The organism is Streptococcus parasanguinis (assembly GCF_023109675.1).
GTDB lineage: Bacteria > Bacillota > Bacilli > Lactobacillales > Streptococcaceae > Streptococcus > Streptococcus parasanguinis_I.
Genome location: NZ_JALDUR010000005.1, coordinates 1 through 57,671, shown reverse-complemented (window position 1 = coordinate 57,671; position 57,671 = coordinate 1). Strand labels below are relative to the sequence as shown.

Sequence of the window (57,671 nt, the reverse complement as noted above, 5' to 3'; positions counted from 1 at the left end):
GACCATAATCAAGTTCGTAGTAAGTTCCAGTAGGGGTTCCAGACTTGATCAAGATTCCATTTTGATCTGCATGTGGGTAGACCCGACCAGAAAATACTTTTTCTCCTTTATTGATAAAGATTTCAAATATCGAATTGTCAATGAAAATATTAGCGGTTGTCGCTTGGTTAGCGATTGTGCAGCTACGGCTCGTACCGAAGTCTTGGGCATATTGCTCACCAGCCTGGCTACGATCGACTGTGACCAATCCTTTAGCCAGATCAAATGTGAGAGCTAAGCCCTTCCCTTCTGCATCGGCAAAGAGGACGATTTCGTTCTGGCTATCCTTTTCAAACTGCAATTCCAATTCATAGCAGTTCTTGGTTTGAGCCTTGTTGGCAAATGCCTCACTCTCAGCGCGCAAGTCCTTGATCGCTTCAACTGGGTATTGGTAGAGTTTGCCATCTTTGATGGTTAATTCTTTGACCAGTGAGAGAGCTCCTTGGTAGTCATAGGAATCTGTTGGATAAGAAACGTCTGGAAGACCTAGCCAGCTAACAGCATAGGCACGTCCATTGGGTGCATTAAATCCTTGAGTGGCATAGGCTTCAAAACCATAGTCAAGATTATGCAATTCAGATACATCAACCATTTTGGCCTTTTCTGGGTCAAAGCTTGCCCCGATCTTGTACATATTTGGATAGATATTGTCATAATCGAGAGCTGATTTATCTAAGCCTTGAGGACAGTAGAGAAGAACGGGTTGGTCTCCAACAAAGACTAGGTTGGGACATTCCATCATATAAGCTGTCCGATCGTTTGCAAAATCCAAGTCACCGACTGCAACCCAGTTGGAATAGTCATTATCTACAGCCTTATAGAGACGGATGAATCCTTTCTTCTCAAGGTCTTGACCACCAACGATAGCGTAGAATTGACCTTTGAAATTAAAAATCTGTGGGTCACGAAAGTGATCCGTAGAGTCAGCAGGTTGATCAATCAAGATTTTGTCAATTTTTTCAATCTTGCCGTCTTTATCCATCAAAGCACCGACTTGGTAAGGATGACGAACCCATTCTGCATCACGAACATTTCCGGTGTAGAATAAGAATAGTTTGTCACCAAACTGCATGGCTGATCCGGAATAAGCTCCATGGCTATCCAGATCTGTGTCTGGAAGAAGCGTTACACCAGTTTCTTTGAAATGAACCAAGTCTTCACTTTCTGTTTGTACCCATGATTTTAACCCATGGGCTGCACCAAATGGGAAATTTTGGTAAAACAAGATCCATTTTCCATCAAAGTAGGAAAAACCGTTAGGATCATTTAAGAGACCAGCTTTTGGCTCAACATGATAGTGTGTATGCCAAGGAGATTTGGCCATATGATCTTGGATGGCTTGCTTTTCCTCTTTTGTCCAGTCTTCGTAACGTCTGTAACGACGTTCAGTTGTCCATTCCATTTTATTCCTCCGAATTTTTTCTTACTTCCATAGTACCGATTTCCTATTAAAAATGCAAGCGATAAATGAAAAAAATGGCAAAAAATGTCAAACGATTGACAGCTATTTTGCAGCCTGAAGAAAAGAGGAGAAGTTGAAAATTTATGAAAATATGAAAGAAAATGAAAATAAAAGTCTGATTTAAAGTGCTAAAAAGCGTAGTACAGGCCTGTTTTAAAATGAAAATAGTTTCATACTGTCAAAAGGTGTCAAAAAGTCCAAAAAAGTTTCAAAAAAATCCTGCAAAACGCTTGACATATTTTCAATACGTGGTACAATTAAAAACGTAGAAACGATTTAACCGTTTACATTACAAAAAATAAGGAGATTTTTGCAAAATGTCAAATACAGAAATTGCAAAGCAGGTCATCGATGCAATCGGTGGGGTTGAGAACGTTAGCAGTGTTGCTCACTGTGCGACTCGTCTTCGCGTGATGGTAAAAGATGAATCAAAAATCAACAAAGATGTTGTTGAGAACATTGAAAAAGTACAAGGTGCTTTCTTTAACTCAGGTCAATACCAAATCATCTTTGGTACTGGTACTGTAAACAAGATCTATGATGAAGTAGTAGCTCTTGGCTTACCAACATCATCAAAAGATGAAATGAAAGCAGAAGCCGCTAAACAAGGAAACTGGTTCCAACGCGCGATCCGTACCTTTGGAGACGTTTTTGTTCCAATTCTACCAGCAATTGTTGCGACTGGATTGTTTATGGGGATTCGTGGTGCCATTGCTCAAGACCAGGTTTTGGCTTTGTTTGGCACAACAGCAGATGCATTTAAATCTACTGATTTTTATACCTATTCAACAATTTTAACTGATACCGCGTTTGCCTTCTTCCCAGCCTTGATTTCATGGTCTGCATTCCGAGTATTCGGAGGAAATCCTGTTCTTGGGATTGTAATTGGTTTGATGATGGTTAGTCCGACACTTCCAAATGCGTGGGTTGTAGCGGAAGATCCTTCTAAAGCAGCAACATACTTTGGTATCTTCCATCATGTGGTTGGATTCCAGAACTCAGTTCTTCCCGCTTTCTTCGTTGGTCTAATTGGTGCGAAACTTGAAAAGTGGCTCCATAAGAAAATTCCAGATGTCTTAGATTTGTTATTGGTTCCATTATTCACATTGACAATCATGTCATTCCTCGCTTTGTTTATTATTGGTCCATTCTTCCACAGTATCGAAGAATATGTACTAAATGTAACTAAGTTTATTTTGAATTTACCATTTGGTCTTGCAGGTCTTCTTATTGGTGGCGTTCATCAGTTGATTGTCGTTACCGGCGTCCATCATATCTTTAATCTTCTTGAATCACAATTAATTACTGCAGATAAAAAAGATCCATTTAATGCAATTATTACAGCGGCTATGACTGCACAAGCTGGAGCTACTTTAGCAGTGGCAGTGAAATCTAAATCTCAAAAAGTGAAAGCTCTAGCATTTCCTGCAACTATCTCTGCCTTGTTAGGTATTACTGAGCCTGCAATCTTTGGTGTAAACTTGCGTTATGTGAAACCATTCGTTATTGCTTTGGGAGCAGGTGCAGTAGGTGGTTGGATTGCATCTATGTTAAATCTTGCTGGTACAGGATTTGGTATTACAATTATTCCAGGAACGCTTCTCTATCTAAACGGTCAATTATTGAAATATGTATTTATGGTTGTATTTACAACTGCCCTAAGTTTCGGTTTGACTTATATGTTTGGTTATGAAGATGAAGCTTCATCAGTTCCTGCAGAGGACAAAGAAGCAGAAGCTATTATTGAAGAAGAAACAACTGGAGCTCTTCCAGCATCTCTTCAAGACGAAACCATTATCTCTCCGATCGTTGGTCAAGCTGTTGCTTTGTCTGATGTGAATGATCCTGTCTTCTCAAGTGGAGCGATGGGACAAGGAATTGCCATCAAACCAACTGAAGGCGTTGTCTATGCACCAGCTGATGCTGAAGTAACCATTGCTTTTGCAACTGGTCACGCTTACGGTTTGAAGACCGCTAATGGTGCTGAAATCTTGATCCACGTTGGGATTGATACCGTATCAATGAACGGTGAAGGATTTGATCAAAAAGTAGCTCAAGGTGATAAAGTGAAAGCTGGTGATGTCCTTGGTACATTTGATGCAGCGAAAATTGCCGCAGCTGGTCTTGAAGACACAACTATGGTGATCGTCACTAACACAGCTGACTATGCTTCTGTCACACCTGTTGCAACTGGATCTGTTGCGAAGGGTGATGCGATCATCGAAGTCAAAGCTTAATCGAAACAATAAGTTTTCAAGGACTGGTCTATCATCTCCAGTCCTTGAATTTTATTTCTCAAAAAAAGTGTGTTTTTTCTTTAGAGAAGAGAAAAAGATTGACTACAAAATATGCTATAATAAATACAGGATATTTTTCATAATAAAAAAGGAGCCAACATGACAAAATTATATGGAAGTTTGGAAGCTGGCGGTACAAAATTTGTTTGTGCGGTTGGTGATGAAAACTATAATGTTGTGGAAAAAGTACAATTTCCAACAACCAAGCCAATTGAGACGATTGATAAGTGTATTGAATTTTTCTCAAAATTTGAGGATCTAGTTGGGCTTGCGATTGGTTCATTTGGACCAATTGATATCGATCCAAATTCAAACACTTATGGTTTCATCACAACGACTCCAAAACCAAATTGGGCCAATGTAGATATCGTTGGGGCCTTCCGTCGTGCCTTGAATGTACCTATCTATTTCACAACAGATGTGAATAGTTCTGCCTATGGAGAAGTGGTCGCACGCAACAATGCGGGTGGTCATATCGAAAACTTGGTTTACTATACAATCGGAACAGGAATCGGAGCTGGTGTCATCCAACGTGGTGAGTTTATCGGGGGAGCTGGGCACCCAGAAATGGGACACTACTATGTGGCCCAACACCCAATGGATGTGGAAAAAGAATTCAAGGGTGTTTGTCCTTTCCACAATGGCTGTTTGGAAGGTTTTGCGGCTGGTCCTAGTCTCGAAGCTCGTACGGGTATTCGTGGGGAAAACATTGAACTCAACAGCAATGTATGGGATATTCAAGCCTACTACATCGCACAAGCAGCAGTGAATGCGACAGTTACCTTCCGCCCAGACGTCATTGTCTTTGGAGGAGGAGTCATGGCTCAACAACATATGTTAGATCGTGTTCGCACGAAATTTACTGCCCTCTTGAACGGTTACCTCCCTGTACCTGATGTGAGAGATTATATTGTGACACCTGCAGTTGCCGGCAATGGTTCAGCGACCTTGGGGAACTTTGTCCTTGCAAAAGAAGTGAGCGAAAAGCTTAAAAAATAAGCAGCAATTGTCTCTTAGAGGTTAGAAACAAGAGCGAGGAGGCTGGGACAAAAGTCCTAGCCTCTCAATTATTTTTGGATTGTCGAGCAAGACGCAGTGGTTGAGTGGGCTCTACTACGCCGATTTCATCAGCTTTTACAGCCCTACTCAACTGTGCGGAGGTGGGACGATGAAATCCAATTCTAACGAATTACCGATTTCTGTCCCACTCTCTTCTTTCGTCTATCTATCAAGAAGTGAGGAAGGAATGAAAAAGAATATTGTAAAAGATGTCTTATTCTTGGGTCAAAAGTCAGAAGAAGCGACACCTGAGGATCGCACCTTGGCTTTGGATTTGCAGGACACCTTAAATGCTCATCTCCTTGAGTGTGTCGGTTTAGCAGCCAATATGATCGGGGTGAAAAAGCGAGCGATTATCATCCGAATGGGAAGTGAAAATTTGGTCCTGTTTAATCCGGTTCTCCTTGAAAAGAAAAAGCCTTACCAAACAGAGGAAGGATGCTTGTCCTTGGTGGGGAGTCGGCCGACCACTCGTTATGAGGAGATTTCAGTGGCCTATCGAGATATGAATTGGAAAGCAAAAACAATTCATTTGTCAGGCTTTCCGGCCCAGATCTGTCAGCATGAAATGGATCATCTAGAAGGCATTATTATCTAAAGATGAAGGATGGAGTCGATTCGGCTCCTTTTTTTAGTTCTTATGGAAACTTTTTTCTTGACAGGGATCTTTTTTGTGTTAAAATAGTTCTCATAGTAACTTTAAAATTCTTAAGAGAACTATTTGGAGGAAATGATGGACAAACCTTTACTAGAATTTAAAAAAATCGGTCATCTCATTCACCTCATGGTAGAAAGAGAGGCCAAGAAGAGAGGGCTTGAATTTAGCGCAGGACCCCAAGGTCAGGTATTGGGCTTTTTATCTCATCGTGAAAAGGAGGGGAAAGTGACCTTGATTCGGGATGTTGAGCAGGAACTTCATATCTCAAAATCCGTGACGAGTAACCTGATCAAGCGCATGGAGAAAAATGGCTTTATTTATCTAGAGCCTAGTCCAACCGATAAACGGGCCAAGTATGTCTACCTAACAGACAGTGTAAAAGATAAATTGAATGACATGAAACAATTCTTTGAAGAAGTGGACCAGGATATGATGGCTGGTGTATCAGAAGAAGAATTGGCCATCTTTTTCAGGGTCATGCATCAATTTTATGAGAATATGAAAAAAAGGAGCGAGGAATGATCAATATATTTCGGCGGTTAACTGCCAAAGAATGGGGCATGATTGCCCTTAGTACGGTCTTTATCTGTCTGGCTGTTTGGATGGATTTAAAGACTCCTGAATACTTATCCGATATCACGACCCTCTTAGCCAAGGATGGGACCAAGGTTTCTGATATTATGGATCCGGGAAGCAAGATGTTGCTCTTCTCTTTTGGAAGCTTTTTGATGGCAGTTTTTGTGGGCTTTTTGGCTTCAAGAGTCGCTGCCAGCTTTACGACGCGACTTCGAGGAGAGATTTTCCATCAAGTGATGGATTACTCTGATGCCGAGATCAAGAAATTCTCCGTTCCCTCTCTCTTGACTCGTACAACCAATGATTTGACCCAGTTACAAATTATGATTGTCATGGGGATGCAAGTTGTGACGCGTGGTCCCATTATGGCGATTTGGGCTCTGACCAAGATTTGGGGGAAGAGCAGTGCCTGGACAACGTCTGTTGGGATTGCGGTCTTGATGGTCTTGATTCTTCTCTCTGTTCTGGTTCTTATTGCCTTTCCGCGCCAGCAAAAGGTTCAAGGTTTGACCGATGCTTTGAATGCGACGACACGGGAGAGTTTGACTGGGGTGCGAGTGGTTCGCGCCTACAATGCAGAAGCTTATCAAAATGAGAAATTCCAGGCTGAAAACAAGGGCTTAACCCGTCTAAATCTCTTTGTTTATCGTTTGATGTCTTTGATGAACCCTGTCATGACAGTGGTATCAAGTGGTTTGACCCTTGCTATCTACTGGATTGGGGCGCACTTGATCAATGATATCGCCATGCCAAAAGATCCTACAAAGATCTTCACCAGTCCTGCATTAGCGGATCGGACCAAGGTCTTCTCCGATATGATCACCTTCTCCTCTTACGCCATGCAGGTTGTCATTGGCTTTATGATGATGGTGGCCATCTTGATTATTCTGCCTCGTGCCTTAGTATCCGCAAAACGGATTAATCAGGTCTTGGCTCTAGAGCCGTCTGTTGATTTTCCATCTGAGTCCAAGACTGAGTCTGGAGAAAAAGGAAGTGTAGAATTCCAAGATGTTTCCTTCCGCTATGGACGGACTTCCCGTGCTGTGATTGAGCACGTGACCTTCTCAGCTCAGAAAGGACAAACCGTTGCCTTCATTGGATCAACTGGTTCTGGTAAATCCACTTTGGTCAATTTAATTCCACGTTTTTACGATGCGACAGAAGGAAAGATCTTAGTGGATGGGGTGAATGTCAAGGACTATAGCCACCAAGAATTGAACAATAAAGTCGGCTACATTCCCCAAAAAGCAGTGCTCTTTAGCGGCACGATTCGCTCCAATATGGAATTTGGAGAAAGTAGTCAAGGAAAATTAGAGGATGAAGCCATCTGGAAAGCCCTTGAATTGGCCCAAGCCAAAGAGTTTGTTGCCACAAAAGAGAAGGGCTTGGATACAGAAGTAGCGCAAGGAGGAAGCAACTTCTCTGGAGGACAACGTCAACGTTTGGCCATTGCGCGTGCCCTTGCACGTAAGCCTGAGATCCTCATCTTTGATGATTCCTTCTCAGCCCTTGATTACAAAACGGATCGGATCCTGCGACAAGCTCTGAAAGAAGAGCTGGCAGATACGACCAAATTGATCGTTGCCCAACGGATTTCGACCATTATGGATGCGGATTTGATTTTGGTCTTGGATCAAGGGAAGGTCGTCGGTCAAGGCACCCACAAGGAATTGCTTGCGACCAATGAAGTCTATCAAGAAATTGCCTATTCACAATTGTCTAAGGAGGAGTTGGAACATGCATAAGACAAAACAAAAAACATCCCTTTGGAGCCAACTTTCTCCCTATTTGAAGGGCTTCCACCTATTTTTCCTAATTGCTATCCTCTTTTCGATCGTATCGAGTGTAATCACGGTTATTGGACCGGATAAGTTAAAAGAAATTACAGATACCATTACAAAAGGGATGGGAGGCGCCATTGATATTGATAAGATCACTTCGATTGCCCTGACCTTAGCCATCCTTTATGGAGTTGGAGCACTGGTGTCCTACAGCAGTAGTTTCATTATCTCAACCATGATTCAGCGCTTTGCAGAACGCTTGCGCAATGCCATTGCTGAGAAGATCAATCGCGTGCCCCTCCAATATTTTGATAGCCATGAACAAGGAGATACCTTGTCTCGTGTGACCAATGACGTGGATTTGATGACCCAATCCTTTAACCAAAGCTTGGTTCAAATGGTCTCTTCTATTGTCTTATTGATTGGCTCCATCCTTATGATGTTTAAGACGGACTGGCACTTGGCGGTGACAGCGATTGTGTCCGTCTTTGCAGGTTTTGCTCTTTCCAGCATCATTATGGTCAAGAGCCAGCCTCTCTTTAAGCAACAACAGGACAACCTTGCCAAAGTTTCAGGTTATGTTGAAGAAATCTATAGTGGCCACAATATCGTCATTTCCTACAATGGCCGTCACCAAGCCAAAAATCATTTTGATACCATCAATCAAGATTTGTACCATAGCATGTGGAAATCCCAATTCTTCTCTGGGATCATGATGCCCTTGATGCAGTTTGTAGGGAATTTCGGATATGTCATGGTCTGTATCGTTGGGGCTGTCCTCACCATTAATGGGGACATTACCATCGGGACCATTGTGGCCTTTATGACCTATGTCCGCATCTTTACCCAACCAATTGGTCAAATGGCCCAAGGAATTACCCAATTGCAATCGGCCAGTGCTGCTTTGGGGCGTGTCTTTGAATTCTTAGACGAAGAAGAAATGGAAGACGAATCCCAAAAAATTCGCCAATTGGAATCGCCAAAAGGTCATGTTACCTTTGAGCATGTTCGTTTTGGTTATTCACCAGACAAGACCATTATCCATGACTTTACTGCTGAAGCGAAGCCTGGGCAAAAAGTAGCCATTGTTGGTCCAACAGGCGCAGGTAAGACCACCATGGTCAATCTCTTGATGCGTTTTTACGACATTCAAGCTGGTAAAATTACCATCGATGGTGTGGATACTAAGGCCATGAGTCGCGAAGAAGTTCATGATGCTTTTTCGATGGTCTTACAAGATACCTGGCTCTTTGAAGGGACCATTCGGGAAAACTTAGTCTTTAATCAAACCGATATTTCAGATGAAGCAGTCGAAGCGGCAACCCGAGCGGTTGGGGTCCATCACTTTATTCGGACCTTGCCGAATGGTTATGACACCGTGCTAGATGATTCTGTCACCTTGTCCGTCGGTCAAAAGCAACTCTTGACCATTGCGCGTGCCCTCTTGAAGGATGCCCCGCTCCTCATCTTGGATGAAGCAACCTCATCTGTCGATACCCGTACAGAAGAGTTGATTCAAAAAGCCATGGACAAACTCATGGAAGGCCGGACCTCCTTTGTCATCGCCCATCGCTTGTCCACTATCCGCAATGCGGATCTGATTCTCGTGATGAAAGATGGAAATATTATCGAGCAAGGAAACCACCAAGAACTCATGAGCCAAAATGGCTTCTATGCCGATCTCTACAATAGTCAATTCACAGAAGAAGTAGCATGAAATCAAGATACAAGGCTTGTGAAATGTAAAGTAAAAAAATAGGATAGAAGGCAATTCTATGTGCTTCTATCCTATTTTTTATGCTGGAAGAAGGGATGGGAAAGACGATTCTTAGGTACAGAAAAATGACAAAGCGTCAAAAATAGATCGCTTCTAATGTTAAAAAGAAGAAAGAGAGGATAAAAAAGAAGCCTGGCTTGACAGGCTTTCTTAGGATCGCGTATACTAGTAGTACAAAAACGAGATGATAGACAGGAGTGCCAACATGAAGCCCAATCTTCAAGATTATCTGAAATTTTATCGTTGGCTAACCCTGCCTTTTACGAGAAAGCCACGTCGTGTGCAGGTTCTTCAAAGGATGAATCGAATCCTGACGTTCGCCATGCCAGGCATCTACGGCCTGGTCTTTTGTTGGCTGTTTTTAAAGAAAACTTCAATGGGAGAAATCTGGCCTTTTATCTGGATCCCTGCTTCGGGTTTTGTCTTGTTTAGCCTCTTTCGTCATTGGGTCAATGTTCCAAGACCTTATGAAAAATGGGAGATTCAACCCTTATTAGAAAAGAATTCATCCGGACATTCCTTTCCTAGCCGACATGTATTTTCGGCGACTATTATTTCTATGTGTGTCTGTCAGTTGTCTCTTCCGCTAGGAATGTGCTCCATGCTCCTATCTCTTCTATTAGCCCTTGTTCGAGTTCTTGGAGGGGTTCATTATCCCAAGGATGTCCTCGTCGCTTGGGGATTGGGACTCGTCTGGGGAGGACTCTTTTTGCTGGCTTGAATGAACAAATTGCTGAAAATTGACCTTTGTCTAAGAGCGAGGGATAGTGTATACTGGAAAGTGGACTTAGAATAGGAGAGAAGATGAAGTACAGAAAAGCAAAAAAAGCAGATCTGGATCAGGTGGTTCGAGTAGCCAGTACAGCTTTTGAGGACTATCTATTTTTAAAAGTTATCAAGGATTTGGTGCGTGATCCCAAGCAATACCCTGCCTTTGTTGAGGCAATGATGCGCATCCTGGTAAAGGTTTTTCTTAAGCACCATATTTGCCTTGTGGCAGAAAAAAATGATGAAATTTATGCAGTTGCCTTGTTGCAAAAGGGACCGATTCCTTTTCGGGCCTATCTCTTAAATGGGGGATTTGGTTTGCTCAAGTTTATTTCCTTGAAAAATATGTTGGCCTACTTTAAATTTATGGAGGACACGGATAAGGAATTGGAGCAAAATGTAGACTTTGATTGGTATTTGATGCTTCTCGCAGTCGCCCCTAAACACCAACGGCAGGGCTATGGCAGTCGCTTTATGACAGAAGGAATTGAGCCTTTCTTGGAAGAGATCCAAGGAAAAAAACTAGCCTTTTATACCAATACCAAAGGAAATGTCTATTTTTACACGAAAAATGGTTACAAGGAAGTCTATTCAAGTGAGATTAGCTTTAACCAAGTAGAGATGGGTAGTTGGTATTTCTTGAAGGAACTAAAAAAACACTAAGGATACAACCTTAGTGTTTTTTCATTGTAGCTGTGAATCTGCTTGAACACTGAATTTTTCAAAGAAAGCAGTTCGTTCTTCTATGATGGCATCCGTCGGATGTTTGATATTCCGTAAGAGCTCAACAAGGTCCGGCGTGACTTCACGGAGCAGTTGCCCTAAAGACCAGATAGCCGTTGCAATATGAATCTGATTTTGTGAAGTTTCGATGATGTTCAGGAGCTTAGGAATGGCCGAGCGGTCATTGGCATTGGCTAGTGCGATAATGGCATTGCGCTGGAGGATATTTTTGCCTCGCCAGCTTCCAGCAACGTTCCCGAATTTTTCCTTAAATTGACCGTTGGACAGTTCGATAAAAGGAATCAACTCTGGATGAGCCAGATCAGGATCGATTTCTGTTGCCAAGGGATTATCTAGCCCTTTGTTATAAGGGCAGCTAATCTGACAGATGTCACATCCATAGATGACCGTTTTAATTTTCTTGCGAAATTCTAGGTCCATCATGCCCTTGTCTTGGGTTTGGAAGGACAAACAACGCTTGGCATTCATAGAGCCATCTCCGATTAAACAGGAGGTTGGGCAAGCATCTAAACAACGCCGACAGTCTCCACAACCATAGTCGACTGGCTGATCCGGTTCGATTTCGAGGTTGGTAATCAATTCGCCCAGAAACATGTAAGAACCGTATTCTTTTGAAATGACCAAGCCATTTTTTCCGATAAAGCCAATCCCTGCTCGTTGGGCGACAGCCGTATCAACCAATGCTCCAGTATCGACCATGCCCTTGTATTCAAAATCCTGCGTCATTTCTTCAATCCCAGTAGCTAAGCGGTTGAGCTTGTCTTGAAGGACATAATGGTAGTCTAACCCCCAGCTGTTTGGAGTGAATTTTCCTCTTTTATAGGCTGTTTTTTGAGGTTGTTGCTTGAGTTTGTGGGGGTAGGCGACAGCGATTGAGATGATGGTCTTTGCGGAGGAGAGACTTAATTTGGGTTGGATGCGCTCTTCAATATTCTTATGCTCGAATCCAGAATTCCGTCCTTCCTCAACGGCCAAGCGGAGCGATTTTTCCAAATAAGCAAAGTCATCAGCAGTTGTAAATCCAATTTTTGAAATCCCAATAGAATGCGCCAGTTGGATAATATTTTCTTTTAGTGTCATCCCTTTCATTATACACAAAAATGAAGTTTTTGGCGAGAGAGGAAAATAATGGGAAGGGCTTTCAAAAACTTTCTTTTTTTTGTATAATAGAAACATGAAATGCGAGGAGGATATTATGGGACAACCATTATTTTTACATTCAGTCATGCAGGAAAAAATTTGGGGAGGAACTCGTCTGAAAGAAGAATTTGGTTACGAAATTCCGAGCGACCATGTCGGTGAATTTTGGGCGATTTCAGCCCATCCACATGGTGTTTCTAAAGTAGCCAATGGTCCATACGAAGGAATGGGATTGGATCAGCTCTATCAAGAGCACCGGGAATTATTCAGTAATCGTAAAGAGCCTGTCTTTCCTTTATTAACAAAGATTTTGGATGCCAACGATTGGCTCAGTGTACAGGTGCACCCAGATGATACCTATGCAATGGAACATGAAGGAGAACTTGGAAAAACTGAGTGTTGGTATGTGATTGCGGCTGATGAAGGATCTGAGATTATCTATGGACACAATGCCAAGTCAAAAGAAGAACTCCGTCAGCAAATTGAGGACAAGAACTGGGATGCTTTGCTGACAAAGGTTCCAGTCAAGGCTGGAGATTTCTTCTATGTGCCAAGCGGGACCATGCACGCCATTGGTTCTGGAATTTTGATTCTTGAAACCCAACAGTCGAGTGACACCACCTACCGGGTTTATGATTTTGACCGCAAGGATGCTCAAGGAAACTTGCGGGAGCTTCACTTGGAAAAATCGATTGATGTGTTAAACATCGGTGAGCCGGCAAATAGTCATCCAGATACAGTTGTTGTCGATGATCTTCGAATGACCACCTTGGTTGCAAGTGACTTCTTCACCGTTTATAAGTGGGAACTGACTGGAAAAGCTGATTTTGAAAAGACTGCTGATTACAGCTTGTTAAGCGTCTTAGCCGGAGAAGGAAAATTGACGGTAGATGGAAAGGATTATCCTATTCGAAAAGGAAGTCACTTTATCTTACCGAGCGATGTTGAATCTTGGACTTTGGAAGGGCAAGGTTTAGAATTGATCGTAAGTCATCCGTAAAAAAGAAGGGGTTTGAGTTAAAAGTTGTGAAACAACTCAAGCCTTTTTTATCTGAAAACTTTTTTTATGTTAAGCCTTGACTCTGACCTAAGGGGAGGGGTTATACTATCCTTGTAATACTCTTCGAAAATCAAATTCAAACCACGTCAGCGTCGCCTTACCGTATATATGTTACTGACTTCGTCAGTTCTATCTACAACCTCAAAGCAGTGCTTTGAGCAACCTGCGGCTAGCTTCCTAGTTTGCTCTTTGATTTTCATTGAGTACAAGGAGGAAATCATGTACCATATCAAAGAAGCTGCAGAGCTGTCGGGTGTCTCTGTCAAGACCTTGCACCACTATGACAAGATAGGACTTCTCGTTCCTGTGAAATCTGAAAATGGTTATCGGACATACAGTCAAGAAGATTTAGAACGATTACAGGTGATTCTCTACTACAAGTATCTAGGATTTTCCTTAGACCAAATAGCAGAACTCTTAGCTGAAGAAAAAGCTAACTTATTGCCCCATTTGACCAAACAGTTGGACTATTTGACTCAAGAAAGACAACGTCTGGATACCTTGATTTCTACCTTGCAAAAAACCATTCAAGAACAAAAAGGAGAAAGAAAAATGACCATTGAGGAAAAATTCACTGGATTTAGCTATCAAGATACTCAAAAATACCAGCAAGAGGCGGTAGAGAAGTACGGTCAAGAAGTCATGGACCAAGCGCTTGAGCGCCAAAAGGGGCGTGAAGATGAGGCTACGGAAGCCTTCAACCAAGTTTTTCAAACTTTGGCGCAAAATCTCAAAGATGGTCTATCCGTATCCGCAAATGAAAATCAAAATCAGGCAGCTAAACTTTTAGAAGCAATTCGAACGTATGGATTTGACTGCTCTATAGAGGTTTTTGGCCATATCGGCAAAGGCTATGTCTATAACCCAGAATTCAAGGAAAACATCGACAAGTTTGGAGCTGGCACAGCCCAGTACACTTCGGATGTCATTGCCCACTATGTGGCACATCAACCCAAATAAAAAAGAGAGAGTGGGACAGAAATCGGTAATTCGTTAGAATTCGATTTCGTCGTCCTACCTCCGCACAGTTGAGTAGGACTGTAAAAGCTGATGAAATCAGCGCAGTAGAGCCCACTCAACCACTGCGTCTTGCTCGACAATCCAAAAATAATTGAGAGGCTAGGATTTTTGTCCTAGCCTCGTTTTTTGCTTGGATCAATTTGAAAAGAAGCTGGCTGATCTAAGAGAGGTTGGATAAATGAACACAATGAAAACTTTACGAAGATTTCACAATTTCAGTTGACAGTCTTGAAAAAAAAGAGTAGAATAACCCCAGTTTTATGAAAAAGAGGCAGGGAATTCCCGGCCTCATGATCTTTTTTCAAGGAGTTTTTTATGTTTTCAACATTGAAAAAATGGTTTATTGGCCGTCCGTTGAAATCTGGTGCAGAAGGTGAAGGCGGATTGCTAGGGAAAATGCAGGCTTTGGCCATGCTCTCTAGTGACGCACTTTCTTCTATTGCCTATGGTCCAGAGCAAGTTATCTTGGTCTTGATGACCGTATCAGCAGGAGCTATTTGGTGGTCCATTCCGATTGGGATTGTGGTCCTGGTTCTCCTAGCCAGTTTAACGATTTCTTATCGCCAGGTCATTCATGCCTACCCTCAAGGGGGAGGGGCCTACATGGTGACTACGGAGAACTTGTCTCCCAAAGCGGGTTTGATCGCTGGTGGTAGTCTCTTGGTTGACTACATGCTGACAGTAGCAGTATCTGTGTCTTCCGGTGCAGATGCCATCACGTCAGCGATTCCATCTCTTCATCCTTATAATCTTCACATTTCCATTTTGTTGGTCTTGATTTTGATGCTGATGAACCTTCGGGGGCTACGCGAATCAGCGACATCGTTGATGATTCCGGTCTACCTTTTCATTGTCAGTACCATTGCCTTGATCGGCTATGGCGTGATCCAAATCTTGACGGGTCACTTGGCCTATAACGCAACTGCTCATGTGGGTCAAACCATTTCAGGGGTTAGTGTCATTCTCTTATTGCGGGCCTTTACGAGTGGATCCGCTTCCCTAACAGGGGTTGAAGCCATCTCCAATTCGGTTCCTTTCTTTAAGAAACCAAAAGCAAAGAATGCAGCCTCTACCTTGACCATTATGGCTTTGATTTTGGGGATCATGTTTGCAGGGATTACCTTCCTCAATTACTGGGTGGGTGTCGTTCCAGCTAAAGGGATAACAACTCTAGCCCAAATGGCCCAAGCCATCTTAGGGAATTCCCCAGTCGGACAAGCCTTCTTTTACGTCTTCCAATTGTCAACAGCCTTGATTTTGGCAGTTGCGGCTAATACAGGATTCTCTGCCTTTCCAATGTTGGCCTTTAACATGGCTAAAAATAAATACATGCCACACATGTATATGGAAAAAGGGGATCGTCTGGGCTATTCTAATGGGATTTTGACCTTGGCGATTGGTGCCATCGTCTTGCTCTTGATTTTTGATGGGCAAACAGAAAGCTTGATTCCGCTTTATACCATTGGGGTCTTTATTCCTTTTGCCCTATCTCAAACAGGGATGGTGATCCACTGGAAACGCCAATATCAAAAAGGATTTCTTAAGTATTCGCTTGCCAATATCCTGGGGGCAGCCATCTGTTATGGAATTGTCTTGATCCTCTTATTATTCCGTTTGCGTGAGATCTGGCCCTTCTTCCCTATTATTGGTCTCTTGCTTTGGATGTTCTTGAGTATCCGTAATCACTATGATAAAGTTGCGGCTCAATTGCGCTTGGGAGGTAAGATCGAAAAGACAAGTTATGCGGGCAATACCGTGATTGTCCTTGTTGGGAATGTCACTCAAGTAAGTGTGGGAGCTATGAGTTATGCAAATAGCCTAGGAAACGATGTTATAGCTATGCACGTCTCAACGGAAGAAACCAAGGTTAAAGACGCTGAGGTAGCAGAAGAATTTAAGCACTATTTCCCTCATATTCGCTTTGAAAATGTCATGACCAGTTACCGGGATATTATCCAGCCAACAGTTGAATTTGTCTCAAAAGTGGCTGAGGAGGCCAAGGAAAAAGGCAACACCGTTACAGTCCTAGTCCCTCAATTTATCCCTAAAAAACATTGGCAAAATATTCTCCACAACCAAATGAGTTTGAAATTGAAGTATGCACTTCGTTGGCATGAAGAAGTGGTTGTGGCAAGCTATTCTTACCATTTGTCTGAATAACGATCGCCTAAAGAAAAGATGTCTGCTTGAGCAGGCATCTTTTTGGATTTTCTTACACGAAAAAAACCACTCGAAAGTCTTGTAAGATACAGCCTTGATCTTGAAAAAATGTTTAAAAAATGCTAGAATAAAAAGAACATTTTAGATTTTGAAAAATTCAAAGTAAGGAAAAAAATGGCAAATTTATTAAAAACAATTATTGAAAATGATCGAGGCGAAATCAAACGCCTTGAAAAAATGGCTGATAAGGTCTTTTCTTATGAAGACCAAATGGCAGCTTTGACGGATGACGAATTAAAAGCGAAAACAGTTGAGTTTAAGCAACGTTACCAAGATGGTGAGTCTTTGGATGATCTCTTGTACGAGGCTTTTGCAGTTGTTCGTGAAGGGGCAAAACGGGTTCTTGGTTTGTTCCCATACAAGGTTCAGGTCATGGGGGGAATCGTCCTTCACCATGGTGACGTTCCAGAGATGCGTACAGGGGAAGGAAAAACCCTAACAGCAACCATGCCGGTGTACTTGAATGCCTTGTCTGGTAAAGGGGTGCACGTTGTTACCGTCAATGAATACTTGACAGAGCGGGATGCAACAGAGATGGGAGAACTTTACTCATGGCTTGGCCTTTCAGTAGGGATCAACCTTGCAGCAAAATCTCCAGCTGAGAAAAAAGAAGCTTACCTCTGTGATATCACTTACTCAACCAACTCAGAGATTGGTTTTGACTACTTGCGTGACAACATGGTTGTGCGTGCAGAAAACATGGTTCAACGTCCATTGAACTATGCCTTGGTCGATGAGGTAGACTCCATCTTGATTGACGAAGCGCGTACTCCGTTGATCGTTTCTGGTCAGACAGCTTCTGATACGAGCCAGCTCTATCACATGGCGGATGCTTATGTGAAGACCTTGACAGAGGACGATTACATTATCGATGTCCCATCTAAAACCATCGGTTTGTCTGATTCAGGAATCGATAAAGCAGAAAGCTACTTTAATCTTGAAAACTTGTACGATATTGAAAATGTAGCTTTGACTCACTTTATCGACAACGCCCTTCGTGCCAACTACATCATGATTTTGGATATCGACTATGTGGTCAGCGAAGATCAAGAAATCTTGATCGTCGACCAATTTACTGGTCGGACCATGGAAGGACGTCGCTATTCTGATGGACTTCACCAAGCGATTGAAGCCAAAGAAGGTGTTCCAGTTCAAGAAGAAACCAAAACATCTGCATCGATTACTTACCAAAACCTCTTCCGTATGTACAAGAAGTTGTCAGGGATGACAGGGACAGGGAAAACCGAAGAAGAAGAATTCCGTGAAATTTATAACATTCGCGTGATTCCAATTCCAACCAACCGTCCGATTGCCCGTATTGACCATCCAGACCTTCTCTACCCAAGCTTGAAATCAAAATTTAAGGCTGTTGTAGAAGATGTCAAGTCTCGTCATGAAAAAGGTCAACCAGTCCTAGTAGGTACCGTTGCCGTTGAAACCAGTGATTACCTTTCTCAATTGTTGGTTCAAGCAAGTGTCCCTCACGAAGTTTTGAATGCGAAAAACCACTACAAAGAAGCGCAAATCATCATGAACGCTGGTCAACGTGGTGCTGTTACCATTGCGACCAACATGGCCGGACGTGGTACCGATATCAAACTTGGTGAAGGTGTTCGCGAACTCGGTGGACTTTGTGTCATCGGGACAGAACGTCACGAAAGCCGTCGGATCGATAACCAGCTTCGTGGACGTTCAGGACGTCAAGGGGATCCAGGTGAATCTCAATTCTACTTGTCTCTTGAAGATGAATTGATGCGTCGTTTCGGTTCTGAACGGATCAAAGCAGTGCTTGATCGCTTCAAGTTGAGCGAAGAAGAATCAGTGATCCGTTCAAATATGTTCACCCGTCAGGTAGAGGGTGCACAAAAACGGGTTGAAGGAAACAACTACGATACCCGTAAACAAGTCCTTCAATACGATGACGTGATGCGGGAACAACGGGAAATTATCTACGCTGAACGCTATGATGTCATCACAGCTAACCGTGACTTGGCGCCTGAAATCAAGGCCATGATCAAACGGACCATCAAACGGATTGTTGAAGGAGCCAGCCACTCAAGCAAGGAAGAACGCGTTGAAGCGATTCTGAACTTTGCCAAATACAATTTGGTTCCGGAAGATACGATTTCTGCAAGCGATATTGAAGGAAAATCTGACAAGGAAGTTATCGATTACTTGTATGCACGTGCAGAAGAAATCTATGCTAGCCAAGTAGCGAAATTGCGTGACGAAGAGTCTGTGCAAGAATTCCAAAAAGTCTTGATCCTTCGTGTGGTGGACAGCAAGTGGACGGACCATATCGATGCTTTGGATCAATTGCGAAATGCGGTTGGACTCCGTGGGTATGCGCAAAATAACCCAGTGGTAGAATACCAATCAGAAAGTTTCCGTATGTTTAACGATATGATCGGATCGATTGAATTTGATGTGACTCGTCTCATGATGAAAGCCCAAATTCACGAACAAGAACGTCCACGTACGGAACACAGTATTTCAACAACTGCGACTCGCAACATTGCAGCGCAACAACAAGATATTCCAGCAGATATTGACTTATCACAAGTGAAACGCAACGATTTGTGCCCTTGTGGTTCAGGCAAGAAATTCAAAAACTGTCACGGACGTAAATTTTAAGAGCTCCTCTGAAATAGAAAGAGGATGGGGCTAGGTAGCATAAGGAGGCCGTATGGTATTCATTACGAAGAGCAATAAGATTGATGAGCAAGAGATCGCTTCGCTTTACCGCTTGGAAGGTCCAGCCTTGGAGCGCAAAGAAGCGCGTGATCGAGAATTGGAAGCTATTATCAAAGGAGAAGACCAACGGATCCTTCTTGTGATCGGGCCTTGCTCTTCTGATAATGAAGAAGCTGTGATGGACTATGCCCGTCGTTTGGCAGACTTGCAAGAGCAAGTCAAAGATCAGATTTTCATTGTGATGCGGGTCTATACGGCTAAACCTCGGACCAATGGGGATGGCTATAAAGGCTTGATGCACCAACCAGATACACATGCAGCACCAAGCTTTGTGGACGGTTTGAAAGCAGTCCGACATCTCCACTACCGTGTGATTACAGAAACTGGTTTGACAACTGCGGATGAGTTGCTTTATCCAGCAAGTCTTCCGTATGTTGAAGATTTGATTTCTTATCATGCCATTGGAGCGCGATCAGTTGAAGACCAGGAGCATCGCTTTGTATCTAGTGGGATCTCTGCTCCGACAGGTATGAAGAATCCAACTTCTGGGAATCTTTCTGTTATGTTCAATGCGATTTATGCAGCCCAACATCCCCAAAACTTTTTGTTCAATGCCCAAGCAGTGGAAACATCAGGAAATCCTTTAGCTCATGCGATCCTTCGTGGGGGCTTGGATGCAAGTGGTAAGAATATTCCAAACTACCATTATGAAGATTTGCTAGCGGCAGCAAAACGCTATAGCGAAATGGGCTTGCAACATCCCTTCATCCTGGTGGATACCAACCATGACAACTCTGGCAAACAATTCGAAGAGCAAGTACGCATCGTGAGAGAAACCATGATGAACCGTGCTTGGAACAAGGATTTGGCAACTTTAGTTCGTGGTTTCATGATTGAATCCTATCTAGAAGATGGCCGTCAAAATGAACCAGTGGTTTATGGTCAATCCATCACAGACCCTTGCCTGGGTTGGGAAAAAACACAGGCCTTGGTCAAAGAAATTGCAACGATGAATAAGTAAAAGGCAGGGGCGGAAGGAGTGATTCTTTAGCCCCTTCTCTTTTGTCAGTAAAACGATACTGAAACGATAAATAAGGATAAAACAAGATGATCAAAGGACATGGCATCGATATCGAATCGATCGCTGCGATTGAAAAAGCCTATCAGAAGAATACTCGATTCGCTGAAAAAGTCTTAACCGAGGCTGAGCGAGAGCGCTTTGAGGAATTGTCTGGAAAACGGAAAATGGAATATTTAACGGGCCGATGGTCCGCCAAAGAAGCCTTTTCAAAGGCAATGGGAACAGGGATTGGACCGGTTGGTTTTCAAGATTTAGAAATTTTAAATGATGCCCACGGAGCACCCTATTTTTCTAAGTCTCCTTTTTCTGGGAAGGTATGGATTTCGATCAGTCACAAGGGAGACCTAGTGTCGACCAGTGTCATTTTGGAGGAAGAAAATGAAAGCAAGTAAACATAGACCAACTGTTGCTAGAGTCGATTTGGATGCCATTGCCTTTAATGTGCAACAAGTCAGTGAGCATATTCCGAGTCAAGCCTTGAAATATGCAGTCGTCAAGGCCAACGCCTATGGTCATGGGGTCGTTGCGGTGACCAAAAAATTGGCGCCTCAGGTTGATGGCTTTTGTGTATCCAATATGGATGAAGCCCTCGAAATCCGTGAAGAAGGCTTGCAACACCCTATTTTGATTTTAGGAGTTGTGCCAAGTGAAACAGTGAATCTAGCCAAAGAGCATGACATCCGCTTAACAGTGGCGAGTCTTGCTTGGTTGGATCAATTGCTTGGACAAGAAGCAGATCTTTCAGGATTGAAGGTCCATATCAAGGTGGATTCTGGAATGGGGCGGATTGGATTCCGAAGGATCGAAGAGATCAAAGAGGCTGAACGTCTCCTCTTAGCAGCTGGAGCTGAAATTGAAGGGATTTTTACTCATTTTGCGACAGCAGATGAAGCAGATGATCGAAAATTCCAAGCGCAATACCAGTTTTTCAAAGAAGTATTGGCTGCTCTTGAAACCCTTCCTCCCATTGTCCATGCTAGTAATTCGGCTACCTCTTTGTGGCATGCGGATACGATTTTCACGGCTGTGCGCTTGGGAGATGTCATGTATGGCTTGAATCCGAGCGGTTCTGTCCTAGATTTGCCTTATGAAATAAAACCAGCCTTGACTTTGATGACGGAATTAGTCCATGTCAAACAGTTAGAAGCTGGTCAAGATATCGGATATGGGGCAACCTACACAACAGAAGAAACCCAATGGATTGGAACGCTTCCTATAGGTTATGCGGATGGTTGGATCAGAGAGATGCAAAATTTCCATGTACTGATCAAGGGTGAGTTTTGCCCCATTGTTGGCCGGGTTTCGATGGACCAGGTGACGATTCGCCTTCCCGAAGAAATGCCTTTGGGGACTAGAGTTACCCTGATTGGACGAGATGGTGAGAAGGAAATCACCGCGACAGAAGTTGCGGACTACCGTGGCACGATTAATTACGAAGTAGTCTGTATCTTAAGTGACCGGATTCCGCGTGAATACACAGGTCAGCAATAAGAAAAAGCAGGTGGGACTTTCCCGGTAGGGCCTGCTTTTTTATAAATGAAAGGAGGAGCGATGAATTTACACCAACCCTTATCCGTACTGCCTGGAGTCGGCCCAAAATCAGCGGAAAAATTTAAAAAATTAGGGATTGAAACCTTAGAAGATCTACTCTTGTATTTTCCATTTCGGTATGAAGACTTCAAAACCCGCAATGTTTTAGATTTAGAAGATGGGGAAAAAGCAGTCATCTCTGGGGTGGTAGCAACACCAGCCAATGTCCAATATTATGGCTACAAACGAAATCGCTTGCGTTTTTCCATCAAACAGGGAGACCAGGTCATTGCGGTTAATTTTTTCAACCAACCCTATCTAGCAGACAAAATTGAGGTTCAGCAGACAGTGGCGATTTTTGGGAAATGGGACAAGGCTAAAGGCAGTTTGACAGGGATGAAACTCCTGGCTCAAGTGGAAGATGATTTGCAACCGGTCTATCGAGTGACGCAAGGAGTCAGCCAAAACAGCCTGGTGAAATTGATCAAAATAGCGTTTGACCAGGGGTTGGACCAGCTTTTAGAAGAGAATGTACCCCAAGTCTTGCGGGATCGTTATCAACTTATGTCTCGTTCCCAAGCAGTGCAAGCTATGCATTTTCCTAAGGATCTGGCAGAGTACAAGCAAGCCCTTCGCCGGGTAAAATTTGAAGAGCTCCTCTTTTTCCAGCTGCAACTCCAAGTGCTAAAAGAAGAAAATCACGATGCCAGCCAAGGGATTTCCTTGGCCTGGAATCCAGAAAAATTAGCAGAACGAAAAAAACAGCTTCCTTTTGAGCTAACGCAAGCTCAAGAAAACAGCCTGAATGAAATCTTGACAGATATGGCCTCTCCTTATCATATGAACCGCCTCTTACAAGGGGATGTGGGAAGCGGGAAGACAGTCGTGGCCGGTCTTGCTATGTATGCAGCCTTAAGCGCTGGGAAGCAAGCTACCTTGATGGTTCCAACGGAGATTTTGGCAGAGCAACACAAGGAAAGCTTGCAAAATCTTTTTCTAGATTTGCCAATTGCCCTTCTAACAGGAGGATTAAAGGCGGCTGAGAAACGAGAAGTCTTAGAAGAGATCTCCTCAGGAAAAGTTCAACTGATTGTGGGGACGCATGCCTTGATTCAAGAGGGAGTTCACTACCAAGATCTTGGTTTGGTCATTATTGATGAACAACACCGTTTTGGGGTTTCCCAACGTCGTATTCTTCGAGAAAAAGGACAAAATCCAGACGTCCTGATGATGACGGCTACCCCTATTCCCCGGACCTTGGCTATTACAGCCTTTGGAGATATGGATGTGTCCATCATTGATCAGATGCCTGCGGGACGCAAGGAAATCATCACACGTTGGGTCAAGCATGAGCAGTTAGAAGTGGTCCTCGACTGGTTAGTCAAAGAACTTGGCAAGGGTTCTCAAGCCTACTTTATTTCTCCATTGATTGAGGAGTCAGAGGCGCTAGATTTGAAAAACGCCCTTGCCCTCAAAGAAGAGCTAGAAACCTTCTTTGGACAGCGAGCACGCGTTTCTCTTCTTCACGGGAAGATGAAAAGTGAAGAAAAAGATGCCATCATGCAGTCCTTTAAAGAGCACCAAGTCGATGTTTTGGTGTCTACGACCGTTATTGAAGTAGGAGTCAACGTGCCCAATGCGACCGTTATGGTCATTATGGATGCAGATCGGTTTGGTCTTAGCCAACTTCACCAGCTTCGAGGCCGGGTTGGGCGGGGAAATAAGCAATCCTATGCTATTCTAGTAGCCAATCCTAAGACAGATAGTGGCAAGCAGCGCATGAAAATCATGACAGAGACGACCAATGGCTTTGTGCTAGCGGAAGAAGATTTGAAAATGCGGGGTTCAGGTGAAATCTTTGGAACTCGTCAATCTGGGATTCCAGAATTTCAAGTGGCGGATTTGGTAGAAGATTATCCCATTCTGGAAGAAGCAAGGAAAGTTGCCAGCCAGATCGTAGCCACGCCAGATTGGCGCGAACACCCCGATTGGCATCTGCTCTCGCTTTACTTAGAAAAGAAAGAACATTTAGACTAGAGTATAAAAAGGGAGTAGAGTGGAAATTCTTTGGATTCCACTCTACTCCCTTTAAGATGGCATTTTACGGGCTTTGTATCTTATTAACTGAACACGGGCTGCGGATTGTGTCAAAAAGATGAATCCTCCTAGAATCTAATGATTCTGCGTCGAATTCCCTATTTTGACTGTATCCGCTACGCCCTTTGTATCTTATATTACCCTTCGATATAGTCTTTGAGTTCTTGTCCTTTTAGGCCGGCATTGAGGGCGATGAGGAGTTTGATGCGCGCTTTGGGGGCATTTAATTCTTTGATGAAAAAGACACCTGCTTGATGGAGTTGGACGCCTCCTCCTTCATATGCGTAGACGGGTTCAGCGATTCCATTGAAGCAACGGGATACTAAAGCGATTGGAAGGCCTGCATCCATGAATTCTTGGAGTTTATGTGCCGTTTCTTTAGGGATGTTTCCTGCTCCAAAGGCTTCGATAATGAGACCATCCAGCTTTGAAAGATCCAGCATGTCCAGTAGATCGGTTTTCATCCCTGCATAGGTAGCAATGATCGGAACGAACCCATCGATGGTATTGAGATCAAAGCGCACCCTTGGCTCGGCTGTTTTAAAGAAGAGGATTTCCTTTTTCATGACCAAACCTAGAGGACCGTGGGTTGGTGTCTGGAAGGTGCTGACATTGGTGGTATGGGTTTTGGTGACGTACTTAGCCGCATGAATTTCATCGTTCATGACGACTAAGACCCCTTTATCACGTGCTTTTGGATCGGCAGCCACTCGAAGGGCTGTCAGAAAATTATAGACGCCATCGCTTCCTAGCTCATTGGAGCTTCGCATAGCTCCTGTAATGACCACAGCGATCTCTGGTAACTCCATGGTATCCAAGAAATAAGCCGTTTCTTCCAGCGTATCTGTCCCGTGGGTAATAACGATGCCGTCGTAGTTGTGAGCTTCCTCTTTGATTTTTTGATATAGAGCTAACATGTGACGGGGTGTCATTTGAGGGCTGGGAAGGTTGAAGAAGTCCTCTGAGGTGACTGCAATCCCTTCAATTGGTGAAGTAACTTGGGTCATGGGATTGACTTCATTGGTAATCACTGCCCCAGAGTCATCTGCCGCCATCGAAATGGTCCCTCCGGTATGTAGTGCTAAAATTTTCTTAAACATGTGAAGCTCCTTGGAATATGTGATATAATTTATTTTATCATAAAAAGAAAGAAACAGTAGACATGGAAATAAAAGCAGTCTTTTTTGATATCGATGGAACCTTGGTCAATGATAGTCGAGCGGTCCTAAAATCAACAGAAAAAGCCATTCAGTCTTTAAAGGAAGAAGGGATCTATGTAGGTCTTGCGACAGGTCGGGGACCGGCCTTTGTCAAACCGTTTATGGAACGCTATGGTTTTGATTTTGCAGTGACCTATAATGGTCAGTATATTTTGACCAAGGACCGCGTGCTGTTTACTAGCCCAATCGATAAAAAGAGTCTGCACCAACTAATTGACTATGCTCGAGAACACCGTAAGGAAATTGCTCTCGGTACCAAGGATGGGGTATTTGGTTCTCGGATCATGAGTTTTGGGATGAGTCCTATTTCAACCTGGTCCAGTCGCTTTGTGCCCCGTAAAATGGCCCGTACAGTCAGTCGAGGATTTAACAAAGTGGTCAGCAAGGTCGTCCCACAAGATCAGGTCACCCTCTATGCACTAGCGCAAGAACCGATCTACCAAGTGTTGATCTTATCGAGTCCAGAAGAGACTGCAAAAATTGAAAAAGAGTTTCCAGATCTGAAATTCACACGGTCTAGTCCTTTTGCAGCAGATGTCCTAAACCCAGGGATTTCCAAGCTAGAAGGGATCCGCATCGTTGGTCAGGAATTTGGCTTTGACATCGATGAAGTGATGGCTTTTGGAGATTCTGATAATGACTTAGAGATGCTGTCAGGTGTTGGCTTGTCTATTGCGATGGGAAATGGGACGACCAGTGTCAAGGCAATTGCCAAGCATACCACGACTAGTAATGGCAAGGATGGCATTCAAAAGGCCCTGCAACACTTTGGTATTCTTTCAGAGAAAGAGCTCTTTCTTTCTAAGGATGATCACTTCAATAAGGTCAAAACCTTCCATGGTGTGATGGATGGGGAAACCCAGGAGAAACCAGTTGTTTGGCAGCCTCAAGACGCCCTTTATCGAACCATGTTCAAGCAAGAGGAGTTGGTAGAATTTGTCCGAGCAGCTAGCACAAGTGAGGAAGAATTTGACCGCTCGGTCGCAGCTCTTCACGAAGCCTTGGATAAGGCTGCAGATAAGGTTCGGAGCAAGCATCCAGCTGAGATCTCCATGGTAGGGCAGGTTGATGCCTTAATTGATACCCTCTATCTGACTTATGGTAGCTTTGTACTAATGGGGGTCGATCCTGAAGAGGTCTTTGAGATTGTTCACCGGGCCAATATGGGCAAGATTTTCCCAGATGGAAAGGCGCACTTTGATCCAGTAACCCACAAAATTCTGAAGCCAGATGATTGGGAAGAAAAATACGCCCCAGAACCAGCCATCAAAAAAGAACTCGATCGCCAGCTCAAGGCCTACGAAAAACATGCAAAACAAAAAGAAGCAAAAAAAGACAACTAAAAAAGTTTGGAACCTTTGTTCCAAACTTTTTTTAGAATGTAGACAAACTATTTTTTACTAAGATAAGTAAAGTGTTCCACAAAGAAGTCGAAATATGTTCTTATTTTTAAAATTTATAAAAAATATTGAAAAACTTTCCGCCGTGAGAAAAGTGCTAGAAACACTATTGTTTCTAGCACTCGGGAGTTTTGAGAGTAAAACAGTTTGGGAAACTGTTTTAGCCTGAGCCCAGAGATTAAAGAGCGAAGGGGCTCAAAACTTAGTCATGGAACTTCGAAGAAGGTCGCTGACGTCCGTACTCACCTAAGGAAAGTTTTCAATATAACTTTTTCTTTCTTACATGGTTTTATCCTTATCGCGCACCACTAGTAAGTCTACTTTGGCGTGGCGAAGGATGTATTCTGAGGAGGATCCGACCATTAAGCGTTCGAAGGCATTGAGTCCGGTAGCCCCGACCATTATGAGGTCAACCCCTTCTTTACTTGGGATATCATTGGCCAAGAGGACTTTTGGATTTCCCATTTCTACAACAGTCGCAACATTTTGAACCCCGACTTTTTCAGCACGTTCCTTGTAGCCCTTGAGCAATTCGTTGGCTTCTTCTTGCAATTCTTCGTAGACCTCAGCATCAAAGGTTGAGACACTTTGAAGGGCACGGGTATCAATGACATGGACAATAGTCAATTTAGAGCCGTTGCGAAGAGAAACGTTAACCCCTTTTTCAAAGGCTAATTCTGCTTCATGGGAACCGTCGACAGCGACCATAATGTTTTCGTATTTTTGAGACATAACCTACCTCCTTATAGCTTGAAAACATGGATAGAACAGAAGTTCTTCTATTCTTTATACACTTATATTTTATTCCTTTTAAGCTAGAATGTAAAGGTAAAGTCTCACTTTTCTAGTATATTTTTGCAGAATTTTTAAAGTCCTCAATTTGTACTCTATTTGAACTAGTGGTATAATAGAGATAATTTCGTGAATCGAGGCAGAATATGAAGGAATATAATAAATCAAGCAAACTCGAACATGTCGCTTACGATATTCGTGGTCCAGTCTTGGAAGAAGCCATGCGCATGCGAGCAAATGGAGAAAAAATTCTTCGTTTGAATACAGGGAATCCTGCTGAATTTGGCTTTACAGCTCCAGATGAAGTGATCCATGATTTGATCATGAATGCGCGTGATAGTGAAGGCTATTCGGATTCAAAAGGGATCTTTTCAGCCCGCAAGGCCATCATGCAGTACTGCCAGTTGAAAAAAATTCCAAATGTGGATATTGATGATATTTACCTTGGAAATGGAGTGAGTGAGCTGATCGTCATGTCCATGCAAGGACTGCTCGACAATGGCGATGAAGTCTTGGTTCCTATGCCGGACTATCCTCTTTGGACAGCAGCTGTCAGCCTAGCTGGTGGGAATGCGGTTCACTATCTTTGTGATGAAGAAGCAAACTGGTATCCAGATATCGAGGATATCAAGTCGAAAATTACCTCAAATACCAAAGCCATCGTTGTCATCAACCCGAATAACCCAACGGGTGCCCTCTATCCAGATGAGATCTTGCTTGAGATTGTAGAGATTGCTCGCCAAAATAACTTGATCATCTTTGCGGATGAAATCTACGATCGCTTGGTCATGGATGGGGAAAAGCACACGGCTATTGCTAGTCTCGCGCCTGATCTTTTCTGTGTCAGCATGAACGGTTTGTCAAAATCTCACCGGATTGCCGGTTTCCGTGTTGGTTGGATGGTTCTGTCTGGTCCGAAGCATCATGTGAAGGGCTATATCGAAGGCTTGAACATGTTGTCCAATATGCGCCTTTGTTCAAACGTTTTATCTCAACATGTTGTGCAAACCTCTCTTGGAGGCTATCAATCTGTGGATGAACTCTTGCTTCCAGGTGGGCGAATCTACGAACAACGGAACTTTATTTATAAAGCCATCAATGAGATTCCAGGCCTCTCGGCTGTTAAGCCAAAGGCTGGATTGTATATCTTCCCTAAGATTGATCGGGATATGTACCGCGTGGATGACGATGAACAATTTGTTTTAGAATTCTTGAAGCAAGAAAAGATTCTTTTGGTTCATGGCCGTGGTTTTAACTGGAAGGACCCAGATCACTTCCGGATCGTTTACCTCCCACGTGTGGATGAATTGGCTCAAATTCAAGAAAAAATGACTCGTTTTTTGAAACAATACAGACGCTAATTAGATAAAGGAGGCTGGGACAAAAGTCCTAGCCTCTCAATTGTCTTTGGATTGTCGAGCAAGACGCAGTGGTTGAGTGGGCTCTACTACGCTGATTTCATCAGCTTTTACAGCCCTACTCAACTGTGCGGAGGTGGGACGACGAAATCGAATTCTAACGAATTACCGATTTCTGTCCCACTCTCTTTTTTTGATTCATTCTATAGAATCCATGTCATCGAAACGACATTTTTCTGAATTGCGCACAATTGTAGAAAAAATAAATAATTTTCAGATAATTTGATTGAAATTCCCACACTTATATGATATACTTGAGCTGACTATATGCGAGGTTTATTATGGCAAACTTATTAGAAAAGACACGTAAAATTACATCCATTTTGAAACGGACTGATGAACAGTTACAGGTAGAGATGCCTTACAATGATATTGCCCAGCAATTGGCGGATATTATTCACTGTAATGCCTGTATCATTAATAGCAAGGGAACTCTTCTTGGTTATTTCATGCGATACAAGACCAACAATGACCGAGTAGAAGCTTTCTTCCAAAATAAAAAACTACCAGAAGATTATGCCAAGGCGGCTAGTTTGGTCTACGATACAGAAGCTAATTTAGATGTGGACCATGATTTGAGTATCTTTCCGGTTGAAACCAAGTCTGAATTTCCTGATGGCTTGACCACCATTGCGCCTATTCATGTTTCTGGGATTCGGTTGGGTTCCTTAATCATTTGGCGCAATGATAAACAGTTTGCGGATGATGATTTGATCTTGGTTGAGATTGCTAGTACCGTGGTAGGGATTCAAATGTTGAACTACCAACGCGAGGAGGACGAGAAGAATATTCGTCGTCGCACAGCGGTGAATATGGCTGTCAATACCTTGTCTTACTCCGAATTGCGTGCCGTATCTGCTATCCTTAGTGAATTGAAAGGCAATGAAGGTCAGTTGACTGCTTCTATCATCGCAGATCGTATTGGCATTACCCGCTCTGTGATTGTCAATGCACTTCGGAAATTGGAATCTGCTGGTATTATTGAAAGTCGTTCTCTTGGGATGAAGGGAACCTATCTAAAAGTGTTGATACCAGATATTTTTGAAGAAATTAAGAAAAGAGACTACTAATGGCTAAAGCATTAATTTCGATTGACTACACCGTTGATTTTGTAGCGGATGAAGGTAAGCTAACGGCAGGGGCTCCCGCCCAAGCCATTTCTGAGAGCATTGCTCAGGTGACCCAATTGGCCTTTGACCAAGGAGCCTATGTCTTTTTTGCCATTGATGCGCATGATGTGGACGATCCCTTTCATCCAGAAAGCAAGCTCTTCCCACCTCATAATATCATTGGGACCAGTGGACGAGATTTGTACGGTCCCTTAGCAGATTTTTATCGGGAGCACCAAGCGGATCCACGTGTCTTTTGGATGGACAAGCGTCATTATTCTGCCTTTTCAGGGACGGATCTAGATATCCGACTTCGGGAACGCCATGTAGATACCGTTATTTTGACTGGGGTCTTGACCGATATCTGTGTTCTCCATACAGCGGTTGATGCCTACAATCTGGGTTATCAGATCGAGGTTGTGGAACCTGCAGTGGCATCGATCACTCCTGAAAATCACCAGTTTGCTTTGAATCACTTCAAGCATGTCTTAGGGGCAAGTTTGGTAGACGATACACTAGCTGTATTAGACCAAAAATAAGAAACCGATGTAAAAGAGGTCATAGACACTTGTCTAGGCCTCTTTTTTGGGGTTAGAAATTGTTTTCCTCTCTTGAAAATGGTATTCTAATGAAAGAAAAAAGGGGAAGTTATGAGTAAAAAAGCTGTTGTGTTTTCAGCCAATCTATCTTATATGGAAAAGTTGGAAACCGCTATGAAGTCACTGTGTGCCCATCAGGACCAGTTGAAAATTTATGTTTTAAATGAAGATCTACCAACTGAGTGGTTTACTATCATGAATCAGCGCTTGCGCCAGTTGGATTCAGAAGTGATCAATTGTCGGATGTCACCCGAGCAATTCCAGTCCTTTTCGCTTCCAAGTGACCATATTCACTATGCAACCTATTTCCGTTACGCTATTCCAGAGATGGTGGAAGAAGAGCGAATCCTCTATCTGGATTGTGATATGATCTTTACACAGGATTTATCGCCTTTATTTGAGGTCGATCTAAAAGGTTATGGACTGGGTGCAGTGGTAGATAAGCCGACGACGACAGATGGTTTTAATGCTGGACTTTTGGTAATTGATAAGGCTTGGTGGCAAGAGCACCAAGTGACAGAGGCTCTTTTTGACCTCACTCGCGAGCACCATCAGCATGTCTACGGAGATCAAGGAATTTTGAACCTGTATTTCAAAGATGCTTGGTATCCATTACCTTGGACCTATAATCTACAAGTAGGGTCTGATAAGGATCAATATCTCTATGGTGATTTGGACTGGTATGATGCCTTCCAAGGGATCCCAGCAGTCGTTCACTACACCTCTCATAATAAACCATGGACCTCTAAACGTTTCAATCGTTTTCGTGAATTATGGTGGTTTTATTATGCCCTCTCTTGGGAGGAAATTTTACTTCGAAAACCGATTTTGAAGCAAACCTATCAAGATCTAGTGGGAGATTTTCCTTATCATGCGGCTATTTATACCCATACAGCAGATATCCACGAGTTGGAGACGTTGTTAAAAGAGTTGCCGGACGTAGCGATTCATGTCCTTGCCCATAGTCATTTTGGTTTTAACTTGGTGCAATTGGAACGCTACCCTAACCTCTTTCTTTATCCCTCTTTTGATCCCTTGACCAGTCGAAAAGTCCTAGAAAAATTGGATGTTTATCTGGATATCAATCCCTATGATGAGGTCGATCAGATAACGCAAACGATCAGTCAACAAGGTCTCCCTATTTTTTCTTTTGAAGGAACCAATCATGTGGAGAATGGTGAGAATCAGGTGTTTAGGGATGATCAGGTGCAGGAGATGGTGACAGCGATTCGCGATTATTTAAAGAGAAATGAGAAGAAGCATGGAAACAAATGAAGTAGTGAGTATCATCATTCCCATCTATAATGTAGAAGCTTATTTGAGACAATGTTTGGAAACGGTTATCCATCAGACCTATCCTCACTTGGAAATTATCCTGGTCAATGATGGTTCGCCAGACCAGTCAGAAGAGATCTGTAAGGAATTTTTTAGGAAAGATGCACGCATCCGCTACGTCCGCCAAGAAAATGGGGGCTTATCTGCTGCCCGTAATACAGGGATTGAGTTGGCGACTGGTGATTACATTACCTTTATTGATCCAGATGACTGGGTGACGGAGGACTATGTAGAAGTGCTCTATCGCCAACTGAAGAAGTATGATGCGGATGTCTCGGTAGCCAACTATAACCTCTATGATGACAGTAGTAGCAAATACTTGATCAAGGTAACGGACGATGATTATTCAGAGATCCTTTATGAGGGGCGAGCAATTATGGACCACGATGCCATTCAGGAGACCAGAGATATGGCCTGGGCGTGTGCTATGATGAAGCTCTATAAGCGTAACTTATTTGAAGGGCTTCGTTTTCCGGTCGGAAAAAATGTCGAGGATAACTTCCTGATGTACAAGCTCTTCTTAAAAGCCAATCGGGTGGTCCATACGGAGAAATGTATTTATTGGTATCGCGTGGGTCGTTCAGATACTCTGTCCCAGGTTTGGACAGAAAAGCGGGTACTCGATGAGATGGAAGCCAAGCAAGAAAAATTGGCTCTTCTTGGGATGTTGGGCTATGATCTGACCTGGCACCGCTATATCTACAAAACGCGCTTGAAACGAGCTCTTGAAAAACTAGAAGAAGCAGGCTTACAAGAGTCAGAAACCTATGAGCGCGTGGTGACCAACCTCAGTTTCGTTGAAACCATGGACTAAGAACTTAATGATGAGAAAGGATCAGCATGTTCATTATTGCATCAGAGCAGACCAGAGAGCTGGATCGTTTGCGAAAATTATTGGACAAACTTGGCCAGCCCTACCGTGTGTTTGTGACCAATTTGGAAACAGATTTGGATCAACAGACAGATAGTCTGGCGACCTTTTTTACCCAAACAGACCCGGCATCAACAGTTGGGCAACCATTATTTTTCAATGATTTAGAGGTTCCAGAATTATGGGAATGTTGGACGCTTGGGATCACAACCTATCTTTTTGATGGGGAGGAACGTCGTGCCAATGTGGTTTTACGAGGGGATATCTTGTCGCGAACGGTTGACAGAGTAGAGTGGTTTGGTCAGGGAGAAGAGATCGCATCTATTGATTTCTACAATCGCTATGGCTGGAGAAGCAAGCAGAGTCTCCTTACGGAAGCTGGTCAACCATATTTAGACATTTATTTGAACCGTCAGCAAGAAGAAGTCTTGCTTCACTTTGTCTCACAAGGAACCTTTTTGCTTCAAACTCCTAAGGGACGGGATCGCCTGTATGCCAGTAAGGAAGAGCTGCAGAGAGCTGTCCTAGAACAAGTCTTACCGGAAGATGAAGCTGTTCTTTTGATGGACAAGGCATTGCTAGATGTTGTGACAGAGATACCAAAGGAAAGACTCGCCTACTGTGCCAATGACGCTCATGAACTAGACGAGATCAAAGAACAAGTCAGTCAGATTTTGTTGGTAGAAGATGGTCTGTTGAGGGAGAAAAAAGACGGGATCACAGCCTTGTCAGGATTTGTAGATGTGGAGCAGGAAAGTTTTCAACCAGAAGCCCTAGTTATGACGGCTTCTCAAGAGGTCGAAGGCCTATCTAGCCTAGTCCATCAATTCCCACAAGTCACCTTTCACATTGCTGCCTTGACGGCTATGGGGCCAAAATTAATAGACTTAGCGACTCGCTCCAATGTGCGCCTCTATCCAGGGATTTCGCTGGACAAATATGAGGACTTATTATCCAGCTGCTCTATTTATCTGGATTGCAACCAGGGAGAAGAAGTGTGGAGTAGTAGTCTTCATGCTCTTGAAAATGGGCAAGTCTTATTTGGTTTGAAGAGCACGGTGCATCAGGAAGCCTATAAAAACTTGAGCACAATCACAGATACAGTCGAAGAAATGGAACAGCAACTAGATACCTTGCTCCAGCAGCCAGAGACCTACAAAGAATTGGTAAGAGAGCAGGCACGAATCTTGAAATTGCCTGAAAAAGAAGCTTTGGAAGAGCTGTTTAAGCGATTAGAGGGAGGGACAGCATGACCATTTATACCTTTAATCTATTAGTGGGATTCGAACCCAATGGGGTTGATGTTGCACAAGCCTCTCGGGCAAAGATGCTCCGGAGACTAGGAGTGGCAGCGAAGTTTGTCTTTACCACTTGGCCCACTCCAGAAAAATTGGCCTATTACCTCTCATTGGGGCACCGGGATGAGGAACTGCTTTTTGCCCATTTAGCTTTTACGGATCAAGAAACGACAGTCCCTCAAAAGACGGTAGGGGCCTTGCAAATGGAGTTTCAACTGACGCGTCTGGATGTTGTTGAAAAAACGGAAAGAGCCATTCGCTACCAATTTGCGGATGGAAACGCCTTGACCTTTCATCTGGATCCCTACCATCCAAACTGTGTCCGCTATGTAGACTATCTTTTGGCTGGAAATAGAATCAAGCGAGAGTATTATGGAGCTTGTAAACTTGTCACAGAGTATTTTCAGTATGGTAGTGTTGTCAGACGGACCTTTCACAATCAAGATGGGAGTATCGCTTTTGAAGAATCGAGGTTAGGTGGAAGCTGGCTCTATAAACTGGGGTCTGAGATTTTGACCAACCATACAGAAGTGATGAGACGTTTTTTGTCGCAGCTGTCGCTAAAACAAGAAGATTTGATTCTGCTTGATCGGGCTTCGCGCATGGATTTTGCTCGTCCTTTGTTGGAGAAAGCTGCTCCTTCAAAGCTCGCCATGGTGTTTCATTCGGAGCATGAATTTGAAAATGGCCATCTCAATTATGAATATTATTATGTGTTCAAGTATGCCAAACGCTTCGATTATTTCATCACAGCAACGGATCTTCAAAAAGAAGTCTTGGAGCAGACACTTGCTAAACAAGGATGCCAAGGAATTCCAATCTATAGCATTCCAGTAGGGCATCTAGAAGAATTGACGGAATCACTAGGAGACAGACCTCCCTTTAGTGTGCTCACAGCTTCCCGTTTGGATCCAAGAAAACGCATCGATTTGGCCATTCGAGTAGTGGCCCAAGCTCATGAACGACTCCCAGCCCTTCAGTTTGATATTTATGGGAAGGGGGGAGAAGCGGACAATTTGCGACACCTGATTCAGGAGCTGGCAGCACAAGGTTATATTCACCTACGCGGTCATGCGGATCTAAAGCAGATCTATCCTTGCTACCAAGCCTACCTCACCACTTCTCAGTGGGAGACCTTTGGTTTGACTTTGATGGAGGCGGCTGGAGCAGGTTTGGCCTTGCTGGGCTTTGATGCTCGTTATGGCAATCCGACTTTTATAAAAGAGGGTGAAAATGGCTTTTTGGTACCTTATAGCGAGACAGTGCCAGAAGAAGAGTTGGTGAAAGAGTTGGCGGGCAAGCTGGTCCAGCTCTTTGAAAGCGACCTCGCTTCATTTCACCAGGCTTCTTATGACTTGGCCTCTTCCTACCTCGCTTCTAACGTCCAGGAAGTCTGGAAAGAGACTCTAATGGAGATGGGGCAATTCGGCGGAAAAGGAATATAAAAAGAAGAATCTGTAGCGACAAAAAAGTCCTACAGATTTTTTCTAAGGCAAGCAAATTGGGCTAAATTATGGTAAAATAGAGGGTATTGAAAAATCATCATTTCACGAAAGGAAGCAAGATGAAAATTACGCAAGAAGAGGTAACCCACGTTGCCAATCTTTCAAAATTGAAATTCTCTCCAGAAGAGACAGCTGAGTTTGCGACAACCTTATCGAAGATTGTCGACATGGTGGAATTGTTGGAAGAAGTGGACACAACCGGTGTTGCCCCAACAACGACCATGGCGGATCGTAAAACCGTATTGCGTCCGGATGTTGCCGAAAAAGGGACGGACCGTGACCGTTTGTTTAAAAATGTACCTGAAAAAGATAACTATTACATCAAGGTACCAGCTATCCTAGAAGAGGGAGGAGATGCCTAATGTCATTCAACCATAAAACCATTGAAGAGTTGCACGACCTCCTTGTCTCTAAGGAAATCTCAGCAACGGAATTGACCCAAGCGACGCTTGACGATATCAAGGCGCGTGAAGAAGCAATCAATGCCTTTGTAACGGTGGCCGAAGAAGCTGCCCTTGCGCAAGCCAAGGCTATTGATGAAAAAGGAATCGATGCAAATAATCTCCTGTCAGGGATTCCACTCGCAGTCAAAGACAATATCTCAACAGATGGCATCTTGACGACTGCGGCATCAAAAATGCTCTATAACTACGAGCCAATCTTTGATGCGACAGCTGTTGCTAATGCAAAAGCCAAAGGTATGATTGTCATCGGGAAGACAAACATGGATGAATTTGCCATGGGTGGATCTGGTGAGACTTCTTACTATGGACCAACCAAGAATGCTTGGGACCAGAGCAAGGTGCCTGGTGGATCTTCTAGTGGTTCAGCAGCTTCTGTAGCTTCAGGTCAAGTCCGTTTGTCCCTTGGTTCAGATACAGGTGGTTCTATCCGTCAACCGGCTGCTTTTAATGGGATTGTTGGTCTCAAACCAACTTATGGAACGGTTTCCCGTTTTGGTCTCATTGCTTTTGGTAGCTCACTCGACCAAATTGGACCTTTCGCTCCAACGGTTAAGGAAAATGCCCTCTTGCTTAATGTCATTGCCAGTGAAGATGCCAAGGATTCAACATCTGCGCCTGTTCGTGTAGCAGACTTTACTTCTAAGATTGGTCAAGACATTAAAGGCATGAAGATTGCACTTCCTAAGGAATACCTCGGTGAAGGGATTGATCCAGAAGTCAAAGAAACCATCCTCAATGCGGCTAAACACTTTGAAAAATTGGGAGCAACTGTCGAAGAAGTCAGCTTGCCTCACTCTAAATACGGGGTTGCCGTTTACTACATCATCGCTTCATCTGAAGCTTCTTCAAACTTGCAACGTTTCGATGGGATTCGCTATGGTTTCCGTGCAGAAGATGCTAAAAACTTGGATGATATCTACGTGAACACTCGTAGCCAAGGCTTTGGTGATGAGGTCAAACGCCGGATCATGCTTGGTACCTTTAGTTTGTCATCTGGTTACTACGATGCTTACTACAAGAAAGCTGGTCAAGTCCGTACCCTTATTATCCAAGACTTCGAAAAAGTCTTTGCAGATTACGACCTTATCCTTGGTCCAACAGCTCCTAGCGTAGCCTTTGATTTGGATTCGCTCAACCATGATCCGGTAGCCATGTACTTGGCTGACCTCTTGACCATTCCAGTCAACTTGGCAGGTCTTCCAGGGATTTCGATTCCTGCAGGTTTTGCGCAAGGTCTTCCAGTTGGTTTGCAGTTGATTGGTCCTAAGTATTCTGAAGAAACCATCTACCAAGCTGCAGCTGCCTTTGAAGCTACGACGGATTACCACAAGCAACAACCCCTTATTTTCGGAGGTGACAATTAATGAACTTTGAAACAGTCATCGGACTTGAAGTCCACGTTGAATTGAATACAAACTCAAAAATTTTCTCACCAACCTCTGCTCACTTTGGGAACGAGCAAAATGCCAATACCAATGTGATTGACTGGTCTTTCCCAGGGGTGCTTCCTGTCTTGAACAAGGGTGTTGTGGATGCTGGTATCAAGGCTGCTTTGGCGCTGAATATGGATATCCATCAGCACATGCACTTTGACCGGAAGAACTATTTCTACCCTGATAATCCAAAGGCCTACCAAATTTCGCAATTTGACGAGCCAATCGGTTACAACGGTTGGATTGAAGTGCAATTGGAAGACGGCTCAACTAAGAAAATTGGGATTGAACGGGCCCACTTGGAAGAAGATGCTGGTAAGAACACCCACGGAACAGACGGTTTCTCTTATGTAGACCTCAACCGTCAGGGAGTGCCGTTGATCGAAATCGTTTCTGAAGCAGATATGCGTTCTCCTGAAGAAGCCTACGCCTATTTGACAGCCCTCAAAGAAGTTATCCAATACACTGGTATTTCAGACGTCAAGATGGAAGAAGGATCGATGCGGGTGGATGCCAACATTTCCCTTCGCCCATACGGCCAAGAGGAATTTGGTACCAAGACGGAGTTGAAAAACTTGAACTCCTTCTCAAACGTCCGTAAAGGTCTTGAATACGAAGTGGAGCGCCAAGCGAAAATCTTGCGTTCAGGTGGGGTCATTCGTCAAGAAACACGCCGTTATGATGAAGCTAATAAGAGTACCATTCTTATGCGTGTTAAAGAAGGGGCAGCGGACTATCGTTACTTCCCAGAACCAGACCTACCACTCTTTGAAATCTCAGATGAGTGGATTGAGGAAATGCGTACGGAGTTGCCAGAGTTTCCAAAAGACCGTCGTGCTCGCTACGTGGCAGAGCTTGGTTTGTCTGACTATGATGCCAACCAATTGACAGCGACGAAAGTTACTTCTGACTTCTTTGAAGCAGCTGTAGACCTTGGTGGCGATGCTAAACAAGTGTCTAACTGGCTCCAAGGTGAAGTCGCACAATTCTTGAACGCAGAAGGCAAAACGCTGGAAGAAATCCAATTGACACCAGAAAACTTGGTTGAAATGATTGCCATTATCGAAGATGGAACCATTTCATCTAAGATTGCCAAGAAAGTCTTCGTTCACTTGGCGAAAAACGGTGGCGGCGCGCGTGAATACGTCGAAAAAGCTGGTCTGGTACAGATTTCAGATCCTGAAGTCTTGATACCAATCATCCACCAAGTCTTTGCAGACAATGAAGCAGCCGTAGCCGACTTCAAGTCAGGAAAACGGAATGCGGACAAGGCCTTCACAGGTTTCCTCATGAAAGCAACCAAAGGCCAAGCCAACCCACAAGTAGCCCTCAAGTTACTTGCCCAAGAATTGGCGAAGTTGAAGGAAGAGTAATAGAGAAATCGAGAAATCGAGAACTGCACCCTAAAAGTTAGATTTTTACTGCCTACCTTTTGGGGGCAGTTTATTTTTTTGTTTTAAAAATATCTTATTAATGTTCTTGTATTTACTTTTTTAATTGGTTATAATATTGCATAAAGATATATTACACTAATTAGTTATAAAATGTGAGTGTTATGGAAATATGAGTTTTTAAATAACAGAAGGATTTTTAGGCTTTTATAGAAATTGATTAAATATTAGTAGATGACTTTATCGAGTCAAGAAAATATCAATGCGAATTAGGAGAAAAAATGAGTAACTGGGAAAAAGATTATGAGGCAGCACAGAGGGAACAAGAGCGAAATCAAGAATTAAAGAGACACAATGATTTGTTAGATAGACACTCTATTCAGCAAAGATTAGCTTCAGAAGAAAAAAATAGACTTCTAGAGAATCAAGTTCGACAAACTGAAAAGCAAAATGAAATATTACAACAACAAGCAATTGCTGAGGAGAGACGGAGAGAGCAAGAACTCAAACAAAAACAGGAGCAATTTTATAAAGATAAAATATTTGAATTGAAAAAAATATGGGCTCAAGCTAAAGATAATAGTGAGCGTGATCGAATACAAATACTTCTCTCAGAAGTTGAGGGGGAATACGAGAAGTATAAGTTTGAGGAAGCTGAAAAAGAGAGAAAACTAGCTTTACAAGCTGAACGCTATAGGCAGGAAGAATTAATCAAACAAGAAGAAGAAAAAAAGAAACAACGAAGGAAAAGAATTATAAGTCTAGTTATTGGATTAGTCATTTTAATTCTAATGTTATGGCTTTTTTTACCAAAAAGTGGACGATATCAAAGACAAAATGATTCAGTATCTATTTCAAGAAAGTCGGAAAGTTCAAAAAAAGACAATAAAGGAAAATCGGATCTAGAAAAAAGCACAGATACTACAGTTGTTCCTAATCTCTCAGGGAAAACAGTAGCAGAAGCAAATGCAATCATTGAAAAGCAAAATTTAAAATTAGGAAAAGAACAAGAGGAATATAGCGATTCGATTGCAGAGGGGTATATTATAAAAACAAATCCAGTCACTGGTAGCAAAATAAAACGAGGAAATAAAATTAATTTGATCGTTTCAAAAGGTCCAAATAGTTTTGAAATGCCAAACTATGTAGGAGAAACACGAGCTAAAGCAGAGGAAGATCTGAAAAATACTTATAAAGTATCAAGCAAAATGATCACGATTGAAGAAGTTGAGACCTTCGATTATGCTGCAGGGACAGTTCTTGAACAAACTCCAGCTCCAGGAAAGCAATATTCTTTGAGTTCAAAGACCAAGATTGTTTTAAAAGTAGCAAAAGAAACAACTTCAATTGAAATGCCAAACTATGTTGGATCAACCTATGATTTTGCTAGAAGTAATTTGATTGAAATATATGGAATCAAAGAATCTAATATTAAAATCAGAAAAACTAACCATCTTCCTGATGGAGTATCCGTTTCTGCAGGTCAAATTGTCAGTCAAACTCCAGAAGTTTCGAGTACGGTGGATATTAACCGCACACGAATTGTATTGACCGTTTATGAACCAAATGAAGGTGGACAGAATAGAAATAGAGTAGAACCTAATGATAATTATGATGATTCAAATTCAAAAGTTAACGATACTGGAAATTCTTCAAGTGGATATGATGATTAGCCATTAAATAACATTTAAGGGGAATGATTGGAAGAGGCTGGGACAAAAGTCCTAGCCTCTCAATTATTTTTGGATTGTCGAGCAAGACGCAGTGGTTGAGTGGGCTCTACTACGCTGATTTCATCAGCTTTTACAGCCCTACTTAACTGTGCGGAGGTGGGACGAAGAAATCGAATTCTAACGAATTACCGATTTCTGTCCCACTCTCACTTTTCTCACGGCGGAAAGTTTCAGTATATATTTACATTCTAACAGGCACCTTTTAGTGTCTGTTTTTACTTTTTCAGAGGGAATGAAAAATGGAATTTCATTGACAAAGTCTTCTGAATTTAATAAAATTAAAAACAGACCGATAGTCTGTTTTTTTAAAGGAGGAGAGTTACTTGAAACAAGAAATGAAATCAAAAAGAAGTAAAGATCAAATTATTCAGGCAGCCTTGTCCTTATTTTCAAATAAAGGCTATAAAGAAACAACGATGGCTGATTTAGTAACAGTGACAGGATTGTCAAAAGGGGCTGTTTACCATCACTTCAAAAGTAAAGAAGAGATTCTACAACTCTTAATGGAGAAAGAAACGAACTCCCTCTCAACTTTTCTAGAAGAATTGTCAAAAAACGAAGGAGTTTCATCAACAGATCGTTTATTACAATTAGTTGATTATTTAATAGGCAATGAGAATATGAAACAGCTTACTGGTATAGACTGGGCACAAAAGATACCGTTCGGCTTGTTGTTTTCTTTAAAAAATACGGTAAATATTCTTTCCAAATATGTAGGAATAATCATTCATCAAGGAAATGAGAAGGGCGAGTTTTCTTGTAAATATCCTTTAGAGACAGCTACAACACTATCTCTATTAATTGATGTGTGGCTTGATCCAACTGTATCAGGTGAAGAAATGATATCATTCTCACAAAAATTAGACTATATTGCATTTTATTTAAACAGTAGCGGTGTTCCTGTTTTAACAGAAAATAAGTGTCAAGAGATTAATCAGTTTTTTCTTAAAGGAGGAAGAAGATGAATCGGCTGTTAAGATTCTTATTTATTTTACTTATCATCGCCATGTCTGGAGCCATTATTTTTCAGCTCTTCTTTCCATCCTATATGGGAAGTCATTCGGGATATGGTGTTTCTGTCGGTTGGCAGCGAGAGATTGGGATTTGGAATGTGGCAGTTCTTGTGATCCTGATTGCTGTCAATCTCAAATACGATTGGTTTTATCTTCGTACGGTTTTATTGGCCTTGATTATCGGTGGGCTTGGGATTGGTACCAATCATCTCTTTAGTTATTTTCACAATCATCTGCCGGTCAATGGGATCGGTGCACTTGAAAATTATCTCCTCGTCCTTGGTTGGATGGTGGGCTGGAGAATAGAGACTTCACGAATTAAAAAGAAATAAGAAGGAGCAGTCAAAGGGTTGCTCTTTTTCATCTTCAGTTTTTCCTTGACAAACAAAAGGAAAACGTTTACAATTTTAAATATAAAGTTTCCTGAAAAGAAAACAAAAAAGGTGAAAACAAGGAGATCATCATATGGCTACTATGAAAGCAGCTCGCTGGCATGCAGCAAAAGACGTTCGTATCGAAGAAGTGGAAGTACCTGAAGTACAACCACATCAAGTAAAAGTGGCAGTTAAGTTCACAGGGATCTGTGGTACGGACTTGCATGAATATTTGGATGGACCGATCTTCATCCCAACTGAAGAACATGTGTATTCTGGTCAAAAAGCACCGGTCACTTTGGGACATGAATTCTCTGGTGAAATTGTAGAAGTCGGAAGTGATGTGACTCGTGTCAAAGTTGGCGATCGTGTCACTATCGAACCAATTCTTGCAGAGCACAATTTGATTGGTGATTATAACCTTGATCCAAACTTGAACTTTGTCGGCCTCGCTGCAGATGGTGGTTTTGCCAAATATTGTGTCCTTGATGGGGATTTGGTTCATGTGATTCCAGATAGCTTGAGCTATGAACAAGCAGCTCTTACAGAACCTGCTGCGGTTGCTGTTTATGCAGTTCGTCAATCTGCATTGAAAACTGGAGATACAGCTGTTATCTTTGGCTTGGGTCCAATTGGTCTTTTGATCGTTGAAGCCCTTCGTGCAGCAGGAGCATCAAAAATCTATGCGGTTGAATTGTCTCCTGAACGCCAAGCGAAAGCAGAAGAATTGGGAGCAATCGTTGTGCGCCCAGAAGAAGGAGAAACAATCGTCGAAGCCATCCATCGTTTAACCGGTGGGGGAGCAGATGTTTCTTATGAAGTTACGGGGGTTCCAGTTGTTTTAGGCCAAGCCCTTGCAGCTGTTCATAAAGCTGGGGAATGTATGGTTGTATCGATTTGGGAACGTGAAGCCAGCATCAATCCAAATGAATTCGCCATCCAAGAAAAATCTCTCAAAGGAATTATTGCCTACCGTCACATCTTCCCTAAAGTCTTGGAATTGATGGAACAAGGCTACTTCTCTGCTGAAAAATTGGTTACTAAGAAAATCAAATTGGAAAATATCGTTGAAGAAGGATTTGTTGAATTAACACAAGATAAATCCCAAATCAAGATCTTGGTTCAACCTGAATAAGCGAATAAATTTATATGAAATAAAGCAAGGCTGAAACGTTTCGTTTCGGCCTTTTGTGATACAATAAAAGTAAGGAACAGATTTGGGAGGGGACTATGTCAAAGACGATGAAGGGGACGCTCATGACCTTGATTGCTGGGATCGCTTGGGGTTTATCAGGAGCTTGCGGCCAGTACCTGATGGCTCATGGATTTACAGCAATTGGTTTGACAACAATTCGTTTAGTGTTTTCAGGAGCTGTACTACTGCTTCTTGCCTATCTAGCGGACCAGGAAAAAGTAAAGGCCTTTCTAACAGACCGCTCGTCATACATCCCCTTGCTTTTATTTGCATTTTTGGGATTGTTAATGACCCAATTGACTTATTTAGAAGCGATTGATGCGACTAATGCAGGTACTGCAACTGTTTTGCAATATCTCTGTCCCATTGGAGTTTTGGCCTATTCTTGTGTTAAGGACCGGGTAGCTCCTACGGTATCGGAAATCTTTTCGATGATCTTAGCCATCGCAGGGACCTTTCTCATTGCAACCCATGGTCAACTCAATCAATTGGCAATCACTCCTAAAGGGCTAGCTTGGGGACTTGTTTCTGCCTTTGCCTATGCCCTCTACATCATTCTGCCTATTCAGTTAATTCAAAAATGGGGTAGTATGTTGGTGATTGGTATCGGTATGCTCATTCCAGGACTTGTGATGATTCCCTTCACAGGAAGAAGACTTTTTCATGGCCAATATAGCATGGATAATCTAATGGGCTTAGTTGGCTTAGTGGTGATTGGGACCATATTTGCCTATACGGTCTTTTTGAAAGGGACAACTCTGATTGGACCGGTCAAAGGTAGCCTTCTTGCAGCTATTGAGCCTATTTCAGCTGTATTCTTTGCTTTTGCCATTATGAATGAACATTTCTTTGCCATTGATTTTATAGGAATGGCTATGATCCTCCTTGCGGTCCTCTTGATTTCCCTTAAGGATCTCATGATTCAAAAAGAAAAAGGAGTCTTGTAAAACCAAGATCAATTATTTTTCAGTTAAAAGGTTGAGAATAAAGTCTTGGCCTTTTTGTAATCCTCGCCCTTTGAGGGAGAGTTATCACTATATAGCGTATACATAGCTAGAAAAAGATGTTAAAATAGAACAAAACTTTTTTAAGGAGATGAGGATGAAAAAGATTTTTAAATGGACCCTATTTGCTGTGGCGACCTTGAGTTTAGCGGCTTGTGGAACTACTGCTCAAAAGACAAATTCGCAGCAAGCAAAGACAGAAAAAGCAGCGAAAAGCTCCGCATCTGACGGTCAAGTCGAGGTGAGTTTAAAAGGAGGACAATACATCAAACCACCTGTCCTCAATGACTCAGAAGACGGAACCTATTTAGCCCTTCAATTAGAATTTAAAAATGTTGCCAAAGAATCTATCAACGTGTCAGATTCAGATATCACCATTTACGATGCGGATAATAACAAGGTCAAATTGCAGTCAGGAATTTATGACCAAAGTGAAGCCTTCCAATTGCTCAAGAGTGATCAGTTGGCCCAGGATAAAAAATTAACCGGCTATATCGTTTTTCCAGTCGAAAAAGGTAAAAAATATGAAGTGCAGTATGAACGAAAAACCTATAGCTCTGATAAAAAATCCAAACCTTTAAAATTTGCGGTGGATTCTTCTCAGTATGAGGATAAGGTGGAAGCTTCCACTATTCTAGCAGATGAATACATCAATCAAGTTTACTTCAGTGGCCAACGAAAGGTCAAAAAGGACGATGCTTTTGTTTTGGGAACTGATTTGAAAAAGGAAGCCAGTGATTTCCATGCGAAATTTGCCGCTGACTTTACTCGTAAACTACATGATTACCAATTCTCTGAAGAAGAAGTGAACCAGTTTATCGATGCTTACGAAAAAGAAAATGCTAAGCGTGCGAAATTAACCTATAAGGTTAAACAATATCTCCCGGACAAGGTGGTCATTAGTCTAAATCCTGAGACGGTCAGCATGGAAAAGACGATCTTAAACCACATGCAGACCTTCTATCAGGAACATCGAAAAGACTATCCAGGGATTATCGAGGCGAATCAGGCTCAAAACAAAGCCTATAGAGAGGAAATGATGGCTTCTCTTGCAGATCGCCCCTTGACGACGCCGGATCGGTACGACTACCAGTTGACCTTTGTTAAGAAAGATGGCAAATGGGAAGTAGAAAAAGCCTATAATAGTGATAGCTTAATGGAAAAATTCGAGGGAAATCTTTCTTAATGCGGAAGTTGGCACTCCAAGGACATGTATCTAGGAGTGTTTTTATCTATAGTTTGAAACTATATCAAAACCCAAGAAACAAGAATTAGACGGAAACACCTATTAGTGATAAAATAATTTTAAGTTTGAAAGGAGATGAAGGCTTGTGGCTTTTTCTTATGAAGAGTTAGCAGAGATTCGCCACTATATCCACCAACACCCAGAATTGTCTGGTCAAGAATACCAGACAACCGCCTTTCTAAAAGAGCGTTTAGAAGAGTTGGGGATCCGTATTTTAGAGAGCGGACTAAAAACTGGTCTGATTGCAGAAATTGGTTCCGGCCAACCGGTGGTGGCACTTCGAGCAGATATCGATGCCCTTCCAATTTTGGAACAAACGAATCTGCCCTACCAAAGTCAGAATCCAGGAGTCATGCATGCATGTGGCCATGATTTTCATCAAACCAGTCTTCTGGGAGCAGCAGCTCTTCTCAAGGAAAAAGAAGACCAGCTTGAAGGAACTGTACGCTTGATCTTTCAGCCAGCAGAAGAAATCTCAGAAGGTGCTTCTGATGTTTTGGCAACAGGACTGTTGGAGGATGTTCAAGGAATTATTGGTTTTCACAACATTCCTCAGCTAAAAGCAGGGCAACTTGCTTTGAATGCTGGAGCTATGATGGCAGGGGTTGAGAAATTCAAGGTTACCGTGACAGGGGTTAGTAGTCATGCCGCAAGACCAGATTTGGGAGTTGACACTGTAACGGCCGTCACAACCATGGTTCAGAATGTACAATTATTAATTTCACGGACCGTTTCTCCCTTTGAAACAGCTGTTTTGTCCATTACGCACCTGGATGTGGGCTCAACCTGGAATGTGCTCCCAAAATCAGGCTATTTTGAAGGAACCATTCGTTCTTTTAATCCAAGTGTGCAAAGAGACTTGAAGGCACATTTTATTTCCATCATTCGACACATTGCAGAAAGTCTGGAAGTAGATGTGGCTTTTGAGTGGGGTGTGACACCGCCCGTTACCTTTAATGATGAGGAATTGACGAAAGTGGTTTGGGAAGCTTCACAAGGCTTGGCTGAAGTGTTTCCAGCAAATCCTTCTACAGCTGGAGAAGACTTCGCCTTTTACCAAGAGCGAATTCCTGGAGTCTTTGCCTTTATTGGTTCGAATGGAGAGCCGGATGCGCCAGACCTCCATCATGATCACATGACCATCGATGATGCAGCCTTTGAGGTTTCGGTTCCCTATTATGTTGAAAATGCGCAAGCTTTATTGCGGTATTTTAAAGAAAAATAAGTGTGATAAAGAAAAACTATCACCTCCATAAAAAATATATATTAGGCAAGTGAATGCTTTTCTGATAGAATAAAAAAATACTTTTAAAATGGCGTTTTATGTGCCTGAAACCAAAAAGGAGATCCTATGAATCTAAAAAAAATGATTAAGTATTCTGCTTTAGGATTAGTTGCAGTCCTTGCAACCAGTGCTTTAGTAGCATGTTCATCTGGCAAATCAGCCAGTGGGAAGAAAACCATTGAAGTTGGGACGGTTGGAACAACCAAACCCTTCTCTTATGAAGAAAAAGACGGCAAGCTAACTGGTTATGAGATCGAAGTATTGCGTGAAATCTTTAAAGGTTCAGACAAATACGAAGTGAACTTTAACAAGACAGAGTGGTCTTCAGTCTTTGCTGGATTAGATAGTGACCGTTTCCAAATCGGTGCCAACAACATCAGCTACTCAAAAGAGCGGGAAGAAAAATACCTCTATCCAAATCCATATGCTCGTAATCCACTAGTATTGGTCGTACCAAAAGATTCTTCTATTAAATCTTTGGATGACATTGGTGGCAAGAAAACAGAAGTTGTTCAAGGAACATCTACTGCTAAACAATTAGAAGATTACAATAAAAAACATTCAGATAATCCAACCGACTTGCAATACACAGATGGAACGATTCAAACCATCATGGCCAATCTAGCGGATGGTCGTACCGATTACAAGATCTTCGAACGGATTTCTGTAGATACCATCATTCGTGATCAAGGCTATGACAACTTGAAAGTCATTGAGCTTCCAAGCGACCAACAACCTTATGTTTATCCAATTATTGCAAAAGAGGATAAAGACCTTCAAAAATTTGTCAACAAACGCATCAAGGAACTCTATGACAATGGAACCCTTGAAAAATTGTCTAAAAAATACTTCGGTGGTTCTTACCTACCAGAAGCAAAAGATATTAAAGAATAATATTTATTTAAAGGAGATTTTAAAATGAAATTGAAAAAAATTCTTGGTTTAACAGCTCTTGCAGCTATCGCAACGTTTGCTCTTGCAGCATGTGGTTCTTCAAACTCATCTAGCAAAGATGGTGAAACAACAGTTAAAGTGGGTGTCATGACTTTGAGCGACACTGAAAAAGCTCGTTGGGATCAAGTTCAAAAGAACTTGGATGACGCTAAAACAGGGATCAAATTGGAATTCACTCAATTTACAGATTACTCACAACCAAACGTGGCTGTAAAAGATGGTAGCGTAGATATCAATGCATTCCAACACTACAACTTCCTTGATAACTGGAATTCTAAAAACGACAAAGCCCTTGTTGCAGTAGCAGATACTTACATCGCTCCAATCCGTCTTTACTCTGGTACAGAAAACGGTAAAAACAAATACACTTCTATCAAAGAAATTCCTAAAGGTGGAACAATCGCTGTACCAAATGACCCAACAAATGAAAGCCGTGCCTTGTATGTCTTGCAATCAGCAGGTTTGATTAAATTGGATACCAAAGATGGACAATTGGCAAACGTATCAAATATCAAAGAAAATCCAAAAGATTTGAAGATCTCTGAATTGGATGCTTCACAAACACCATCTGCTCTTCCATCAGTAGATGCTGCTGTCATCAACAATACCTTCGTTCGTGAAGCAGGCGTTGATTTCAAAAAAGCTATCTATGTTGAAAAGAAAGACAACAACTCAAAACAATGGTACAATTTGATCGCTGCTAAGAAAGATTGGGAAAAATCTGATAAAGCAAAAGCTATCAAAGAAATCATCAAAGCCTATCACAAAGACAATGTGAAGAAAGTGATCGAAGAATCTTCAGAAGGAATGGACCAACCAGTCTTTTAAGATTCGATCTCAAGTGTATGAAGGAGGTGGAGAAGCAATTCTCTACCTCTTATCGTGTATTAGGAGGAATGCATGCCTTTTGCAACAGAAGCGGAACAAATTCGAAAATTTGAAAATGATGAGGTCGCACAACATTATTTTGAAGTGTTGCGAACCTTGATTTCAAAAAAATCCATCTTTGCTCAACAAGTAGGTCTCAAGGAAGTGGCCAACTATTTGGGGGAAATTTTTACAGCTGCAGGAGCCAAAGTCGAAGTTGATGATAGCTACACAGCCCCTTTTGTGATTGCCAAATTTTTCTCCCCAAATCCAGACGCAAAAACCATCATCTTCTATAACCACTATGATACAGTACCAGCGGATGGAGACCAACCTTGGACGGGAGATCCTTTTACCTTATCGGTTCATTACGGGACCATGTACGGTCGAGGGGTTGATGATGACAAGGGGCATATCACGGCTCGTCTCACAGCTCTTCGAAAATACATTCGTGAAAGTGGCGATTTGCCAGTCAATATCACCTTTATCATCGAAGGGGCAGAGGAGTCTGCATCGACTGACTTGGATAAATACTTGGCCAAACACAAGAAACACTTGCGTGGGGCAGACCTCTTAGTTTGGGAACAAGGTACCCGAAATAATCAGGGTCAGTTGGAAATTTCCGGTGGTAGCAAAGGGATCGTCACCTTTGATATGGTGGTGAAGAGTGCAGAAGTGGATATCCATTCCAGCTATGGTGGCGTGGTGGACTCTGCTTCTTGGTATTTGTTAAATGCTATCGCCAGTCTTCGTGATAAAGAAGGCCGAATTTTGGTGGATGGGATTTATGATCAGATCCAAGAACCCAATGAACGCGAGCTAGCTTTGATTGAGCAATATGCCAACAAAGGACCAGAAGATGTAGCGGAAACCTATGGTCTAACCCTTCCAATCTTGAAGGAAGATCGAAAAGAATTCCTGCGCCGTTTCTATTTTGAACCAGCCCTGAATATTGAAGGTTTTGGCTCTGGTTACCAAGGCCAAGGTGTTAAAACGATTCTTCCGGCAGAGGCGCGTGCCAAGATGGAGGTGCGCTTGGTTCCTGGACTGGATCCCAAGGAAGTCTTAGAAAAGATCAAGCAGCAATTGAAGAAAAATGGCTATGATCAGGTCGAATTGGTCTATACTCTCGGTGAAATGAGTTACCGAAGTGATATGAGTGCCCCATCGATTTTAAATGTCATTCGGCTGGCCAAAGATTTCTATAGAGAAGGAGTCTCTGTTCTTCCAACAACAGCGGGGACAGGGCCAATGCATACGGTCTTTGAGGCTTTGCAGGTGCCGATGGCAGCCTTTGGAATTGGCAATGCCAATAGCCGTGATCATGGGGGCGACGAAAATGTGAAAATCGCCGATTATTACACCCATATTGAATTGATAAAGGAGTTAATAGCAAGTTATGAGTAAAGCAATGATTCAGCTGGACCACATTGATGTGACCTTCCAGCAAAAGAAACGTCAGATCCAAGCCGTCAAAGATGTGACCATTCATATTAATGAAGGCGATATCTATGGGATTGTAGGCTATTCTGGAGCCGGGAAATCGACCTTGGTTCGGGTGATCAATCTCTTGCAAGTGCCTAGCGCCGGAACCATCATTGTGGATGGAGATGTGATTTATCAAGATCAGGTGACCCTAAAACCGGCTGCCCTTCGGGAGAAACGTCGGGATATCGGAATGATTTTCCAACACTTCAACTTGATGGCTCAAATGACTGTCGCAGAAAATGTAGCCTTTGCTCTTAAACATTCTAAATTGAACAAAGAACAAAAGAATGAGAAAGTGGCGAAATTGTTGGATTTGGTTGGTCTATCTGACCGTGCAGAGAATTACCCGGCCCAATTGTCTGGTGGTCAAAAGCAGCGGGTAGCGATTGCGCGTGCCCTTGCCAATGATCCAAAGATTTTGATCTCAGATGAGTCAACTTCAGCCTTGGATCCAAAGACGACCAAACAAATTCTAGCTTTATTGCAAGAATTGAACAAAAAACTAGGCTTGACCATTGTCTTGATTACCCATGAGATGCAAATTGTCAAAGATATAGCGAACCGAGTAGCTGTCATGCAAAATGGCGAATTGATCGAAGAAGGATCTGTTTTAGATATCTTCTCGAATCCGAAAAATGCCTTGACCCAAGACTTTATCACTGTTGCAACAGGAATCGATGAAGCCATGGTGAAAATCAACCAACAAGCGATTGTTAAGAACTTGCCAGATGATTCGATTTTAGCGCATCTCAAGTATGCAGGTTCTGTAACAGATACAGCGATCATCAATGATATTTACAAGCAGTACCAAGTATCTGCCAACATTTTATTTGGGAATATCGAGATCCTTGATAACACGCCTGTTGGAGAGTTGGTGGTCATCTTATCAGGTGAAACTCAAAATCTGGAAACGGCCAAAGCTGAGTTAGAAAATGCAGGAGTTTCCGTGACTATTGTGAAAGATGGGAGAAAAGCATGATCCAGTTAATTCAAACATATTTACCAAATGTCTATAAATTAGGGTGGTCTGGCCAGTATGGATGGGGAACCGCTATTTACTTGACTCTTTACATGACCGTTATTTCCTTCATTATTGGTGGATTTTTAGGTTTGATGACAGGACTTTTGTTAGTCTTGACCCGTCCAGGTGGTGTCATCGAAAATAGAATCGTTTTCCAAATTTTGGATAAGATTACTTCCTTGTTCCGCGCCATTCCTTTCATTATCTTGTTGGCCTTTATTAATCCCTTGACCTACTTGCTCTTGAAAAATACCATTGGTCCTACAGCAGCCCTTGTTCCGCTGTCTTTGGCTGTCTTTCCATTCTTTGCCCGCCAAGTCCAAGTAGTCTTGTCCGAGTTGGATGGAGGCGTGATTGAAGCAGCACAAGCAAGTGGGGCAACCTTCTGGGATATTGTTGGTGTCTACCTTCGTGAAGGGCTTCCTGATTTGATCCGTGTAACAACGGTGACCATCATTTCCTTGATTGGAGAAACCGCCATGGCAGGTGCCGTTGGTGCTGGAGGATTAGGAACCTTGGCCATCAACTACGGGAAAAACATGTTTAACAATGATGTCATCTTTGTGGCGACCTTATTGATCCTGATTCTGATCGTTCTGGTCCAATTTATCGGGGACTTCCTTTCGAAGAAAATTAGCCACCGTTAGGATCAGTGTCCAATGAATAGAATAAATGTGAATCAAATAAAACAAGTTGGAGCCTTCATTTTCCTCTATTTTCTTGCGATTGGACTGGGGGTCTTAGTTGGAAATCTGGTCGATCATCAAGGAAATATGTTTTATGCTCCTGCCTTTTCAGCCCTGTTTGGCGGGACGATCTACCGCTATTATCTAGAAAAAATAAAAGGAGTTGGATCTATCTTTATAGTTGGCTGCGTGATCGGATCCTTCTTCCTCTTTTCGCGTCATGGTGCAGGGGCCTTTATTCCAGCCTTGATCGCCGGAAGTTTTGCGGAGATGGTCGCCTCAAGTGGTCGTTTTCGCTCGAATTTACGAAATGTCTTGTCTTTTGTTATTTTTGCCTTTGCGACAACAGGGCCCATTCTTATGATGTGGTTCTATCCAGCCAGTTACCGCATGTCGTTACTGGATCGTGGTAAATCGATAGACTATGTCAATCGGGTGATGGTATCACCAGATCTAGCGACCATCACTTGGTTTGTCCTCACGGTCATACTGGGTGCTGGATTAGGATGGGGACTATCATATATCCTACAGTCATTTCTAACAAAAAGAAGAGGAAACTAAGAAAGCCTGGGAAACCAGGCTTTTTTTGTTTTATCAAAAATATTTTTTACAAAATGTAAGATATATATTGCAAAATAGAAAATATAGTGTATAATAAAACTATAAAAACAAGAAAGGAAAATCATGTGGCGAAAAATCTCAAATTAAAAATGGCCCGGGTCGAGCATGATATGACCCAGGGGGATCTTGCAGATGCCATTGGAGTGACGCGCCAGACCATCGGTCTGATTGAGGCGGGAAAGTATAACCCAACCCTCAGTCTCTGTCTTGCCATCTGTAAGACCTTGGATAAGACGCTGGATCAACTGTTCTGGGAGTAACAGTTTTAATAATAGAAAGAGGAAGAATATGAAACAAAAGAAAGAACCAATTGTAAAAGATGAACGGACCATGCTACTTGATGGAAAAATCGCAGGAGAGCTTGTCCTTGGTATGACCTGCTTTATTGCCCTATCTGCCTTTGTGAAATCCAGTATCCTGGACTTAGATCTAGTCGCTTATCTACCTGAGATGTTCCTTCTGATTGCCATGGGGATTTATGCTCTGCTAAGAAGGATCAGTTCAGGGATTGATATCCGAGATATGTTAGAAAAAGATAGCTGGTTGAGTCGCCTTGGGTCAGGTCTATTCTTTGCTGTGCTTGTGACAGCTATGGATGTGATTGGAAAGAGAGAAGCAATGAGCTTTATCTTGAGTCCCAAGTATCTGGTCAAAATTCTATTAGAAATTCTCGTCTTTGCCATCCTGACAGATCTTCTTGAAAAACCACTTGCTCTTATCAATCGGAAAAAACAAGAGAAGATCGAGGCAGAATTAGAGGATGAAGAATAAGGAGGAAGAGATGAGATTACAATTGCTGAACAAACAGATCATAGATGAACGAGAAGAAGGCTTAGCTAATAAGGCTGGTGCTGAGACGGCTGGTTTCCTGTTCCTTGCCTTAACTGTTTTTAGTGTGGGATCCATTTTTACATCTAAGGTGGGGCTCAGTCCAATCATGGTGGTAGCCTTACTCATCGTCTCAGGATTGTATTACTCTGTTCGTTGTCAACGATTGGGTGTGAAATTTATCAGTTATAGCTATCTAAATGTGACGGGAATTGTAGCAGTAACCCTTGTTCTTTCCTTGTTCATCTGGGCTCAAAATTTTCAATTAAACCAGGCTGTCTATCACTCAAATCCCTTCCATTCAAAATTCTTGCTAGTGCTTCCCATCACCTTTCTCCTGAATCTTCCGATTGTATGGGGGCTGAATTCTCTTGTGATGCTTCTTGCAAAAGTAGAGAAAAAACGCTATGAAGCCTATCTGGACCAGTTGGAAAAGGAAGAGTAGAAAGTTGAAACCCTGGTTTCGTCCTATAAAAGTCTGGGAAACCAGGCTTTTATTTTTCAGTCAAATAAATTGCATTCGTTTTCTTGGGAGAGTATACTGGTATAGTTGAATGAAAAATTCTGATAATTTAATCTTAGAAAAGAGAATGACATGGCAAAACCTATTCGTGTATTACTTTACTATAAATATGTTCCCATCGAAAACGCGGAACAATTTGCGGCTGATCACTTGGCCTTCTGTAAATCAATCGGCCTTAAAGGTCGTATCTTAGTCGCTGATGAAGGAATCAACGGAACCGTATCTGGTGACTACGAAACAACGCAAAAATACATGGACTACGTTCACAGCCTTCCAGGGATGGAAGACCTCTGGTTCAAGATCGATGAGGAAGAAGAGCAAGCTTTCAAGAAGATGTTTGTCCGTTATAAGAAAGAGATTGTCCACCTTGGTTTAGAAGATGATAATTTCGATAATGACATCAATCCTCTTGAAACAACAGGTGCTTACTTGTCACCAAAAGAGTTTAAAGAAGCTCTTCTCGACGAAGATACCGTTGTCCTTGATACTCGGAATGACTACGAGTACGATCTTGGTCACTTCCGTGGAGCTATTCGTCCAGACATCCGCAACTTCCGTGAATTGCCACAATGGGTTCGTGATAACAAGGAAAAATTCATGGACAAACGCGTTGTCGTCTACTGTACTGGTGGAGTCCGCTGTGAGAAATTCTCAGGCTGGATGGTGCGTGAGGGCTACAAAGATGTTGGTCAATTGCATGGCGGAATTGCAACCTACGGGAAAGATCCAGAAGTTCAAGGCGAACTGTGGGATGGGAAAATGTACGTCTTTGACGAGCGGATTGCAGTCGACGTCAACCATGTCGATCCAAGCGTTGTCGGAAAAGACTGGTTTGATGGAACACCATGTGAACGTTATGTCAACTGTGGAAATCCTTTCTGTAACCGTCGGATCTTGACTTCAGAAGAAAATGAAGACAAGTACCTTCGCGGATGTTCGCATGAGTGCCGGGTTCACCCTCGCAATCGCTATGTAGAAGAACACAACTTGTCACAAGCAGAAGTTCGTGAGCGTTTAGCCCTTATCGGTGAGACGCTTGATGGAGCACCTGCATAATGGAAACAAACAGTCTGAAAGCTCAGGCTGTTTTTATATGGAAATTGATTGAAAATTGTGCTATACTTTAGGTAAGCGATTTCACAAAGGAGAAAACAAATGAGTATCGTGTTTTCAATCAAAAATAAAAAGAGCTTATTTGGCTATCAGAAAGTACTCGCGGCACAGGAAGTTCTTAAATTAGTAGAAGGGTTGATGACCTACAACTATGGTCCTGCCACCCTTCATCGTCCCTTAAATGATTTTGAAGGCTTGAACTGTATCGTATTTGGTAAGAGCGGTCTTCCTCTGCAGTTACGCTATTTTGATGAGGAAGAGTCTTATCAGATTCAGGTGCCCTCTTTTGCGATAGAAGAAGATTGGCAGTTGGCCCTTCGATGGATCAGTCGCCTAGGAGAAGTATTAGGAACGGAGATTGTGGCCAGTGACGGCGTAAGCTATACTCCAGATTCTGTTTTCCATTTTGATTATGAAGTCGTCATCCTAGAAACGCTGGGTAATGTGACGAAAGAAAAAGATCTAAAAGAGTTTGAAGTACAAGGCTTCGCTCATCCAGTCTATTTGGATCGGGATACAGTGCAGGAAGTCTTGAACCATGTCCATCCACTAGAAGCCTACTCTGCCTTTATCAAGAAGATTCAATATAGTGCAGCTTATTTCAGTCAAGTCCGTTTTTATCAACAGGAGGAGACAGGAGCCTTCTTAGCCAGCTATAGCTTGACAGAAGATACGGATACAGTCTTGCCACGGGTGCCACATGTTCCTGCAGAATATGTAGAAATCGTGGGCTTAGCGGGTATCATTGATTGGCGGGTGCTATTGGTAGCGATCGAGGGAGATCCGGGTAAGCCAGAAAATTACCATCCAATTGGTTCTCTTGCTCTGAAGGACTTACTGGAGGCCTTAGAGCCAGATGAATTCCAGTTGCTTGATGCTAGTCAAATTGAAATTAAAAAATTATCCAAAGAACGCTTGCTAGAATTAGCGCAATTGGAGAACAAGTAAAAAATATCATAGTGAACTGTCCCTCCGACGTTTGATCCGAAAAATCTAACGTCTGGGAGCAGTTCTTTTTTATGCCCTTCCTTTGATCAAAAACCAATGACTAGGCTAATTGTGGTATAATAGGGGCCTAGAAGTAGAATGAAAGAGGTGCACGAAATGCTGTTAGAAGAATTTGATGCCAATCGACAGGCGATTATCAATCCACAAGACTTACACCAACCAATTGAAGGATTTCCCAAAGTAGTCATCTCTTGCTTTTCAAGAGTAACTTTTGCTCGCCTCCTTGAAAATTATGAACATGAGGTCATTGCAAGAACCTCCATGGCCAATTTTGAAGTCGTGGTCTATGGGATCACTATTGGAGACCAACAGATTGGTGCCTTTAATGCACCAGTTGGGGCTGCTTCCTGTGTGGGGATTATAGAGGACCTGATTCAATTTGGGATGGAAAAACTGGTGCTCTTTGGAACCTGTGGGGTTTTAGACCGTGATATCGAAGCGACTTCCATCATCATTCCAACGGCTGCTCTTCGCGACGAGGGGACCAGTTACCACTATCTTCCGGCTAGTGATGAAGTGGAAGTAAACAAGAAAACCCTTCCTCTCTTCCAAGCCTTTCTTGAAAGCCACAAGGTTTCCTATCAGTCAGGAAAAGTGTGGACGACAGATGCACCCTACCGGGAAACCATCGACAAGATGAAGCGACGAAAGGAAGCGGGAGCCATCTGTGTGGATATGGAATGTTCGGCAGTGGCAGCCTTAGCAGCTTATAGGGGCTTTGAGCTCTGCCATTTCTTCTATGCAGCAGACCACCTCTCGGAAGAAAAATGGGATATCCGAACCTTATCTAGTCATGAGGATTTAGATAGCAAGGATCGCATCGCGGAGTTAGCCATCCAATTTGCGCTCTTTTGGGAAAAGGCAAACTAAATGAAAGAAGCAATGATTGAACTGAAGGATTTTTCCTTCCAATACAAGAAGTAATTTTGCAAGAGAGGGATGGTTCATCTAGATTCTAATTAGAGACAGAACCTGATGGATCTGCTCAATCTGAATTTTTTTACAATCCATGGAGGTAATGTCATGTCAGAAACGATTTTAGTAACAGGAGCTTCAGCTGGTTTTGGTCAAGCAATCTGCCGTCGCTTAGTAGCAGATGGATACCGTGTGATCGGGTCAGCTAGACGCATCGATAAATTACAGGCCCTCCAAGAAGAGTTGGGAGAAGACTTTTATCCCCTGCAAATGGATGTGACGGATCTTTCTCAGGTAGATCATGCACTTGCCAGTTTGCCAAAAGATTGGGAGAAAGTGGATGTTTTGGTCAATAATGCTGGCTTGGCTCTAGGCCTCGCCCCAGCTTATGAAGCAGAGGTCGCAGACTGGCTGACCATGATTCAGACCAATATTGTTGGTTTGACCTATCTGACAAGGAAAATCTTGCCCCAGATGGTGGAACGAAATGATGGCTATATTATCAATTTGGGCTCTACAGCAGGAACTGTGCCTTATCCAGGGGCCAATGTTTACGGGGCATCCAAGGCTTTTGTCAAGCAATTCTCCCTCAATCTTCGGGCGGATCTAGCTGGCAAGAAGATTCGTGTCAGCAATATTGAACCCGGTCTTTGCGAAGGAACGGAGTTCTCTTCTGTTCGCTTTAAAGGAGACGAAAAACGGGTAGAAGCCATTTATCGAGATGCCCATGCCATTCAGCCTGAAGACATTGCCAACACAGTAGTTTGGTTGATCCAACAGCCCAAGCATGTCAATGTCAACCGGATTGAAATCATGCCGGTTTCCCAAACCTTTGGCCCTCAACCCGTTTATCGTGATTAAAAAGAGAAGCAACCACTCCACTGTACTGACCCCAAAAAGTTAGACAAATAATTTAAGTTAAGGATTTAGTCCTGTATTGCACAGGACTAAGTCCTTTT

General features: G+C 42.6%; 52 protein-coding genes (2 of these 52 only partly in view). 47 read left to right on the top strand and 5 right to left on the bottom strand.

The genetic code is table 11. The features are described 5' to 3' along the window. On the bottom strand, positions 1 to 6 hold the 5' end (the start) of the coding sequence (locus M1G14_RS05365) for a LacI family DNA-binding transcriptional regulator (protein ID WP_049486254.1). Its footprint begins 960 nt before the window's first position; only the first 6 of its 966 coding nucleotides appear in the window; the start codon lies at positions 4 to 6; its stop codon lies off the left edge, out of view. Next, positions 1 to 1,441 carry the 5' portion of a sucrose-6-phosphate hydrolase gene (locus M1G14_RS05360; RefSeq protein WP_247926376.1) on the bottom strand. Its footprint begins 14 nt before the window's first position, so 1,441 of the gene's 1,455 nt are visible here — the first part of the coding sequence; it begins with the start codon at positions 1,439 to 1,441; the stop codon falls past the left edge of the window. The genes M1G14_RS05365 and M1G14_RS05360 overlap by 20 nt, the downstream gene beginning before the upstream one ends. Positions 1,442 to 1,818: 377 nt before the next feature. On the opposite strand from M1G14_RS05360, the gene M1G14_RS05355 reads away from it, so the two are divergent. The 8 genes from M1G14_RS05355 (at position 1,819) to M1G14_RS05320 (ending at position 11,080) form a co-directional block, all read left to right on the top strand. Beyond that, positions 1,819 to 3,738, top strand: a complete 1,920-nt coding sequence (locus M1G14_RS05355; protein WP_003008594.1) for a sucrose-specific PTS transporter subunit IIBC — start codon at positions 1,819 to 1,821, stop codon at positions 3,736 to 3,738. 159 nt (positions 3,739 to 3,897) lie between these two features. Then, a complete protein-coding gene (gene scrK / locus M1G14_RS05350; RefSeq protein WP_003016958.1) occupies positions 3,898 to 4,797 on the top strand; it encodes a fructokinase ScrK in 900 nt (299 codons plus the stop codon). Positions 4,798 to 5,044: 247 nt separating this feature from the next. Further along, on the top strand, positions 5,045 to 5,455 hold the full coding sequence (locus tag M1G14_RS05345) for a peptide deformylase (RefSeq protein ID WP_024054812.1): 411 nt from the start codon (positions 5,045 to 5,047) through the stop codon (positions 5,453 to 5,455). 135 nt (positions 5,456 to 5,590) lie between these two features. Continuing rightward, on the top strand, positions 5,591 to 6,037 hold the full coding sequence (locus M1G14_RS05340; RefSeq protein WP_021153785.1) for a MarR family winged helix-turn-helix transcriptional regulator: 447 nt from the start codon (positions 5,591 to 5,593) through the stop codon (positions 6,035 to 6,037). Next, complete coding sequence (locus M1G14_RS05335) at positions 6,034 to 7,836, top strand: ABC transporter ATP-binding protein (protein ID WP_024054811.1); 1,803 nt, start codon at positions 6,034 to 6,036, stop codon at positions 7,834 to 7,836. Before M1G14_RS05340 ends, M1G14_RS05335 begins: the two co-directional genes overlap by 4 nt. Beyond that, positions 7,829 to 9,589, top strand: a complete 1,761-nt coding sequence (locus M1G14_RS05330) for an ABC transporter ATP-binding protein (protein ID WP_024054810.1) — start codon at positions 7,829 to 7,831, stop codon at positions 9,587 to 9,589. The genes M1G14_RS05335 and M1G14_RS05330 overlap by 8 nt, the downstream gene beginning before the upstream one ends. A gap of 265 nt (positions 9,590 to 9,854) precedes the next feature. Next, positions 9,855 to 10,370, top strand: coding sequence for a phosphatase PAP2 family protein (locus M1G14_RS05325; protein ID WP_049522815.1), 516 nt, complete (start codon positions 9,855 to 9,857; stop codon positions 10,368 to 10,370). Positions 10,371 to 10,453: 83 nt separating this feature from the next. Then, entirely contained in the window at positions 10,454 to 11,080 is a 627-nt protein-coding gene (locus M1G14_RS05320; protein ID WP_049483014.1) for a GNAT family N-acetyltransferase, read from the top strand. 21 nt (positions 11,081 to 11,101) lie between these two features. On the opposite strand, the gene queG is transcribed toward M1G14_RS05320, so the two are convergent. Then, positions 11,102 to 12,241 carry a tRNA epoxyqueuosine(34) reductase QueG gene (gene queG / locus M1G14_RS05315; RefSeq protein ID WP_049522814.1) on the bottom strand — a complete coding sequence of 380 codons (1,140 nt, stop codon included), beginning with the start codon at positions 12,239 to 12,241 and terminating at the stop codon, positions 11,102 to 11,104. Between the two features lie 115 nt (positions 12,242 to 12,356). Here queG and manA point away from each other — a divergent pair, with 115 nt between their 5' ends. The 8 genes from manA (at position 12,357) to recG (ending at position 23,943) form a co-directional block, all read left to right on the top strand. After that, on the top strand, positions 12,357 to 13,301 hold the full coding sequence (manA, locus tag M1G14_RS05310; protein ID WP_049522813.1) for a mannose-6-phosphate isomerase, class I: 945 nt from the start codon (positions 12,357 to 12,359) through the stop codon (positions 13,299 to 13,301). Positions 13,302 to 13,580: 279 nt separating this feature from the next. After that, entirely contained in the window at positions 13,581 to 14,321 is a 741-nt protein-coding gene (locus tag M1G14_RS05305; RefSeq protein WP_049523116.1) for a MerR family transcriptional regulator, read from the top strand. Between the two features lie 375 nt (positions 14,322 to 14,696). Next, positions 14,697 to 16,541 (top strand): APC family permease, encoded by a 1,845-nt coding sequence (locus tag M1G14_RS05300; RefSeq protein ID WP_049522853.1) that lies wholly within the window; start codon positions 14,697 to 14,699, stop codon positions 16,539 to 16,541. A 174-nt stretch (positions 16,542 to 16,715) separates the two neighbouring features. Continuing rightward, on the top strand, positions 16,716 to 19,235 hold the full coding sequence (gene secA / locus M1G14_RS05295) for a preprotein translocase subunit SecA (protein WP_247926375.1): 2,520 nt from the start codon (positions 16,716 to 16,718) through the stop codon (positions 19,233 to 19,235). A gap of 52 nt (positions 19,236 to 19,287) precedes the next feature. Next, complete coding sequence (locus M1G14_RS05290; RefSeq protein WP_049522854.1) at positions 19,288 to 20,316, top strand: 3-deoxy-7-phosphoheptulonate synthase; 1,029 nt, start codon at positions 19,288 to 19,290, stop codon at positions 20,314 to 20,316. 86 nt (positions 20,317 to 20,402) lie between these two features. Next, the gene (gene acpS, locus M1G14_RS05285; protein WP_003005615.1) at positions 20,403 to 20,768 is read left to right on the top strand and encodes a holo-ACP synthase; all 366 of its coding nucleotides are present in this window, start codon (positions 20,403 to 20,405) and stop codon (positions 20,766 to 20,768) included. Beyond that, positions 20,755 to 21,867, top strand: a complete 1,113-nt coding sequence (gene alr / locus M1G14_RS05280; RefSeq protein WP_049522855.1) for an alanine racemase — start codon at positions 20,755 to 20,757, stop codon at positions 21,865 to 21,867. Before acpS ends, alr begins: the two co-directional genes overlap by 14 nt. A gap of 60 nt (positions 21,868 to 21,927) precedes the next feature. Then, positions 21,928 to 23,943, top strand: a complete 2,016-nt coding sequence (recG, locus tag M1G14_RS05275; RefSeq protein ID WP_070845657.1) for an ATP-dependent DNA helicase RecG — start codon at positions 21,928 to 21,930, stop codon at positions 23,941 to 23,943. Between the two features lie 197 nt (positions 23,944 to 24,140). Here recG and M1G14_RS05270 read toward each other — a convergent pair whose 3' ends face one another. Beyond that, on the bottom strand, positions 24,141 to 25,103 hold the full coding sequence (locus M1G14_RS05270; protein WP_003008546.1) for an asparaginase: 963 nt from the start codon (positions 25,101 to 25,103) through the stop codon (positions 24,141 to 24,143). A 62-nt stretch (positions 25,104 to 25,165) separates the two neighbouring features. Here M1G14_RS05270 and M1G14_RS05265 point away from each other — a divergent pair, with 62 nt between their 5' ends. Continuing rightward, on the top strand, positions 25,166 to 26,566 hold the full coding sequence (locus tag M1G14_RS05265; RefSeq protein WP_049522857.1) for a Cof-type HAD-IIB family hydrolase: 1,401 nt from the start codon (positions 25,166 to 25,168) through the stop codon (positions 26,564 to 26,566). 336 nt (positions 26,567 to 26,902) lie between these two features. Here the strand turns inward: M1G14_RS05265 and M1G14_RS05260 are convergent, their stop codons facing one another. Further along, positions 26,903 to 27,355, bottom strand: a complete 453-nt coding sequence (locus M1G14_RS05260; RefSeq protein WP_024055228.1) for a universal stress protein — start codon at positions 27,353 to 27,355, stop codon at positions 26,903 to 26,905. A 206-nt stretch (positions 27,356 to 27,561) separates the two neighbouring features. Between M1G14_RS05260 and M1G14_RS05255 the strand changes: the two genes are divergently transcribed. From M1G14_RS05255 to M1G14_RS05110, 30 genes are all read left to right on the top strand, one after another. Then, positions 27,562 to 28,776: a pyridoxal phosphate-dependent aminotransferase gene (locus tag M1G14_RS05255; protein ID WP_049522717.1), complete on the top strand. Its 1,215-nt coding sequence runs from the start codon at positions 27,562 to 27,564 to the stop codon at positions 28,774 to 28,776. Positions 28,777 to 29,114: 338 nt separating this feature from the next. After that, positions 29,115 to 29,903 carry a GTP-sensing pleiotropic transcriptional regulator CodY gene (gene codY, locus M1G14_RS05250; RefSeq protein WP_045759799.1) on the top strand — a complete coding sequence of 263 codons (789 nt, stop codon included), beginning with the start codon at positions 29,115 to 29,117 and terminating at the stop codon, positions 29,901 to 29,903. Continuing rightward, positions 29,903 to 30,481 carry a cysteine hydrolase family protein gene (locus tag M1G14_RS05245; protein ID WP_024054996.1) on the top strand — a complete coding sequence of 193 codons (579 nt, stop codon included), beginning with the start codon at positions 29,903 to 29,905 and terminating at the stop codon, positions 30,479 to 30,481. The genes codY and M1G14_RS05245 overlap by 1 nt, the downstream gene beginning before the upstream one ends. A 111-nt stretch (positions 30,482 to 30,592) precedes the next feature. Beyond that, a complete protein-coding gene (locus M1G14_RS05240) occupies positions 30,593 to 31,816 on the top strand; it encodes a glycosyltransferase (RefSeq protein WP_024054995.1) in 1,224 nt (407 codons plus the stop codon). Further along, positions 31,803 to 32,690: a glycosyltransferase family 2 protein gene (locus M1G14_RS05235; RefSeq protein ID WP_247926374.1), complete on the top strand. Its 888-nt coding sequence runs from the start codon at positions 31,803 to 31,805 to the stop codon at positions 32,688 to 32,690. The genes M1G14_RS05240 and M1G14_RS05235 overlap by 14 nt, the downstream gene beginning before the upstream one ends. Before the next feature lie 26 nt (positions 32,691 to 32,716). Next, the gene (locus tag M1G14_RS05230; RefSeq protein ID WP_049523194.1) at positions 32,717 to 34,000 is read left to right on the top strand and encodes a glycosyltransferase family protein; all 1,284 of its coding nucleotides are present in this window, start codon (positions 32,717 to 32,719) and stop codon (positions 33,998 to 34,000) included. Beyond that, positions 33,997 to 35,490, top strand: coding sequence for a glycosyltransferase (locus tag M1G14_RS05225; RefSeq protein ID WP_049523193.1), 1,494 nt, complete (start codon positions 33,997 to 33,999; stop codon positions 35,488 to 35,490). The genes M1G14_RS05230 and M1G14_RS05225 overlap by 4 nt, the downstream gene beginning before the upstream one ends. Before the next feature lie 119 nt (positions 35,491 to 35,609). Further along, positions 35,610 to 35,912, top strand: a complete 303-nt coding sequence (gene gatC / locus M1G14_RS05220; RefSeq protein ID WP_024054991.1) for an Asp-tRNA(Asn)/Glu-tRNA(Gln) amidotransferase subunit GatC — start codon at positions 35,610 to 35,612, stop codon at positions 35,910 to 35,912. Beyond that, entirely contained in the window at positions 35,912 to 37,378 is a 1,467-nt protein-coding gene (gene gatA, locus M1G14_RS05215) for an Asp-tRNA(Asn)/Glu-tRNA(Gln) amidotransferase subunit GatA (protein ID WP_024054990.1), read from the top strand. Before gatC ends, gatA begins: the two co-directional genes overlap by 1 nt. Beyond that, positions 37,378 to 38,820: an Asp-tRNA(Asn)/Glu-tRNA(Gln) amidotransferase subunit GatB gene (gene gatB / locus M1G14_RS05210; protein WP_049523192.1), complete on the top strand. Its 1,443-nt coding sequence runs from the start codon at positions 37,378 to 37,380 to the stop codon at positions 38,818 to 38,820. Before gatA ends, gatB begins: the two co-directional genes overlap by 1 nt. 299 nt (positions 38,821 to 39,119) lie before the next feature. Continuing rightward, the gene (locus tag M1G14_RS05205) at positions 39,120 to 40,511 is read left to right on the top strand and encodes a PASTA domain-containing protein (RefSeq protein WP_247926373.1); all 1,392 of its coding nucleotides are present in this window, start codon (positions 39,120 to 39,122) and stop codon (positions 40,509 to 40,511) included. A gap of 383 nt (positions 40,512 to 40,894) precedes the next feature. Further along, positions 40,895 to 41,536 carry a TetR/AcrR family transcriptional regulator gene (locus M1G14_RS05200; protein ID WP_042759792.1) on the top strand — a complete coding sequence of 214 codons (642 nt, stop codon included), beginning with the start codon at positions 40,895 to 40,897 and terminating at the stop codon, positions 41,534 to 41,536. Continuing rightward, on the top strand, positions 41,533 to 41,916 hold the full coding sequence (locus M1G14_RS05195; RefSeq protein ID WP_024054673.1) for a hypothetical protein: 384 nt from the start codon (positions 41,533 to 41,535) through the stop codon (positions 41,914 to 41,916). Before M1G14_RS05200 ends, M1G14_RS05195 begins: the two co-directional genes overlap by 4 nt. A gap of 133 nt (positions 41,917 to 42,049) precedes the next feature. Next, entirely contained in the window at positions 42,050 to 43,093 is a 1,044-nt protein-coding gene (locus M1G14_RS05190; protein ID WP_021153756.1) for a 2,3-butanediol dehydrogenase, read from the top strand. Between the two features lie 95 nt (positions 43,094 to 43,188). Next, positions 43,189 to 44,100, top strand: a complete 912-nt coding sequence (locus M1G14_RS05185; protein WP_024056427.1) for a DMT family transporter — start codon at positions 43,189 to 43,191, stop codon at positions 44,098 to 44,100. Between the two features lie 154 nt (positions 44,101 to 44,254). Continuing rightward, positions 44,255 to 45,343 carry a DUF4352 domain-containing protein gene (locus M1G14_RS05180; protein WP_024056428.1) on the top strand — a complete coding sequence of 363 codons (1,089 nt, stop codon included), beginning with the start codon at positions 44,255 to 44,257 and terminating at the stop codon, positions 45,341 to 45,343. Positions 45,344 to 45,488: 145 nt separating this feature from the next. Beyond that, a complete protein-coding gene (locus M1G14_RS05175) occupies positions 45,489 to 46,628 on the top strand; it encodes an amidohydrolase (protein WP_049523294.1) in 1,140 nt (379 codons plus the stop codon). Positions 46,629 to 46,754: 126 nt separating this feature from the next. Beyond that, positions 46,755 to 47,582, top strand: coding sequence for an amino acid ABC transporter substrate-binding protein (locus M1G14_RS05170; RefSeq protein ID WP_009731556.1), 828 nt, complete (start codon positions 46,755 to 46,757; stop codon positions 47,580 to 47,582). 24 nt (positions 47,583 to 47,606) lie between these two features. Then, a complete protein-coding gene (locus tag M1G14_RS05165; RefSeq protein WP_049523296.1) occupies positions 47,607 to 48,470 on the top strand; it encodes a MetQ/NlpA family ABC transporter substrate-binding protein in 864 nt (287 codons plus the stop codon). 72 nt (positions 48,471 to 48,542) lie between these two features. After that, complete coding sequence (locus M1G14_RS05160; protein WP_031572964.1) at positions 48,543 to 49,916, top strand: M20/M25/M40 family metallo-hydrolase; 1,374 nt, start codon at positions 48,543 to 48,545, stop codon at positions 49,914 to 49,916. Beyond that, the gene (locus M1G14_RS05155; RefSeq protein ID WP_042760242.1) at positions 49,909 to 50,976 is read left to right on the top strand and encodes a methionine ABC transporter ATP-binding protein; all 1,068 of its coding nucleotides are present in this window, start codon (positions 49,909 to 49,911) and stop codon (positions 50,974 to 50,976) included. The genes M1G14_RS05160 and M1G14_RS05155 overlap by 8 nt, the downstream gene beginning before the upstream one ends. Continuing rightward, positions 50,973 to 51,665 (top strand): methionine ABC transporter permease, encoded by a 693-nt coding sequence (locus M1G14_RS05150; protein WP_024056434.1) that lies wholly within the window; start codon positions 50,973 to 50,975, stop codon positions 51,663 to 51,665. The genes M1G14_RS05155 and M1G14_RS05150 overlap by 4 nt, the downstream gene beginning before the upstream one ends. 12 nt (positions 51,666 to 51,677) lie before the next feature. Next, positions 51,678 to 52,265, top strand: coding sequence for an MptD family putative ECF transporter S component (locus M1G14_RS05145; RefSeq protein WP_024056435.1), 588 nt, complete (start codon positions 51,678 to 51,680; stop codon positions 52,263 to 52,265). 125 nt (positions 52,266 to 52,390) lie between these two features. Beyond that, the gene (locus M1G14_RS05140; protein ID WP_003005328.1) at positions 52,391 to 52,585 is read left to right on the top strand and encodes a helix-turn-helix transcriptional regulator; all 195 of its coding nucleotides are present in this window, start codon (positions 52,391 to 52,393) and stop codon (positions 52,583 to 52,585) included. 28 nt (positions 52,586 to 52,613) lie between these two features. Continuing rightward, a complete protein-coding gene (locus tag M1G14_RS05135; protein WP_042760246.1) occupies positions 52,614 to 53,096 on the top strand; it encodes a DUF6773 family protein in 483 nt (160 codons plus the stop codon). A gap of 10 nt (positions 53,097 to 53,106) precedes the next feature. Beyond that, positions 53,107 to 53,598, top strand: coding sequence for a DUF6773 family protein (locus M1G14_RS05130; RefSeq protein ID WP_070845677.1), 492 nt, complete (start codon positions 53,107 to 53,109; stop codon positions 53,596 to 53,598). Between the two features lie 150 nt (positions 53,599 to 53,748). After that, entirely contained in the window at positions 53,749 to 54,732 is a 984-nt protein-coding gene (gene trhO / locus M1G14_RS05125) for an oxygen-dependent tRNA uridine(34) hydroxylase TrhO (protein ID WP_049488414.1), read from the top strand. 99 nt (positions 54,733 to 54,831) lie between these two features. Next, on the top strand, positions 54,832 to 55,737 hold the full coding sequence (locus M1G14_RS05120; RefSeq protein WP_024056438.1) for a DUF4299 family protein: 906 nt from the start codon (positions 54,832 to 54,834) through the stop codon (positions 55,735 to 55,737). A gap of 156 nt (positions 55,738 to 55,893) precedes the next feature. Continuing rightward, positions 55,894 to 56,667 (top strand): nucleoside phosphorylase, encoded by a 774-nt coding sequence (locus tag M1G14_RS05115; RefSeq protein WP_024056439.1) that lies wholly within the window; start codon positions 55,894 to 55,896, stop codon positions 56,665 to 56,667. Positions 56,668 to 56,820: 153 nt separating this feature from the next. Then, entirely contained in the window at positions 56,821 to 57,573 is a 753-nt protein-coding gene (locus M1G14_RS05110) for an SDR family oxidoreductase (protein WP_049523307.1), read from the top strand. Positions 57,574 to 57,671 lie beyond the last annotated feature (98 nt).

Coding starts and splice junctions, on each gene's coding strand:
- M1G14_RS05355 (WP_003008594.1), top strand. CDS start 1,819: ATGTCAAATACAGAAATTGCAAAGCAGGTCATCGATGCAATCGGTGGG.
- scrK (WP_003016958.1), top strand. CDS start 3,898: ATGACAAAATTATATGGAAGTTTGGAAGCTGGCGGTACAAAATTTGTT.
- M1G14_RS05345 (WP_024054812.1), top strand. CDS start 5,045: ATGAAAAAGAATATTGTAAAAGATGTCTTATTCTTGGGTCAAAAGTCA.
- M1G14_RS05340 (WP_021153785.1), top strand. CDS start 5,591: ATGGACAAACCTTTACTAGAATTTAAAAAAATCGGTCATCTCATTCAC.
- M1G14_RS05335 (WP_024054811.1), top strand. CDS start 6,034: ATGATCAATATATTTCGGCGGTTAACTGCCAAAGAATGGGGCATGATT.
- M1G14_RS05330 (WP_024054810.1), top strand. CDS start 7,829: ATGCATAAGACAAAACAAAAAACATCCCTTTGGAGCCAACTTTCTCCC.
- M1G14_RS05325 (WP_049522815.1), top strand. CDS start 9,855: ATGAAGCCCAATCTTCAAGATTATCTGAAATTTTATCGTTGGCTAACC.
- M1G14_RS05320 (WP_049483014.1), top strand. CDS start 10,454: ATGAAGTACAGAAAAGCAAAAAAAGCAGATCTGGATCAGGTGGTTCGA.
- queG (WP_049522814.1), bottom strand. CDS start 12,241: ATGACACTAAAAGAAAATATTATCCAACTGGCGCATTCTATTGGGATT.
- manA (WP_049522813.1), top strand. CDS start 12,357: ATGGGACAACCATTATTTTTACATTCAGTCATGCAGGAAAAAATTTGG.
- M1G14_RS05305 (WP_049523116.1), top strand. CDS start 13,581: ATGTACCATATCAAAGAAGCTGCAGAGCTGTCGGGTGTCTCTGTCAAG.
- M1G14_RS05300 (WP_049522853.1), top strand. CDS start 14,697: ATGTTTTCAACATTGAAAAAATGGTTTATTGGCCGTCCGTTGAAATCT.
- secA (WP_247926375.1), top strand. CDS start 16,716: ATGGCAAATTTATTAAAAACAATTATTGAAAATGATCGAGGCGAAATC.
- M1G14_RS05290 (WP_049522854.1), top strand. CDS start 19,288: ATGGTATTCATTACGAAGAGCAATAAGATTGATGAGCAAGAGATCGCT.
- acpS (WP_003005615.1), top strand. CDS start 20,403: ATGATCAAAGGACATGGCATCGATATCGAATCGATCGCTGCGATTGAA.
- alr (WP_049522855.1), top strand. CDS start 20,755: ATGAAAGCAAGTAAACATAGACCAACTGTTGCTAGAGTCGATTTGGAT.
- recG (WP_070845657.1), top strand. CDS start 21,928: ATGAATTTACACCAACCCTTATCCGTACTGCCTGGAGTCGGCCCAAAA.
- M1G14_RS05270 (WP_003008546.1), bottom strand. CDS start 25,103: ATGTTTAAGAAAATTTTAGCACTACATACCGGAGGGACCATTTCGATG.
- M1G14_RS05265 (WP_049522857.1), top strand. CDS start 25,166: ATGGAAATAAAAGCAGTCTTTTTTGATATCGATGGAACCTTGGTCAAT.
- M1G14_RS05260 (WP_024055228.1), bottom strand. CDS start 27,355: ATGTCTCAAAAATACGAAAACATTATGGTCGCTGTCGACGGTTCCCAT.
- M1G14_RS05255 (WP_049522717.1), top strand. CDS start 27,562: ATGAAGGAATATAATAAATCAAGCAAACTCGAACATGTCGCTTACGAT.
- codY (WP_045759799.1), top strand. CDS start 29,115: ATGGCAAACTTATTAGAAAAGACACGTAAAATTACATCCATTTTGAAA.
- M1G14_RS05245 (WP_024054996.1), top strand. CDS start 29,903: ATGGCTAAAGCATTAATTTCGATTGACTACACCGTTGATTTTGTAGCG.
- M1G14_RS05240 (WP_024054995.1), top strand. CDS start 30,593: ATGAGTAAAAAAGCTGTTGTGTTTTCAGCCAATCTATCTTATATGGAA.
- M1G14_RS05235 (WP_247926374.1), top strand. CDS start 31,803: ATGGAAACAAATGAAGTAGTGAGTATCATCATTCCCATCTATAATGTA.
- M1G14_RS05230 (WP_049523194.1), top strand. CDS start 32,717: ATGTTCATTATTGCATCAGAGCAGACCAGAGAGCTGGATCGTTTGCGA.
- M1G14_RS05225 (WP_049523193.1), top strand. CDS start 33,997: ATGACCATTTATACCTTTAATCTATTAGTGGGATTCGAACCCAATGGG.
- gatC (WP_024054991.1), top strand. CDS start 35,610: ATGAAAATTACGCAAGAAGAGGTAACCCACGTTGCCAATCTTTCAAAA.
- gatA (WP_024054990.1), top strand. CDS start 35,912: ATGTCATTCAACCATAAAACCATTGAAGAGTTGCACGACCTCCTTGTC.
- gatB (WP_049523192.1), top strand. CDS start 37,378: ATGAACTTTGAAACAGTCATCGGACTTGAAGTCCACGTTGAATTGAAT.
- M1G14_RS05205 (WP_247926373.1), top strand. CDS start 39,120: ATGAGTAACTGGGAAAAAGATTATGAGGCAGCACAGAGGGAACAAGAG.
- M1G14_RS05195 (WP_024054673.1), top strand. CDS start 41,533: ATGAATCGGCTGTTAAGATTCTTATTTATTTTACTTATCATCGCCATG.
- M1G14_RS05190 (WP_021153756.1), top strand. CDS start 42,050: ATGGCTACTATGAAAGCAGCTCGCTGGCATGCAGCAAAAGACGTTCGT.
- M1G14_RS05185 (WP_024056427.1), top strand. CDS start 43,189: ATGTCAAAGACGATGAAGGGGACGCTCATGACCTTGATTGCTGGGATC.
- M1G14_RS05180 (WP_024056428.1), top strand. CDS start 44,255: ATGAAAAAGATTTTTAAATGGACCCTATTTGCTGTGGCGACCTTGAGT.
- M1G14_RS05170 (WP_009731556.1), top strand. CDS start 46,755: ATGAATCTAAAAAAAATGATTAAGTATTCTGCTTTAGGATTAGTTGCA.
- M1G14_RS05165 (WP_049523296.1), top strand. CDS start 47,607: ATGAAATTGAAAAAAATTCTTGGTTTAACAGCTCTTGCAGCTATCGCA.
- M1G14_RS05160 (WP_031572964.1), top strand. CDS start 48,543: ATGCCTTTTGCAACAGAAGCGGAACAAATTCGAAAATTTGAAAATGAT.
- M1G14_RS05155 (WP_042760242.1), top strand. CDS start 49,909: ATGAGTAAAGCAATGATTCAGCTGGACCACATTGATGTGACCTTCCAG.
- M1G14_RS05150 (WP_024056434.1), top strand. CDS start 50,973: ATGATCCAGTTAATTCAAACATATTTACCAAATGTCTATAAATTAGGG.
- M1G14_RS05145 (WP_024056435.1), top strand. CDS start 51,678: ATGAATAGAATAAATGTGAATCAAATAAAACAAGTTGGAGCCTTCATT.
- M1G14_RS05135 (WP_042760246.1), top strand. CDS start 52,614: ATGAAACAAAAGAAAGAACCAATTGTAAAAGATGAACGGACCATGCTA.
- M1G14_RS05130 (WP_070845677.1), top strand. CDS start 53,107: ATGAGATTACAATTGCTGAACAAACAGATCATAGATGAACGAGAAGAA.
- trhO (WP_049488414.1), top strand. CDS start 53,749: ATGGCAAAACCTATTCGTGTATTACTTTACTATAAATATGTTCCCATC.
- M1G14_RS05120 (WP_024056438.1), top strand. CDS start 54,832: ATGAGTATCGTGTTTTCAATCAAAAATAAAAAGAGCTTATTTGGCTAT.
- M1G14_RS05115 (WP_024056439.1), top strand. CDS start 55,894: ATGCTGTTAGAAGAATTTGATGCCAATCGACAGGCGATTATCAATCCA.
- M1G14_RS05110 (WP_049523307.1), top strand. CDS start 56,821: ATGTCAGAAACGATTTTAGTAACAGGAGCTTCAGCTGGTTTTGGTCAA.